Raw genomic sequence first — 56874 nt, 5'->3', positions numbered from 1 at the left:
CTGATCTACGAAGGCATCGGCAGCCTGTCGATCGCCGTCTTCACCGAGATGACGCCGCCGCCGGGCAACGAGGGCGGCCTGCTGAACGCCATCTACGGCACCGGCATCATGACTGCGATCGGCGTCGCCATCGGCACGCCGGTCGGCATCCTGGCCGGTACCTATCTGGCGGAATACGGTCGCTACGAGAAGTTCTCGACCGTCGTCCGCTTCATCAACGACATCCTGCTGGCGGCGCCCTCGATCATCGTCGGCCTCTTCGTCTACGAAGTGCTGGTCGTCCAGATGGGCCATTTCTCGGCCTGGGCGGGCTGCATCGCGCTGGCCATCCTGGTCATACCGGTCGTCGTCCGTACCACCGAGGACATGCTGAACCTAGTGCCGCAAGGCCTCCGCGAGGCATCGGCGGCACTTGGTGCGCCGCGCGCCCATACGATCGTCCGGGTCGCCTACAGGGCGGCGCAGAGCGGCATCCTGACCGGCGTCCTGCTCGCCGTGGCGCGCATCTCGGGCGAGACGGCGCCGCTCCTCTTCACGGCGCTGAACAATCAGTTCTGGAGCAGCAACCTGAACGCACCGATGGCCAATCTGCCGGTGACCATCTTCCAGTTCGCACTGAGCCCCTATGAGGACTGGCAGAAGCTCGCTTGGGCGGGCGCGTTGATCATCACCCTGACGATCCTGGCCCTGAACATCGTGGCCCGCGCCCTCTCGGCCCGCGCCAGCCAGTCGTGACCCCATCAGGAACCCGAGGATGAACATCATGCAGACAGCCCAGCAGCTGGCCGAGCCGGACCTGAGCCCCAAGATCTCGATCAAGAACCTGAATTTCTGGTACGGCGACAAACATGCGCTGCGCAACGTGACCATGCCCATCTATTCCCGCCAGGTGACCGCCTTCATCGGTCCCTCGGGCTGCGGCAAGTCGACCCTGTTGCGCATCCTGAACCGCATGTACGACCTCTACCCCGGCCAGCGCGCCGAGGGTGACGTCATGCTGGACAAGCTGAACATCCTGGATCCCAAGCTGGATCTGAACATGCTGCGCGCCCGCGTCGGCATGGTGTTCCAGAAGCCGACGCCCTTCCCGATGTCGATCTACGACAACATCGCCTTCGGCGTCCGCCTCTACGAGCGCCTGCCCAAGTCCGAAATGGACGGCCGCGTCGAAGCCGCGCTGAAGGGCGCCGCGCTGTGGAACGAGGTGAAGGACAAGCTCCAAACCTCCGGCCTCGGCCTGTCGGGCGGCCAGCAGCAGCGCCTGTGCATCGCCCGCACGATCGCGGTGAAGCCCGAGGTGATCCTGATGGACGAGCCCTGCTCGGCGCTCGATCCGATCTCGACCGCCAAGATCGAAGAGCTGATGGACGAATTGCGCGAGAATTTCACGATCGTTATCGTGACCCATTCGATGCAGCAGGCGGCCCGCGCCTCCAAGCACACCGCCTTCATGTATCTGGGCGAGCTGGTCGAATTCGGCCTGACCGAGGATATCTTCACCCGGCCGGTCGACAAGCGGACGCAAGACTATGTCACCGGCCGCTTCGGCTGATCCAGAGGGGACCGAGACCATGGCCGACTCGCATACCGTCGCTTCCTTCGACCAGGAGCTGAACGCTCTCAGGACCAAGATCCTGCGCATGGGCGGCATCGCCGAGACCAATGTCGCCGCCGCGATCCAGGCGATCGTGCGGCGCGACAGGGCGCTCGCCGAACGCACCATCTCTTCCGATGCGCGGATCGACGTCTTCGACGGCGAAATCTCCGATCTCGTCACCCGGCTGCTCGCGCTGCGTCAGCCGATGGCGCTCGATCTCCGCTTCATCGTCGGTTCGCTCAAGCTGGCGACCGATCTCGAGCGGATCGGCGACTACGCCAAGAATATCGCCAAGCGTTCCATGGCGCTCGGCGTCGCGGTGCCGACCCAGCCGATGCACGCCATCCCGCGCATGGGCGACATGGTTCTCTCGATGGTGAAGGACGTGCTCGACGCGCTCTCCAACGACGATGCCGACAAGGCCGTCATGGTGCGCGACCGCGACACCTTCCTCGACGAGATGTACAACAGCGTGTTCCGCGAACTGCTGACCTACATGATGGAAGATCCGCGCACCATCACCGGCTGCACGCATCTCCTGTTCATCGCCAAGAACCTGGAACGGATCGGCGATCACGCCACCAACATGGCCGAGACGATCTATTTCATCTCGCGCGGGCGCCGCATGGCGATCGACCGCCCGAAGGCGGATACCACCGCGGAAGTGGCGGATCCGACGCAGGCGGCATGAACGGGGCAGCGGTCGCTATGAAGCCATCGATCCTGATCGTCGAGGACGAACCGGCCCTCGTCGACCTGCTGCGTTACAACCTCGAAGCCAACGGCTTCGAGGTCAGGACCAGCAGCGACGGCGACGAAGCCCTGATGATGGTGGACGAGCGTCTGCCCGACCTCGTCGTGCTCGACTGGATGCTGCCCTCGGTCTCCGGCATCGAGATCTGCCGCCAGCTCCGCCGCAAGCAGGCGACGCGCCAGGTTCCGATCATCCTGCTGACTGCCCGCACGGAAGAGAGCGACCGCATCCGCGGCCTCGAATCCGGTGCCGACGACTATGTGACCAAGCCCTTCTCGCCGACCGAGCTGCTGGCCCGCATCCGCGCCGTGCTGCGCCGGTCGCGCCCGGCCCTGTCGGAAGACGGCCTCGCCTATGCCGACGTCGAGATGGATCTCTCGGCCCACCGGGTGCTGCGGAACGGCGTCGAGGTCCACCTCGGCCCGACCGAATTCCGCCTGCTGCGCCATTTCCTGGAAAACCCGGGGCGGGTGTTCAGCCGCGAGCAGATCCTGGATGCCGTCTGGGGTCGCGACATCTATATCGAGCAGCGCACGGTGGACGTCCACATCCGCCGCCTGCGCAAGGCGCTGAACGCCCACGGCGGCAAGGACATGATCCGCACCGTCCGCTCGGCCGGCTACGCCATCGATACCCAGGGCGCCGGACGCAGCGTTCGCGCCTGAAGGACCTGCGGGCAAGGATCAGCGGGCGCCGCGGGCGAAACGGCTCGGCGCCTGCCCGGTCCAGCGCCGGAAGGCATGGGTGAAGCTCGCGGTTTCGGCATAGCCGAGGCGTTCCGCCACCGCCTCGACGCTGAGGCCGGTGGTGCGCAGCATCTCGCAGGCGAGATCCTGGCGCAGGCGGGCGATCAGGTCGCGGTAGCCGAGGCCGGAGTCGGCCAGTTTCCGCCGCAGTGTCCGTTCCGACAGGCCGAGCTTTTCGGCGACCGCGTCGAGCGGCGGGAAATGGCCGGGATCGGCCAGCGCCACTGCCGCCACCTTCTCGACGAATTCATCCTCGCCCCGGATCTGGCGGAGCCGCGCGTGGCAGGCTTCGATGTGGAGCGCCGCGACCGCCGGATTGGCCTGGGGCAGGGGCCGGTCCAGGACCTGGTGGTCGTAGTGGAGCGCGTTCTGTGCCGCATCGAAGACCACGGGGCATTCCAGCGCCGCGGCATAGGCGGCCGGGTCGGCCGGCGCGGGGAAGCGGAAGCTGGCGCTCCGGCAGGGCAGGGGCGCACCCCAGAGGTCGGTCACGATCTGGCGGCAGGCGGCGATGTCGCGCTCGATCATGAAGCGGCGCAGCGCCGCCGGTACCGTGCGATCGTCGAACACCACGGCATCCTCCGCTTCCACCGAGACGACATCGATCGCCATCAGGCTGAAGGTCAGATCCTGATATTCGAGGCCGAGCAGCAGGGCGCCGCGCAAGGTCGGGCTGGCCAGCAGGGCGAAGCCCCAGACGCCGTAAGCGGCCACGCGGTAGCGCCGCCCGACCTCGAGCCCGAAGCCGGGCGGATCGCCCAGGTCGTCCAGCACGGCGGCGATCACGGCCAGCTCGTCGGTCGCCGCGATCAGGCGCCGCGTGTCGTCCAACACGTCCGGTGCGAGGCCGGCCCCCGCCAGGAAGGGCGCAATATCCCACCCGCGCGCGGCGAGCGCGTCGGCCAGGACCCGCAGGCTGATCACCGACCAGCGCCGGCGCTTCAGGGTGGTGCGCATGGAGGGATCTTGCCACTTTGGCCGAAACTATCAAGTCGTTGGCCGAAGCGAACGTGGCGTGCGAATTGGAGCGCCTCTATCCTGCACTCACCGCGGCACGATCAAGACCGCAGGAACAGAGGAGGGGAGATCCGATGGCGCCCGTGAAGGTTTGCGTGATCGGCACCGGCTTTGCCGGTCTTTGCATGGCGATCCAGTTGAAGCGCCGGGGCGAGCAGGATTTCGTGATCCTGGAGAAGGCCGAGGCGGTCGGCGGCACCTGGCGGGAGAATTCCTATCCGGGTGCGGGCTGCGACGTGCCCTGCCACCTCTATTCCTATTCCTTCGAGCTCAATCCGAACTGGTCGCGCCGCTTCGCGAAACAGCCGGAAATCGTCGACTACATCGACCACTGCGCGAAGAAATACGACCTGCACCGCCACATCCGCTTCAAGTCGGAAGTGACCGAGGCGCGTTTCGACGAGGCCCGCGGCCTGTGGACCGTCTCGCTCGCCGATGGCGCGACGGTCGAGGCGCGCTATGTCGTCTCCGGCCTCGGCCAGCTCAGCCGGCCGCAGTTCCCCAAGATCCCGGGGCTGGAGAGCTTCAAGGGCAAGGCCTTCCACTCCGCCTATTGGGACCATGGCTACGATCTTGCGGGCAAACGCGTCGCCGTGATCGGCACCGGTGCCTCGGCCATCCAGTTCGTGCCCGAGATCCAGCCGAAGGTCGCCAAGCTCAGCCTGTTCCAGCGCAGCCCCGCCTGGATGATCGCGAAGGACGACCACGTCTTCCCGGCCTGGGCAAAGTTCCTGTTCCGCCATGTTCCCGGCGTGCAGCGGGCCTACCGCGCCTATACCTATTTCCTGCTCGAAGCGCGCTTCCCCTCGCTCCGCCGGGCGAAGGGCCTGTTCGCCCGCCTGGCCGAGAAACAGTGCCAGGGCCAGCTCGACAAGCAGGTCACCGATCCCGCCCTGAAGGCCAAGCTGCAGCCGGATTTCCCGGTCGGCTGCAAGCGCATCCTGATCTCCAACGACTGGTACCCGGCGCTGTCGCAGCCCAATGTCGAGGTGGTGACCGATGCCATCGCGGCCGTGACCGAGAAGGGCGTGCTGACCAAGGACGGCCGCCTGCACGAGGTCGATTGCCTGATCTACGGCACCGGCTTCGAGACGCAGAGCTTCATCGCCCCGATGAAGGTCTGGGGCCGCCAGGGCGCCGAGCTGAACGAGCGCTGGCGTAACGGGGCGGAGGCGCATCGCGGCGTCTCGGTCGCGGGCTTCCCGAATTTCTTCGTGCTCTACGGGCCCAATACCAACCTCGGGCATAATTCGATCATCTTCATGATCGAGCAGCAGGTCCGCTACATCCTCGCCACCATGGATGAGGTGACGCGCCGCGGCGCCGCCTGGGCCGATGTGACGCCGGCCGCCCAGGCCGCCTACAACGACGGCCTGCAGAAGGACTTCGAGAAGACGGTGTGGAACGCCGGCTGTAACTCCTGGTACAAGAACGCGGCGGGCCGCATCACCAACAACTGGCCGGGCTTCACCCTGACCTATTGGTGGATGATGCGACACCCGCACTTCCAGGACTTCGCCTTCGGCGGCAAGCCGGCCTGAGGGCTGGCGGGCGACAATCCTCTCGTCATCGCCGGGCTCGACCCGGCGATCCACGTCTCTCTCCCGGCTCGGTGTTCTCGTGGATGCCCGGGGCCAGCCCGGGCATGACGATCGGGGGGGCCTGGGCGTCCTGAAGCGCCCCGATTTCCCGCGTCGGACGCTGGGTGGCTCCGGGTCAGGCCAGCTTGATCGCGACGGCGCCGGCCGCCAGCGCCAGGGCCGCGGCCGCGCGCCGCCGCCCGACGTTCTCGTGCAGCAGGAAGGCGGCGAAGCCGGTGGCGAAGATCATCGAGGTTTCGCGCAGCGCGGCGATCAGGGCGACCGGCGCCAGCGTCATGGCGGTCAGCACCAGGGCATAGGAGCCGATCGCCGAAGCCCCGCCCGCGACGGCGAGCACAAGGTCGCGCCGGTTGACCAGGTCGCGCAGCGCGCCGAGCCCGCGGGTCGCGCCGATCACCGCGAGATTGCCGGCCCCGCCGAGCGAAAAGACCAGCACCGTATAGGCGAGCGGTGCGCCCGAGGCGCGCACGCCCATGCCGTCGATCAGCGAATAGGCACCGATCACCAGCGCATTGGCACCCACCACGGCGAGCCCGCGGCGCCCCATCCGCCCGCCGCCGAGGGCGAGCCCGACCAGGGCGAGGCCGACGATGCCGATGCCGCCGAGGCCGAGCCAGGGCAGGGCATCGGTGAAGAGAAGGGGCGCCAATGCGGCCGTGACCAGGATGCCGCCGCCCCGCATCATCGGATAGGCGAGGGAGAGGTCGACCGTCTCGTAGGCCGCCGCGGTGAGCCGGAAATAGACCACGTGAATGACCACTGAAGCGGCCAGGAAGGGCCAGGCGCCGGCCGCCGGCCAGGGCAGGAAAGGCAGGGCGAAGACGGCGATGACGATGCCGCCGACGCAGAGCCGGGCGGTCGCCACAGCGGGCAGTCCGGCCGCCTTCACCGCGGTGTTCCAGCCCGCGTGAAGGGCGGCGGCGGCGAGCACGAGCAGGAGGACGGACCAGGTCATGACGGCGGTATTCCCTTGAGCGCCGCGATGATGCACGCGATGCCGCTTGCGCGGAAGACGGATGCGCGGCGCTAAAGGTCTAGACCTTTTTCGCGCCGGGGCCTGCATAAGGATTGGGCATCGCAATGCAGCATTCTGTCCAAAATTCCGCCTTCTTGCGGTGCAATATGTTTCGAGAGCCGCGGAATTCGGCGCTTGCCATTTGGCACGGGCTTTGCTGTACTTGCATACAGAGTTTGGTGGCTAGGGTTCCGGCCGGATCTTCCGGTGTCTGGTCCGAGAGCTGCCGTCGGGCCGGGAGACATCCGGTTCGATGCACGGCGGGAGAAAAGCCCGGGAGGCCTCGGTGACCAGGAATTGGCGTCACTAGGGTCTCGCCAATTCCCAAGAGGTCAGGTCGTCGTCGGTCTGAACATGTTACGGGAGTTGGTATCATGGTGCGCTCGTCCTCACTCTCCGCCCCGCCGCTTCCACTGCCTTCGCCGTTCCGGCGCTGAGGTCCTTCGCATGCGTGCGATCAACCGCCAGCCCCGCCGCGGCACCCGCGCCTTGCTGGCCGTGCTGCCCTTCGTCATCGTCGCCATCCTCTATTTGATCGGCTCGGCGCTCCGTCTCGCCGACAATCCGACCGACAAGCTGCTGCCCGCCCTGTCGTCCTTCGCCGACACGATCGACCGCATGGCCTTGAGCGAAGATCCGCGCACCGGCGACGTGATCTGGTGGCTCGATACCGGGGCGAGCCTGGTGCGCCTTTTCGTGGCGCTTTCGATCTCGACCCTGATCAGCCTCTGCCTCGGCATCGCGATCGGCTTGCTGCCCCATGTGAAGGCGCTGATGGGCGCCTTCGTCGGGGTGTTCTCGATGGTGCCGCCGCTCGCCGTGCTGCCCATTCTGTTCATCGTGCTCGGCCTCGGCGAAGCCTCCAAGATCACCCTGATCGTGATCGGCCTCGCCCCGGTGATGATCCGCGACCTCGCCCTCCGGACCGAGGAACTGCCGACCCAGCAATTGATCAAGGCGCAGACACTGGGCGCCTCCACCTTCGGCATCGTGCAGCGGGTGGTGCTGCCGCAGATCCTGCCGCGCCTGCTCGACTCGCTCCGCCTCAGCCTCGGGCCGGCCTGGCTGTTCCTGATCGCGGCCGAAGCGATCGCCTCTGAATCCGGCCTCGGCTATCGGATCTTCCTGGTCCGGCGCTATCTCGCCATGGATGTGATCCTGCCCTATGTCGCCTGGATCACGCTGCTCGCCTTTCTCATGGATCTCGGGCTCCGCCGCGTGCAGAGCCTGGCCTTCCCCTGGTTCGCCGCCGCGAGGACTGCGTAATGTCAGCGATCACGATCCGGAACCTGTGGAAGGAATACGACGAGCGCGTCGTGCTCGAGCGCATCAACCTCGAGATCGAGCCGCGCGCCTTCGTCGCCCTGGTCGGCCCGTCCGGCTGCGGCAAGACCACCTTTCTGCGCATGCTGCTCTCGGAAGAAGTGCCGACGCGGGGCGAGATCACGATCGACGGTAAGCCGATCGCAGGCGAGCCGACGGCGGAACGCGGCGTCGTGTTCCAGCGCTATTCGGTCTTTCCCCATCTGACCGTGCTCGGCAACGTGTTGCTCGGCCTCGAATTCGAGCGGGGCGGCTTCTTTGCCCGCCTGTTCGGTGCGGCCCGGGCCAAGGCCATCGCCGAGGCGCGCGAGATGCTGGCCTGCGTCGGCCTCGCCGAACACGAGAAGAAATATCCGGCCCAGCTCTCCGGCGGCATGCAGCAGCGCCTCGCCCTCGCCCAAGCGCTGATCCGCAAGCCCAAGGTCCTGCTGCTCGACGAGCCCTTCGGCGCCCTCGACCCCGGCATCCGGGGCGAGATCCACGCCCTGATGCGCCGGCTCTGGAACGAGGAAGAAATCACGGTCGTCATGGTCACCCACGACCTCGCCGAAGCCTTCGGCCTGGCCACGCGGGTGATCGCTTTCGAGCGGCCGCGCTTCGATCCGGTCGACGGCGATCGCTACGGCGCCGTGATCAAGCAGGATATCGAAGTCTGGCCCCGCCGCATCGCCGGCCAGGCCAGCCCGCACAAGACACCACCGGCGGCACCTCCCCTGGCGCCGTCCTCTGAAACCGCCCCCGGCCGGGACGACCCGGCCATTCCCGCGGGGCTCGGCCGGGACGACCTGGCGCTCCAGGCTTGAGGAGCAACGAGCCGTGACTGACAAGGCATCCCGTATCGAGGCGCTGCGCCGGCGCTATCTCGAATTGAAGGCGGCGGGCGACAATCTCGCCCCCAAGGCCCTGCCCGGGCCGACCGCGCCGGGTTCGGCCCCCGTGCTCGCGGCGGCGATCCGCCACCGGGAGGAAATCCCGGGCGGCTGGTACTGGACCGCGCGGCTCAGCCGCGGCGAGCGGCTCCGCATCGTGAACGGGAACGCAACGCCGGGCGTCTCCGTCTTCCTGTGGAATGCGGAAGATCCCAGCGAACGCTATAATTCCGCCGATACGATGAAGCTGCAATGGACCGCCGCCCTGCCCAAGGGCCGGGTCCTGTTCTCCGACATGGGGCGCGTGCTCGCCTCCGTCGTCGAAGATACTTGCGGCGCCCATGACACCGTGGTGGGCGGCTCGACACCTGCTTCCAACGCGGCCAAATACGGCGATGCCACGCTCCGCTCGACGGCGGAGAACATGCGCCTCGCGGCCTCCAAATTCGGTCTCGGCAAGCGCGATCTCGCCCCGGTGATCAGCTTCTTCTCCCCCGTCCAGGTGACGGCGGAGGGCACTTTCGCCTGGGCCGAGGGCAAGCTCGTGGCCGGCGATTTCGTCGAACTCCGGGCCGAGATGAACCTCCTCGTCGCCGTCTCCAACTGTCCCCATCCCTTCGCCCCCGGTGCGAGCTTCGCACCGCAGCCGATCGAGGCCGTGATCTGGCAAGGCCCGGCGCCCGCCGACGACGACCTGTGCCGCACCGCCACCGCCGAAGCCGTGCGCGGCTTCGAAAACACCGATCCGCTGTTCGCCGGCCGTTGAGGGAGGCAGAAATGACCGTCACCGTGACCCCGGCCGTTCTGGACGCGGCCAACGCCGTCTATGATTTCACGATCCCGGCGACCCGTCCGTGGTCCCATGTCGTGAAGCGCGGCCAGATCTTGCGCATCGTCGACCTCGAAGGCTGCCAGGCCGTCGACACGCTGTTCTACAATGCCCACGACTTCGCCGAACGCTATTCGGCGCAGGACACGCTGCTGGCCCAGGGTTCGGCCTATGTCTCGACCGGGACCAAGCTGGTCTCCAACGACGGCAACGTGATGGCGACCGTGGTGGCCGACAGTTGCGGCCGCCACGACACCTCCGCCGGGGCCTGTTCCTGCGAGGCCAACACGGTCCGCTTCGGCCACCACACCCGTTACATGCATGCCTGCCGCGAGAACTTCGTGATCGAAGTGACCAAATGGGGCATGACCAAGCGCGACGTGGTGCCGAACATCAATTTCTTCATGAATGTGCCGATCGAGCCGGACGGCAAGCTCGCCATCGTCGACGGCATTTCGGCTCCCGGTTCCCATGTCGACATTCGGGCGGAGATGGATATTCTTTGCGTCGTTTCGAACTGCCCGCAGGTGAACAATCCCTGCAACGGCTTCGATCCGACGCCCGTCCGCGTGCTGATCTGGGACGGGGAGGCAGCGTAACCTCCCATGTTCGACAAGATCCTGATCGCGAACCGGGGCGAAATCGCGGCCCGGGTCATCGCCACGGCCAAACGCCTCGGCATTGCCACCGTGGCCGTCTGTTCCGAGGCCGACCGTTTCACCCCGCCCGTGCTGGCGGCGGACGAGGTGGTCTGCCTCGGCCCCGCCCCGGCGAAGGAGAGCTATCTCAAGGCCGATGCCATCGTGGAAGCCTGTGTCGCCACCGGCGCCCAGGCGGTCCATCCGGGCTATGGCTTCCTCTCGGAAAACGCCGGCTTCGCCGAAGCCCTGGCGGCCAAGGGCATCCGCTTCATCGGGCCCCGGCCCGAACATCTCCGCGACTTCGGCCTGAAGCATACGGCGCGGGCCCTGGCCAAGGCCTCCGGCGTGCCGCTGCTGCCGGGCAGCGAAATCCTCGCCTCGGCCGACGACGCGCTGGCGGCGGCCGAGGTGGTCGGCTATCCCGTGATGCTGAAGAGCACGGCGGGCGGCGGCGGCATCGGCATGTCGCTCTGCCACGATGCGGCCGAACTGCGCGCCCGCTTCGAGGCGGTGCAACGCATGGCGTCCTCCTCCTTCGGGGATGCGCGGGTCTATCTCGAACGCTTCGTCGCGACCGCCCGCCATGTCGAGGTGCAGATCTTCGGCGACGGCAAGGGCAATGTCGTGGCCCTCGGCGAGCGGGACTGTTCGCTTCAGCGCCGCAATCAGAAGGTGGTCGAGGAAACCCCGGCGCCCGGCCTGTCGGACGAATTGCGGGGCCGTCTCCACGCTGCCGCGGTGGCCCTCGGCAAGGCGGTTTCCTATGAATCCGCCGGTACGGTCGAATTCATCTACGACGTGGCGCGGGACGATTTCTATTTCCTCGAGGTGAATACCCGCCTCCAGGTCGAGCATCCGGTGACCGAGAGCGTGTTCGGCGTCGACCTCGTCGAATGGATGATCCGCCAGGCTGCGGGCGGCTTCGCCTTGCCGGCGCAGGCGAGCCTGAAGCCCAAGGGTGCCGCCATCGAGGTCCGCCTCTATGCCGAAAATCCCCAGGCCCATTTCCGCCCGCAGACCGGGCGCCTGACCGAGGTTTCCTTCCCGTCCCACGTCCGGGTCGACACCTGGGTCGAGACCGGGACCGACGTGACGCCCTTCTACGATCCCATGCTGGCCAAGCTGATCGTGAAGGGCGAGACGCGGGGCGAAGCGATCGAGAACCTGCAATCGGCCCTCGCCGCCTCCCGTGTCTGGGGCATCGAGACCAATCTCGCCTATCTGCGGGCGATCGCGGCGTCCGAGGTCTTCGCCTCCGGCAAGGTCGCGACTTCCGTGCTCGGCCATTTCCATTTCGAAGCGCCGACCATCGAAGTGGTGGCGGCCGGGCCGCAGACCAGCGTGCAGGACTGGCCCGGGCGCCTCGGCCTCTGGGATGTCGGCGTGCCGCCGTCCGGCCCGTTCGACGACCGCTCGTTCCGCCTGGCCAATCTGATCGTCGGTAATGAGTCGGGGGCCGCCGGCCTCGAATGCACCCTGTCGGGTCCCATCCTGAAGTTCAACGGCGCGGCCACGGTGGCGCTCGCGGGCGCCGAAGCCCATGTCACGCTGGACGGCGTCACGGTCGATTATTTCAAGCCGATCGCCGTCGCCGCCGGCCAGACAATGGTGATCGGCAATATCCGCGACGCCGGCCAGCGCATCTATCTCGCCGTCCGCGGCGGCATCGACGGGCCGCGCTTCCTGGGCGCCCAGGCCTGTTTCTCGCTCGGCGGTTTCGGCGGCCAGGGCACCGGCGTGCTCAAGGCGGGCGAGACACTGCATATCGGCACGGCCCCGGCAGGTCCCGGCCCCGGCGGGCTCGATGCGCCCGTGATCACGCGGGACTGGACCATCGGCGTCCATTACGGCCCCCACGGCGCGCCCGATTTCTTCACCGAAGAAGACATCGCCGACCTCTATGCCGCGACCTATGAGGTTCATTTCAACTCGGCCCGCACGGGCGTGCGCCTGATCGGGCCGAAGCCGCGTTGGGCCCGGGCCGACGGCGGGGAGGCGGGGCTCCACCCCTCCAACATCCACGACAATGCCTATGCCATCGGCGCGATCGATTTCACCGGCGACATGCCGATCATCTTAGGACCCGACGGGCCGAGCCTCGGCGGTTTCGTCTGCCCGGCGGTGATCGCGCGGGACGAGCTCTGGAAGGCCGGGCAGTTGAAGCCGGGCGACCGGGTGCGTTTCGTGCCCCACGGCAAGGCGCCCCAGGTGATCAGCAAACTTGCGGACCTCGGCTCGCCGATCCTCGGCCGGCGCGACGACGGGCCGGTGCCCGTGGTCTATCGCCGGGCGGGGGACGACAATCTCCTGGTCGAATATGGTCCCATGGCGCTCGACATCGCCCTTCGCCTGCGCGTCCACCTGCTGGCGGAAGCGGTGAAGGCGGAACGCCTGCCGGCCATCATCGACATGACGCCTGGCATCCGCTCGCTCCAGATCCATTACGACAGCCGCCTTCTGCCGACCGCGAAACTGCTCGACGCGCTCGCCGAGATCGAGGCCAGCCTGCCGCCCGCGGAACAGGTCACGGTGCCGAGCCGTATCGTCCATCTGCCGCTCTCCTGGAACGATCCGTCGATCCAGCTCGCGGCGCGTAAATACCAGGAATTGGTGCGGCCGAACGCGCCCTGGTGCCCCTCGAACATCGAGTTCATCCGGCGCATCAACGGGCTGACCAGCGTCGAGGCGGTGCAGGACATCATCTTCGACGCGAGCTACCTGGTGCTCGGTCTCGGCGACGTCTATCTGGGCGCCCCGGTGGCGACCCCGGTCGACCCGCGCCACCGCCTGGTGACCACGAAATATAATCCGGCGCGCACTTGGACGCCGGAAAACGCGGTCGGTATCGGCGGCGCCTATATGTGCGTCTATGGCATGGAAGGGCCGGGCGGCTACCAGCTCTTCGGCCGGACCGTGCAGATGTGGAATGCCTGGCGGCGCACCAAGGAATTCGAGCAGCCCTGGCTGCTTCGCTTCTTCGACCAGATCCGCTTCTTCCCCGTGAGCGAGCAGGAACTGGTCGAAGCCCGTGCCGCCTTCCCGCACGGTCGCTATCCGATCAAGATCGAGGAGACCAGTTTCTCCTATGGCGACCACGCCCGATTCCTGGCCGCCAACAGGCCGGAGATCGAGGCCGCCAAGGCACGCCAGCAGGCCGCCTTCGAGGCTGAACGCCAGGACTGGAAGGACAAGGGCCTGGACAGTTTCGTGGTCGACGACGAGGGTACCGCACCCGAGGTCGAAGTGCCGCCGGGCCAGATCCCGGTCGAAGCCCAGGTGACCGGCAACGTCTGGAAGATCGTGGTCGAGGAAGGGGCTGAGGTCGCCGCGGGTGACACCGTGGTGATCGTCGAGTCGATGAAGATGGAAATGGATATCAAGAGCCCGGTGGCGGGCCGTATCGCGACGCTGCGCTGCCAGCCGGGACGGACCGTGCAGGCGGGCCAGATCGTCGCCTTGATCGAAAACCGTTGAGGGGAAACGTCATGGGCATGCCGAAAATCCTGACCATCGATTTCCTGAAGCGGGCCTATGCCGCGGGCACGCTGACCCCCCTCGAGGTGATCGATCTGGTGATCGAACGCGCCGCTGCTTGGCCCGATCCGGCAGTCTGGATCTCCCGCTACGGCGACGAGGAATTGCGCGCCGCGGCCAAGGCGTTGATGGACGCGGGCGGTCCCACGGCGGAGCAGCCGCTGTGGGGCATTCCCTTCGCGGTCAAGGACAATATCGACTGCGCCGGGCTCGATACGACGGCGGCCTGCCCTGCCTTCGCCTATCGGCCGGCGGCGGATTCGACGGTGGTGGCCAGGCTCCGCGCGGCCGGTGCCATTCCGGTCGGCAAGACCAATCTCGACCAGTTCGCCACCGGGCTCAACGGCACCCGCTCGCCCTACGGCGCGCCGCGCTCGGTGTTCGGACCGGGGCATGTCTCGGGCGGTTCCAGTTCGGGTTCGGCGGTCGCGGTCGGGGCCGGCATCGTCGCCTTCTCGCTCGGCACCGATACCGCCGGTTCGGGCCGGGTGCCGGCGGCCTTCAACAATCTGGTCGGCGTGAAGCCGACCAAGGGCATGCTGTCCACGACCGGCCTGGTGCCGGCCTGCCGCAGCCTCGACTGCATCTCGGTCTTCGCCGCGACGGCGGTGGAGGCCGACTTGGTGCGCCGCGTCGCGGCCGGTTACGACGGCACGGATGCCTATTCGCGGGCAGGGGCCGATGTCGCATTGCCGGCGGGCCGGCTCCGGGTCGGCGTGCCGGTCGGGGCGGAGCGGGAATTCTATGGCGACGAGGCCAATGCCGCCCTGTTCGAGGCGGCGGTGGCGCGCATGGAGGCGCTCGGCTGCCGGGTGGTCGATATCGACTTCCGGCCCTTCCGCGAGGCGGCGAACCTGCTCTATGCCGGCCCCTGGGTGGCGGAACGCCTGGCCGCGGTGGAGGACTTCCACAAGGCCCATGCGGACGCCATGGATCCCACGGTGCGCCGGATCGTCGAAGGCGCCTTCGGTGTGACCGCGGTCGATGCCTTCCGCGGCGCCTATGCCCTCGAAGCCTATCGCCAGCAGGCGGCGGCGGAATGGGCCAAGATGGACGTGCTGCTGCTGCCGACGACGCCGCTCAACCCGACGGTCGACGCCATGCTGGCCGATCCGATCGGGCTCAACGCCAAGCTCGGCCGCTATACCAATTTCGTCAATCTGCTCGATTGCGCCGGCATCGCGGTGCCGGCCGGCTTCCGCCCGGATGGCCTGCCCTTCGGCGTCACCCTGATCGGGCCGGCCTTTTCCGATGCGGCGCTGGCGGTCTGGGGCGACCGCATGCACAAGGCGGCCTCGACCGGTTACGGGCTCGACACCGGGGCGGATCTGCATGGCGTGGCTGTGCCCGCCGGGCCGGCGGTGGAACGCCTGGAGATTGTCGTCGTCGGCGCACATCTGAGCGGCATGCCGCTCAACCACCAGCTCACCGACGAGGGCGGCGTTCTGGTCAAGCGCTGCAAGACCGCGGCCGACTATCGCCTCTTCGCCCTGCCGGGCACGGTGCCGCCGAAGCCCGGCCTGAGCCATGCCCCGGGTTTCGAGGGACCTGGCCTCGAGGTCGAGGTCTGGGCGCTGCCGGCGGCGGGCTTCGGGCGTTTCGTCGCCGCCATCCCGGCCCCGCTCGGGATCGGCAAGGTCACCCTGGACGATGGTTCCAAAGTCTCAGGCTTCCTGTGTGAGGCCCACGCCCTGCAAGGCGCGCCGGAGATCACCCCGCTCGGCGGCTGGCGCGCCTATTGCGCCGGGGCCTGAGCGCTCAGGAAGCGGAATCCGCCATCGCCGCCGCGCGCCGCGCCGCCATCGCCCTGGTGGCCCGGCGCCGGCGCAGCCACATCATGGTGCCGGTGACGGCGAAGAGCGTGGGCAGGATGCCGGCGACGAAGATGATCGTCTGGAAGATCAGGCCCATGCCGGTGCCGTCGTGCAGCCGGCGCATCCAGCGGCCGAAGAGGTCGCCCGGTGTGGCGGCGGGCGGCGGGGCTGCCTTGGTGGCACCGCTGGCGTCGTCGACGCCGACCGTGGCCATGGCGCCCTCGACAGTGGCGAAGGTGATGCGCCAGGACGGATTCTGCTCGGTCGGCAGGCTGAGGCTGCGCGGCACTGCCCCTTCGGGGGCGGCGGCCAGGGCGGCCTGAAGGGCGGCGTCCGGCGTCTGTACCGTCGCGGTCAAGGGTTGGCCGCCGAAACCGCCGGGACCACGCTGGCCCGGCGGGCTCACCGTGGTGATGCTGCCGACCGCGAGGCGCGCCGTCTGCGGGAAGGACAGATAGATCCCGGTGAAGGAGAGCAGGGCGAGCGGGATCGCGATCCAGATGCCGAAGACATGGTGCAGGTTGGCCGAGGGCAACATGCGCGGCCGCCAGCCGAAGGCGCGCAGCAACGACAGGCGTTTCGGCCACCAGAGATAGATTCCGGTCAGCGACAGGATCAGCAGGGCGACGCCGAGCCAGCCGACGATCTGCCGCCCGGAAAAGGCCGGCACCAGCAGGTTGCCGTGAAAATCATGCATCAGGCGCATGAAGCCGTTGTTGGCCGGCCCTGAGTCCAGCACCTTGCCGGTCGCGGGGTCGAGCCAGACGGCGACCGTCTCGCGCGGGTTGGCGGCACCCGCCGGGCGGGCCACCATGGTAATCGGGGAGGTTTCGTCCTCCGGCAGGCGGATCTGGGTCAGGCGGGCGCCGTCGCCCAGGGTGTCGAGCGCCGTCTCGGCCAGGGCGGCGAGGCCGGGGCCTGCGCCGCTCACTGCGTAACGTTCGGGCGAGAGCAGGCGATCGATGCCGTCGTGCCAGACCAGGGCCGAGCCGGTCAGGCCGAGCGGCACCGTGAGCAGGGCGAGGCCGACCCCGAGCCAGAGGTGGAATTCCTGCAACAGGCGGCGCAGGCGGCCGCGGGTCCGGGTCGTCATGGTTCGGTTCTCGCCTTCTATTCGTTGCGAATGAAAATGCCTCGCATTAAGAAAAATTCAACATGGATTGTTCGTCCGCTCTGTTCCCGGCGCCGACAACGTCGCTGAAGCCGGCTTCCTGCGCCGCCTTCCGGGCCAATCGGAAAATACGCTCGCTAATGCAATTGCGAGGCGTTTGCATACTAACTAAGAACCGTTCTCATCTGTGGGGCTGAGGGCTTAGTGATGAAGAAGGTTGAATTCGTACCGGCGCCGCGTCGGGTCTCCCACCTGGCGCTGCTGAGCGCACTGGCGCTCGGGCCGGCGGCCGGGGTGGCGCAGGCGGGCGACGGCGGCATGACGGTGACGCACGACGGCGACTGGGCCACGGCGTCGAGCGGGCAGACGGAAGAAACCCTGCCGACGGTGACCGTGACCGGCGAGCGCGAGCCGGCCAATGCCCACCGCGCCAGCACCGGCGTCGACCGCCTGCCGCAGGAAATCCAGGACACGCCGCAGGCCGTCAAGGTGATCGGCCAGGAGACCATCCAGGAACAGGGCGTCACCAGCCTGGATCAGGCGCTGCGCAACGTCCCGGGTATCACCGTCTCGGTCGGCGAGGGCGGCGGCGGCATGAACGGCGACCAGTTCCGCATCCGCGGCTTCGAGGCGCAGAACGATCTCTATATCGACGGCCTGCGCGATTTCGGCGTCTATACCCGCGACACCTTCAACACCGAGAGCGTCGAGGTCTTCCTCGGTCCCTCGGGCGAGAGCTTCGGGCGCGGCAATTTCGCCGGCGTCATCAACAGCACCACCAAAGTGCCGGTGCTGGACGATTTCATCACGCTGCAGGGCTCGCTCGGCCTCGGCCCGATGGCGCGGATCACGGGCGATGCCAACTACCAGCTCTCGGACACGAGCGCCGTTCGCCTCAACGTCATGTATACGGACCAGACCCCGGTCGGCCGCGACGACGGGCCGGAATCGAAGCGCTGGGGCGTGGCGCCGTCGATCGGCTTCGGCCTCGGCACCGATACCAGCATGACCATCGCCTATCTGCACCAGACCGACAACCGGGTGCCCGATTACGGCATTCCGACGCTCGCCACGGGTTACGACTTCGGCGCCAGCACGGCGTTCCCGGTCTCGGCCCCGGCGCCGGTCTCCCGCGATAACTGGTACGGCTCCACCGCCGACCGCGACGACACCACGGCCGACGTGGTGACCGCGCGCATCACGCATAGACCGGCCAATTGGCTGCGCCTGAACAACGACACGCGGGTCGGCTTCTATTCGCGCGACTTCCTGACCACCATCGCATCCTGCGGCACCGCCAACGGCTGCCTGCAGAATCTCTATGACGGCAATCCGGCGACCGTGCCGGTAATCACCTTCGGCGGCGGCAATCCCTTCTATCAGCAGGACAATTGGGGCGCCCAGAACATCACCACCGCGACCGCCGATTTCGATCTCGGCGGCTTCCGGAACCAGGCGGTGGCCGGCCTCGACGCGTCCTACGAGAGCACGGACCGCACCAATTACACCGGCCTGGTCCGGCCCACCGACATCTCGCTGCTGGATCCGACACCCTATGACATGTCGACATCGAGCGTGCGGCGGAGCCAGCAGATCCAGACGGATTCGACGGATTTCGGCGCCTTCGCTTCGGAACAGTTCTGGCTCACGGACGAGCTGTCGGTCCTGGGCGGCCTGCGCTGGGACCGCTACCACATCACGTCCGACACGGCGGCCAGCCTGACCACGACGCCGACCTATACGACCACCAAGGTCGACGAGACCCTGTTCAGCCCGAAGGCCAGCGTGATCTTCGAGCCGAGCGACGCGCAGACCTATTATCTCTCTTGGGCGCGTTCGAGCCAGCCGGCCACGGGCAGTACCGGCGCCGCCAACGCGGTGACCCCGGTCTCCGCCACCCAGACCGACCTGGAGCCGACCGAGAGCGAGACCTTCGAAGTGGGCGGCAAGCTCAATTTCTTCAGCGACCGCCTGGGTGTCGGCCTTTCCGTGTTCCAGGTCGAGCGCGACAATTCGAAGGAAGTCGATTCGAGCGGCACGATCGTCGCCTCGGGCCAGAGCATCCGGAACCGCGGCGCCGAACTCTCGCTCACCGGCAAGATCACCGACGCCTGGACCGTGCAGGCCGCCTATACCTATATCGACAGCGAATACACGGACTTCGGCAATACGTCCTCGACCGTGATCGCCAGCGGCCCGCTGGCCGGCCAGGTGACCTCTACCGTCACCAATGCCGCGATGAAGGGACGCCAGGTCAACAATGTGCCGGAAAATGCCGTCTCGCTGTGGTCGACCTATGCCGTGACCGACAAGATCACGCTGGGCGCCGGCCTCAAGTATCAGGACGAGATGTATGCCGCCCAAGGCCTGAACACCACGACCGGCCTGATCACCTATACCGAGGTCCCCTATTACCTCTCGGTCGACGCCCTGGTCGCCTACCGTGTGAACGAGGGCGTCACGGTCCAGGTCAACGGCTACAACCTGTTCGACCGGCGCGACAATTTCGACCAGACTTTCTCCGGCCGGACGGTGCCGGCGGCGGGACGGACGGTGATCGTCTCGACCACCGCGAGTTTCTGATGCTGGTCGTCATCCCCGACGTATTGAGTGCGGACGAAGTCGCCGCCTGCCGCGCCACCCTGGAGCAAGCCTCCTGGGTGGACGGCAAGGTGACGGCCGGCGAGCAGTCGGCCAAGGCCAAGGTCAATCTCCAGGTGCCCGAGGGCAGCGAGGCCGCCCGCACCCTGGGCGACCGCATCCTGCGCGCGCTCGGCAACAATGCGGAATTCGTCAGTGCGGCCCTGCCGCTCCGCGTCTATCCGCCGCTGTTCAACCGTTACGACGTGGGCATGAAATTCGATGCCCACGTCGACAATGCGATCCGTGGCATTACCGGCCTCAACACGAGGATCCGGACCGATGTCTCCTCGACCCTGTTCCTGTCCGATCCGGCGAGCTACGACGGCGGCGAACTGGTGGTCGAGGACACTTACGGCGCCCAAGCGGTGAAACTGCCTGCGGGGTCCATGGTGGTCTATCCGGCGACAAGCCTGCACCGGGTCGAGCCGGTGACGCGGGGCAGCCGCTGGGCCGCCTTCTTCTGGAGCCAGTCGATGGTGCGCGACGACGGCCAGCGCCGCCTGCTCTACGAGATGGACCTGGCGATCCGGCGCCTTCGGGCCGACGTGGGCGACGAGCATCCCTCGATCCGTTCCCTGGTCGCGACCTATCACAACCTTTTGCGGCGCTGGGCGGAACTCTAGGACCTGCGCCGTCCTGCCACCTTGCGGGATGGCGCCGATGGCCGTATAGAAATGTTATTGCAACGCATTCGCATCTACTGCGTAACGCTTTGGAGACCCCGATGGAACCGACAGCCGCCGTCGACGCCTTGGCAGCGCCCGTCGAAGCGGCCGCGCCGGCCGCCGAAGTGACGATCACCGGCCTGTTCCTGCATGCCGATCCGGTGGTGCAGGGGGTCATGATCCTGCTTCTGCTCGCCTCGGTGATCACCTGGTCGATCGTCGTCGATCGCCTGGCCCGGCTGCGCCGTCTCGACCGCGAGGTGGCGGCATTGGAGGCCAAGGTGGCGGCCCGCAAGCCCGGGCTGGACGGCCTGGCGGGCCTGGCCCGGGCCACGGTCGAGGCCGGGCTTTTCGAATGGCACGAGTTGGCGGGCGAGGGACGGGACGAACGCCGCCTGCGCGCCGAACAGGCGATGCGCCTCAGTGCCACCGAGGGCCTCCGCCGGCTCGAAGTGGGGCTGCCCTTTCTCGCCACCATCGGCTCGGCGGGGCCCTTCATCGGGCTGTTCGGCACCGTCTGGGGCATCCTGCATTCGTTCACGGCGATCGCCAACAGCCAGGACACCAGCCTGGCCGTGGTGGCGCCCGGCATCGCCGAAGCGCTCTTCGCGACCGCGATCGGCCTGGTCGCGGCGATCCCGGCGGTGATCTGGTACAACGCCTTCTCGACCCGGCTGGGTCGCCTCGGCGCCCGCCTGTCGACCGCGGTCGCCCGCGTCACGGCCCTGCTCGGCCGGGGCGAGGTTTCGCTTCGCCGGGCGGCGGAATAGGCCCGGCCATGGCGGGTCCCCTCTTGCCCGGCCCGGGCGGCAGCGACGACGGCAGCCTTTATCGCCCGGTCGCCGAGATCAATGTGACGCCCTTTGTCGACGTCATGCTGGTGCTGCTGATCATCTTCATGGTGGCGGCGCCGCTGATGATGACCGGCGTGCCCCTGCATCTGCCGAAATCCGCGGCGGCCAAGTTGCAGCCGCAGAAGCAACCGCTGATCGTCTCGCTCACCACGGCGGGCGAAGTCTTCGTCGACAAGGAACAGGTGAGCGACGCCGATCTCCTGGCCCGGCTGAAGCCCTTGGCCCTTGCCGAGCCGGAGCGGGTGGTCTATGTCCGGGGCGACCGCACGCTTGACTACGGTCGGGTGATGGAAGTGATGGGTCTGCTGTCCAGCGCGGGCTTCACGCGCCTTTCCATGATTGCCGAGGGGGCCGCCGCCCGGCCATGAAGTCCTTTCGCTATAGCGCCGTGGCGGTTTCCTTTGCTGCTCATGCGGCGGTGATCTCCTATCTCGTCTTCGGTCTCGGCCAGGTCGACAGCGGCGCCGAATTCGAGGCGCCACCGACCATCGAAGTGATGATGCCGCCCATGACCGCCGCCGCGGCGAGTCCGGTCAGCCCGAGCGAAGCCAAGCCGGTCGAGGCGAGGCCGGTCGAACCTGCGCCGCCCGAACCCGAGGTCGCGGCCGAGCCGGCGCCCGAGGTGCCGCCCGAGGTGCCGCCCGAAGTGCCGTCCGTCCTGCCGGTGGTGGCGGAAGCGGTCGAGGCGCTCGACCCCGTGGTCGCGGTGGCGACCGAGCCCGAGAAGCCGAAACCGCAAAGGCCGAAACCCCGGCGCGAGGCGGAGCGGCCGCGCAAGCCCGCCCCGCCGGTCGAAACCGTGGCCGCCGCCGCGCCGGCTCCCGCCGTCCCGGCCCCGCCGGCGCCCGTGCCGTCCCTGGCCTCGGAAGGGCCGGCTGCCACACCGGGTGGCGGTAATCCCGGCGCGCGCGCCGATTACCGGGCGGTCATCGCCAATTGGGTCGAGCGCCACAAGCGCTATCCCGACAGCGTCCGCCGCCGCCGTCTCGAGGGCGTGCCGGTGGTGCGCTTCCAGATCGGCCGCGACGGCACCGTGGTGATGTGCGAAGTGGTGCGGTCGAGCGGGCGGCCCGAGATCGACGATGCGGCACTCGCCACCATCCGCCGGGCCGATCCCTTTCCGGAAATGCCGGCCGGCGTCGACGGCGCCTCGATGTTCTTCACCGTGCCGATCGAATTCGTGCTGCGCGGCTGATCCTGCGCGAGCGTAAAATGCGATCGCCCGGCGGCCGCAGGCAAGGCGGCGGCCGGACGTTCAATCTCGACAGTGCCGCCCGCCGGCCATGTCCTGCCTTCACCGAGTGTCCATGCCCGCCCCGACTTCCGCTCCCCGAACCAAACGACGCCGCTGGATCCCGATCGTCATTGCGGCCCTGGTCGCGGGCGGGGCGGCCTGGTGGTGGCTGCGAGCGCCCCAGAGTGCCGGCGGCGTCCAATATGTCACGGCCGAGGTCGGCCGCGGCGACATCGAGGACGCGGTCTCCGCCCTCGGCAATCTCCAGCCGCGCGACTATGTCGATGTCGGCACCCAGGTTTCGGGCCAGCTCAAGGAGATCCATGTCGAGATCGGCGATGCCGTGAAACAGGGCGATCTCCTGGCCGAGATCGACCCGACCGTCTATCAGAGCCGGGTCTCGGCCGACGAGGCCCAGCTCCTCTCCCTCAAGGCCCAGCTCGCCGACCGCGAGGCCCAGGCCGTGCTGGCCGGCCAGCAGCTCGCCCGCCAGAAGAAGCTCTGGGCCCAGAAGGCGACGACGGAAGAGGCGGTGCAGACGGCGGAAGCCACGCTGAAATCGGCCAATGCCCAGATCGACCAGATCAAGGCCCAGATCCAGCAGACGGAATCGACCCTGCGCGGCGACCAGGCCAACCTCGGCTATACCAAGATCTACGCCCCGATGACCGGCACGGTCACCTCGATGACCGCGCGACGGGGCCAGACCCTGAACGCCAACCAGTCGGCCCCGATCATCCTGCAGATCGCCGACCTCTCGGCCATGACGGTCGAGACCCAGGTCTCGGAAGCCGACGTCGGGCGCTTGAAGCTCGGCATGGATGCCTATTTCACCACGCTGGGCGGCGTCGGCAAGCGCTGGACCGGCAAGCTGGCCCAGATCCAGCCGACGCCCACCGTGGTGAACAATGTCGTGCTCTACAATGCGCTGTTCGACGTCGACAATGCCGACCGCTCCCTGATGACCCAGATGAGCGCCCAGGTCTTCTTCATCGTCGCTTCCGCCCACGACGTGGTCACGGTGCCCCAGGGGGCGCTGAAGCCGATGGGCCAGCGCCAGCGCGTCGGCGGCAACAAGCCGCCGGCCGATGCGGCCGAAAGCGGGGCGCCGCGACCGGGCAAGCCCTGGCGCGTGCAGGTCATGGGGCCGGACGGCAAGCCGGTCGACAGGGTGGTGCGCATCGGCGTGACCAACCGGGTGACGGCCGAAGTGCTGGAAGGCTTGCAGCCGGGCGATGTGGTGGTGGTCGGCCAGCGCAGCCAGGCCGCGGCGGTGCCGGCCAATGGCGGCGGTCTGCCCGGGCTCGGTGGTGTCGGCGGGGCACGACCGCCGGGCGGGGGGCGCTGACCGTGGCGCCGCTGATCGAGCTTCGCGATATCCGCAAGACCTATGTCTCGGGCGGCGGCGAGGTTTCGGTCGAAGTCCTGCACGGCATCTCGCTGAGTATCGAGGCGGGCGAATTCGTTGCCATCATGGGCGCCTCCGGTTCCGGCAAGTCGACCCTGATGAATCTGATCGGCTGCCTGGACCGGCCGAGTGCCGGGCAATATTTCTTCGCCGGGCGCGACGTCTCGCAATTCGACCGCGACGAACTGGCCTGGGCCCGGCGTGAGGCCTTCGGCTTCGTCTTTCAGAGCTACCACCTGATCGGCACCGCGACGGCGACCGAGAATGTCGAAGTGCCGGCGATCTATGCCGGCCTGGCCCCGGGCGAACGCCACGCGCGGGCGGCCGAATTGCTCTCCACCCTCGGCCTCGGCGAGCGCCTGGGCCACCGGCCGAGCCAGCTCTCCGGCGGCCAGCAGCAGCGCGTCTCGATCGCCCGCGCCCTGATGAACGGCGGCAAGGTGATCCTGGCGGACGAGCCGACCGGCGCCCTCGACACCCGAAGCGGCGCCGAAGTTCTGGCCCTGCTCGCCGATCTGGCCGAGCGCGGGCATACGGTGATCGTGATCACCCATGATCCCGAGGTGGCGGCCCATGCCGACCGCGTGATCGAGATCCGCGACGGATTGGTCACCGCCGACACGCGGCGCCGGCCGGTGCGCGGCGCGGTGCCGATCGCCCTGGGCGATCCCCATGGCACCACGGCGGCGGCCTTCGCCCGCTTCGGCGAGGCGGCCCGGATGGCGGTGCGCTCGCTCCGCGCCAATATCTTCCGGACCGTGCTCACCCTGCTCGGCATCGTCATCGGCGTCGGCTCGGTCGTTGCCATGCTGGCGGTGGGCGAGGGGGCGAAGCGCGCCGTGCTCGACCGGATCGGCGCCATGGGCACCAATCTCCTGCTCGTGCGGCCGGGGGCGCCGGCCCAGCGCGGCGTGGGCGGCCAGGTCGTCACCCTGGTGGCCGACGATGCCACGGCGATCGGCGATGTCGACAATGTCGACTATGCCCTGCCGGAACTTCAGGGCAGCATGACGCTCCGCTCCGGCAATCGCGACTACCAGACCCAGGTCTCCGGCACCACCGACGTCCTGCCCGAGGTGCGCGACTGGCCGCTGGCCGCCGGCGCCTTCTTCACCGACGGCGACGGCCGTTCCTATGCCACGGTCGCCGTGTTGGGCCAGACGGTGGCCAACAGCCTGTTCCCGGACGGCAGCGATCCCGTGGGCAAATTCGTCCTCTTCAACAATGTGCCGTTCCAGGTCATCGGGCTCCTGACGGCGAAGGGCGCCTCGCCCATGGGCACGGACCAGGACGATATCGTCTATGTCCCGTTGCAGACCGCCTCGCTCCGTCTGTTCGGCGCGCGCAACCTGCGCTCGATCACCATCGCCGTCGCCGATGTCGACCGCATCGACGAGACCCAGGACAAGGTCACCAGCCTGCTGATCGAACGCCACCGCGGCCAGGAGGATTTCCAGATCCGCAACATGGCGGCGATCGTCGAGACCGCGACCGCGACCCAGAACACGATGACCGTGCTGCTCGGCTCGATCGCGGCGATCTCGCTCCTGGTCGGCGGCATCGGTGTGATGAATATCATGCTGGTCAGCGTGACCGAGCGGACGCGCGAGATCGGCATTCGCATGGCCACCGGCGCCCGCACCAACGACATCATGCAGCAATTCCTGACCGAGGCGATCGTGGTCTCCGGCCTCGGCGGCGTCATCGGCGTCGCGGGCGGTGCCGGAGTCGCGCTGATCGTCCAGGCCTTCGGGACGCCGATCCAATTCTCCGGCGGGGTGATCGCGCTCGCCTTCGGCTGTGCCGCCCTGGTCGGCCTGGTCTTCGGCTTCGCCCCGGCACACAAGGCGGCACGGCTCGACCCCGTGGTCGCCCTGGCCAGCGAATAGGTCCGCGATGCGTTACGCCGCCCTGATCCTTTTGCCGGCGCTGGCGCTCGGCGCCTGTTCCTCGAAGCCGAAGCCGCCGCCCGAGGTAGTCGTGGCGCCTGCCGCCTGGGCTGCGCCCGCCGGCGGTGGGGCCGAGGTCTGGCCCGCGGCCGACTGGTGGCAGGGCTTCGGTAGCGCCGAACTCGACCGCCTGATCGCTGAAGCCAAGGCCGGCAACGCCGACCTCGGCCAGGCGGCGGCCCGCGTCGCCCAGGCGGAGGCGCAGCTCCGCATCGCCGGCTCCAGCCTTTGGCCGTCGCTCTCCCTCTCCGGCGGGGCGACGCGGCGGCGCGGCAGCGATACCGGCACCGGCAGCGGTGCCGCCGACACCTGGCGCAGCACCTATTCGGCGAGCCTGAGCGCCTCCTACGAGATCGATTTCTGGGGTGCCAATGCGGCCGACCGTGCCGCTGCCGCGGCCAGTCTGGCGGCCAGCCGCTTCGACCGCGAGACGGTGGCGCTCACCGTGACCTCGGGCGTTGCCACGACCTATCTCCAGGTGCTCTCGCTGCGCGACCGGCTCGACGTCGCCCGGCGCAATCTCGCCATCGCCGAGGAAGTCCTCCGCCTGGTCGAAGCCAAGGTCGGCGCCGGTGCCGCTTCCGACCTCGACCTCGCCCAGCAGCGGACGGTGGTGGCGCAGCGCCGCGCCGCGATCCCGCCCCTGGAACAGAATCTGCGCGAACAATCGGCGGCGCTCGCCGTGCTGCTCGGCACGGCCCCCACGGGCTTCGAGGTGGCGGGCCAGTCCCTCGCACCCGTGAAGATGCCGCCCGCCGCGGCCGGCCTGCCCTCCGCCCTCTTGGCGCGGCGGCCCGACATCGCCTCGGCCGAGGCCCGGCTCGTGGCGGCGGACGCCAATATCGACGCCGCCCGGGCGGCTTTCTTCCCGCAGGTGACGCTCTCCGCCTCCATGGCGCTGACCCAGGCGGCGGTGGGCGATCTCTTCGACCTCTCCAATGCCGCCTATTCCCTCGGCGCCTCCCTGCTGCAGACGATCTTCGATGGTGGCCGCGTGGCGGCGCAGCACGAACTCGCCAAGGCGCAGAAGGAGGAATTGGTGCAGTCCTACCGGGGTGCGGTCCTCGCGGCCTTCTCCGATGCCGAGGTGACGCTCGGCGCCGTCGACAGCCTGAACCGCCAGCGGCTCCTGCAGGACGAGGTCCTGGCCCAGGCCCGTCGCTCGCTCGAACTCGCGCAGATCCAGTATCGGGCCGGTGCGGCCGACCTGCTGACCGTGCTGAATGCCCAGCAGTCGCTCTATTCGGCCGAGGACCAGGCGGCCCAGGTGAAACTTTCGGCGCTCCAGGCCTATGTCGGCCTCTACCGGGCGCTGGGCGGCGGCTGGCAGGCGCCCTGAAGCCCCTTTCCCTCGATTTCGGAACGGGCTAAGCGCATCGGCAGGAGGACCAGCCATGCCGATACTCGATCGCCGCGATCTCGACTTCCTGCTGCACGAGGTGCTCGACCTCGATGCGCTGTTCACGAGGCCCCGCTACGCCGACCACGACCGTGCCGGCGTCGGCGCCATGCTGGATACCGCGACCGCGATCGCCGACGATCATTTCGCCAGCCACGCGGCCAAGCTGGACGCCAACGAGCCGACGTTCGACGGCACGCGGGTGACGATCATCCCCGAGGTGAAGGCGGCGCTCGATGCCTATATCGAGGCAGGCTTCATGTCCGCCCATGCCGATTACGACTGGGGCGGGATGCAGCTTCCCCACACGGTCGCCATGGCTGCCTCGGCGATCTTCTCGGCCGCCAATATCTCGACCGCGGGCTATCCCTTCCTGACCCGCGCCGCCGCCAATGTGATCGCCAAATTCGGCTCGGACGAGCAGAAACAGCGCTACCTCCGCCCCATGCTGGCGGGCCGCTTCTTCGGCACCATGGCGCTGACCGAACCGGGCGCCGGCTCCGGCCTCGCCGACCTGAAGACCCAGGCGGTGCCGGCGGAAGACGGAACCTACCGCATCACGGGCAACAAGATCTTCATCTCGGGCGGCGAGCATGAATTGTCCGAGAACATCGTCCATCTGGTGCTGGCCCGGATCAAGGGCGCGCCGCTCGGCGTCAAGGGCATCTCCCTCTTCGTCGTGCCCCGCATCCTGCCCGATGGTGCGCGGAACGACGTCCGTCTCGCCGGGCTCATCCACAAGATGGGCTACCGCGGCACGACCTCGACCATGCTGAATTTCGGCGAGGGCGGCGGTGCCATCGGCACCTTGGTCGGCGAGCCGCACAAGGGCCTCGCCTATATGTTCCACATGATGAACGAGGCCCGGGTCGGCGTCGGCCTCGGTGCCGCCGTGCTCGGCTATGCCGGCTACCGGGTGGCGCTCGACTATGCCCGGACCAGGCTCCAGGGAAGGCCGCCCCAAGCCAAGGACCCGAGCTTGCCGCCGGTGCCGATCATCCAGCATGCCGACGTGAAGCGGATGCTGCTCGCCTCCAAGGCCTATGTCGAAGGGGCGATGCACCTCTGCCTGCTCGGCGCCCGCCTGGTCGACGACAGCGAGACGGCGGAAACGCCGGAGGCCCGGGCGCGGGCCTTCCAACTCCTCGACCTGCTGACCCCGGTGATCAAATCCTGGCCCTCGCAATATGGTCTCGCGGCCAACGACATCGCGATCCAGGTCCACGGCGGCTATGGCTATACGCGGGAATATCCGGTCGAACGGCTCTACCGCGACAACCGCCTGAACCCGATCCACGAAGGCACCTTCGGCATCCAGTCGCTCGACCTCCTGGGCCGCAAGATACTGGCGGACCAGGGCCGCGCCCTCGCCCTGCTGGCCGAGGAAATGCAGGCGGCGATCGCCGCCGCCCCGGCCGACCTGGCGGAAGAGGCCACGGCGCTGGGCAAGGCGATGGGCCTGGTGGCCGAGACCGTCGCCGTGCTCGGCAAGGCCGCGGGCGGCAACCGGCTGGACGAGGCGCTGGCCAATTCCGCCGTCTTCCTCGAGCTGATGGGCCATGTCGTGGTGGCTTGGCTGTGGCTGCGCCAAGCCACGATCGCGGCCCGGCTGGCGCCCGCCGCCAGCGGCGACATGGCGGCCTTCTACGAGGGCAAGCGGCGCGCCTGCCGCTATTTCTTCCGCTGGGAACTGCCCAAGATCAGGGCCCAGGCCGAGCTTCTGCAGAGCCTCGACCAGACCTGCGCCGAAATGCCGGACGCCGCCTTCGGCTGAGGTGATCCGCCCGGTCCCGCCCTGCGTAGAAGCAGGGTGGTGGCCGCGTCCCCTCCTTGCCACCGCCGCCCTCGCCCTGGGCGGCATCGACGAAGCGATTCCCCTTGCCCTTGGGGAGGACTTCTGCCGCCCCGCTGGCCCGAACCTGGTCCGGCGGGGCGGTTTCGTTCAGAGCCCGGCCAGGATTTCCCTGGCCTTCGCGCGCAGGGTCTCGCGGTCGGCGCCGATCGGCAGGCGATAGGCGAGCCAGAGGAACATTTCTTCCTCGGGCGTCAGCAGGCTGCCGGCCCTCGCCTCGGCGGGCAGGGTCCCGTCGGCATATTCGCCGAGGCCGGAGAGGCCGAGGGCGCGGAGCGCCACCCGGGCCAGGCAACGCTCGCGCGCCGCCGCGGGCGCCGACTTCAGGACATGCACGGTGACCGCATTGATCTCGCGCGGGCGGAGCGGATGCTGGGCCAGGGCGAAGACACCGCAAACGGCGCCGGGCAGGGCGGCGGGATCGGCCGCGGTATAGAAGGGGGCTTCGATGCCCGGGCCACGCGGCGGTTTCGCCTCCAGCCGCTCCCTTGTCTCGACCGCGAAGAAGAGGGCGGCGTCATAGGCCGGATCGGTCACGTCGGGCGCCGGCGCCAGTCCGGCCAGGGTGCTGATCCGCTCCAGCGCCGCGGGCAGGTCGGAGGAGTAATCGTCCATGTCGAAGTAATTGAGTGCCTGGCCATCGGCGGCGCGGATCAGCCGGTCGGCCGCGATCGGCGCCATCATGAAATTATAATAGGGCGGCCCGTCCAGGGCGGCGGCCAGGAAGCGCTCGACGAAGCCGGGATCGCGGGCGAAATGCGCGGCCTCCGCCGGGGGCGGCGGTTCGGCCAGGGCGGGGCCTGCCGCCAGCACCAGGGCGGCGGCGAGCAGCAGGCGCCGGATCACGACTCGACCCGGGCCAGATGGGCGTCGATCGCGGCGAGCGAGACGGGCTCGTCCAGCAGGGGGGCATGACCCCGCGCCGGCACCTCGACGGCGACGAGATCGGGCTTGGCCGCCGTCATCTTCTCGACCGTGGCGGGGGCCAGCAGGTCCGACAGGGCGCCGCGCAGGACCAGGGTCGGGACCGCGGCGAGACCGGCGAAGAGCGGCCACATGTCGACCGGCGGGCCACCCGCGCGCATGGCATCGCCGATCCTGGGGTCGTAGTCGGGCCGGAGCCCGCCTTCCGGCTTTTCGGTGAAGACGGCGCGGGCGAATTTCATCCAGGTCGCATCGTCGAGCTCGGGGAACTGGCTCAGGTTGATCATGCGGAGCTGGGCCACCGCCTCGTCCCAGGTGGCGGGATCGCTCTGCTTGCCGGCATAGGTGGCGATGCGGGCGAGGCCGGCGGGATCGAGTTCCGGCCCGATGTCGTTCAGCACCGCGCCGGCGACCAGGGCGGGCGCGCCCAGGGCGACGATCTGGGTCACGATGCCGCCGAGCGAGGTGCCGACGAAGAAGGCCCGCGCGATGCCGAGCCCGGCCAGCAGGTCGATCGTGTCCCTGGCATAGGTCGGCGGCTGGTAGTTCATGAATTCGGGGTCATAGGCCGAACGTCCGCGGCCCCGGAAATCGGGCGAGATCACCCGCCGCCCGGCGGCCGAGAGGTAGAGCGCCAGATCCTCGAAATCGGCCGAATTGCGGGTCAGCCCGGGCAGGCAGATCACCGGCAGGCGGGGATCGGCCGGATCGCCGTAGAGCCGGACATGGAGCGACAGCCCGTCGAAGGAGGTCGTGCGCAGGGTCTCGTAACCGGCCATGGCGCTCAGCCCGCGGTCGCGCGGAAGGGCTGTTCGACCACCGGCGTCGTCCGCATCGAGGATCCCCGCAGCAGGTCCTTGGCGATGCCGAGGGGCACCGGTTTGCCGGGCGCCAGGCGCTGACGATAGACCTGGGTATTCTCGATCACGCGCTGGACGTAGTTGCGCGTCTCTTCGAAGGGGATCAGCTCGATCCAGTCGATCACGTCGACGCTGGACGAGCGGGGATCGCCGTTGCGGTCCACCCACTGGTCGATCCGGTTGCCGCCGGCGTTATAGGCGCCCGCGACCATGGCATAGGAACCGGCGAAATCGTCCAAAAGCTCGTCCAGATGGGCGACGCCCAGGGTCATGTTGTAGCGCGGATCGCTGGTCAGTTTGCGCTGGTCGAAGCCGAGGCCGATCTTCTTGGCGACCAGCTTGGCGGTCGCCGGCATGAGCTGCATCAGGCCGCGGGCGCCGGCCGGGCTGACCGCGTCGGGGCGGAATTCGCTCTCCTGCCGGGTCAGGGCCAGGGCCAGGGCGGGCTCGGTCAGACTGCCGGAGGGCATGGAGAGCACGGGATAGCCGCGGTTGGTCAGTAGTGTGCCGACGAAACTCGCCTCCTTGGCGGCGATCACGCCGGCATAGGTGTCGCCGTTGGCGGCCGCGATCTCGGCGATCATGGCGCGCATCCCGGGACTCGCGCTGTTTTCCATCGCCGCCTTGACGAAGGGGCGGATCCGGCTCTCCTCGCCGATCTCGATCATCATGCGAATGGCGCGGACGAGATCGTCCCGTTCGGCCGCGGCCTGGTCGGCGCTGCTCGGGCGCGGGTCGGGCGGCAACGGGCGGGCGTTGGTCTCGCCCAGCTCGAAGGCGGCGAGCTGGCCGTAGAACGTCTGGGGCTGGCCGGCGGCGCGCCCGTACCAGTTGCGCGCGTCGGCCGCGTGGCCGCCGGCTTCCGCGGCGCGGCCGGCCCAGTAATTGGCGCGCGAGACCGAGATCGGCGTCTGCACCTTGCTGGCCATGGCCGAGAAGTGGCGGAGTGCTGCCTCGGGTTGGCGCAGGAAGCGCAGCGCGATCCAGCCGGCGGTCCATTCCGCCTCGTAATAATCGGTGCCTTCGGTCAGGTTGTGGGCGCGGGCGACCCGATAGGCGTCCTGATAGCGCCCGGCGGTGAGCAGGCGCCGCGCGGCGTAGCGGAGATGCGGCCACCAGCGCCCCGGATTCTGGGCGGCGACCCCCTCGGGCAGGGAAGCGATCAGGTCGACCGCCTGGTCGTCGAGGTCGAGCGAGCGGAGATAGCGCACCCGGGCATAAAGCAGGCCGGGCGCATCGCGCCGGTCGGCCGGCACGGCGGCGTAATCGGCATTGGCGCTGCGCGTCGCCAGGATGAAGGAGATCGCGGCATTGGCGGCGGCGCGGTCGGCCGGCGGGACATAGGCCATCAGGCGCCGCGCCTCGGCCACGTCCTCGTCCATCAGCAGGCGGTTCATGCGGGCGATATGGTCGGCCTGGCTCAGCCGGTCGCCATAGGCGGCCAGGATCTGCGCCTCGGTATCGGAATCGAGATCGGCGTCGACCCAGCCCTGGCGCAGCATCAGAAGCCCGCGCGCCTTGTCGCCCGCGGCCATCAGGGCGACGCCATAGCGCAATTTGCCGATGCCGGAGACCGGCGGATATTTCTGGAACCAGGAAATCAGCCGGGTGGAACTGGTGTCGGAGGTGATCGCGGCTTCCGCCCGCGCCAGCGTGGTCGAACGGCGCGGCCAGTTCGGATTGCGCTCCACGAATTGGGCGATCTCGTCGAAACCGTTGGAATTTTCCCGCGCCTGGTAGCGCTGCCAGTCGATCACCTTGGCCAGCGTCCGGTCCTTGGCCGCGGCGGCGACGCTCGCGGCCTCGTCCCAGTCGCCGTTGGAGCCGGCGGCGAAGGCACGCATATAGACCTGCCGGTCGGCGGGGGAGAGCAGGCTGGGCAGGCGGAGCGGCGCCGTCTGGGCCGCGGCCGGGCTCAGGGCCGCCGCCACCGGCTGGGCCGCCAAGCCGAGAACCAAGGCCAGCGCCGTCATTCCAGTCGAAATGCGCATCGCGGTGCCCCCGAATCCAATCTTCGAATCACTGCATTCGATAAAGTCCAAAGATAGTCCCGCCTGCTTCCCGGCGCCACCCGCCATGATTTCGCCGTATTGGGCGCGGCCTTCGGGCCTCGAATTCATGGCCGGCGTGCACAGGCGGACGGTTGATGTGGGGCCGCCCACTCGCTATGGTCTGCGGCTCCATTGCAAGAGGCCTGTCATGTCCGACGTTCGTGCCCGCCTTCGTGGCTCGATCACCGCGCTCATCACCCCGTTCCGCGACGGCAAGGTGGACGAGCGCGCGCTCCAGGAATTCGTCGACTGGCAGATCAAACAGGGCACCCATGGCCTCGTGCCCTGCGGCACCACGGGCGAGAGCCCGACGCTGAGCCACGAGGAACACCACCGCGTCGTCGAGCTGGTGATCGAGGCGGCGGCCGGCCGCGTGCCGGTGATCGCCGGTGCCGGCTCCAATTCGACCGCCGAGGCGATCGACCTGGCGAGCCACGCCAAGACGGCGGGCGCCGATGCCTGCCTGGTGGTGACGCCCTATTACAACAAGCCGACCCAGGACGGCCTCTTCGCCCATTACGAGGCGATCGCCAAGGCCGTCGACCTGCCCATCCTGGTCTACAACATCCCGGGCCGCTGCGTCGTCGACGTGACGCCGGCGACCATGGCCCGCATCGCCGAGCTGCCGACCGTGATCGGCGTCAAGGAGGCGACCGGCGACGTTTCGCGCTTCGCCAAGCACCGCGAGCTGATCGGCCCCGACTTCCTGCAGTTCTCGGGCGACGACGGGCTGGCCCTGGCGGCGGTTGCCACGGGTGCGCACGGCTGCATCTCGGTCGGCTCGAACCTGGCCCCCCGGGCCTATGCCGATCTCCAGGAAGCGGCGCTGTCCGGCGATTTCGCCAAGGCGCTGACGATCCAGGACCGGCTGGCGCCCCTGAACGAGGCCATGTTCGTCGAAACCAATCCCTCGCCCGTGAAATGGGGGGCCGCCCGCCTCGGCCTGTGCACGCCGGAACTCCGCCTGCCCATGATCCCGATCTCCACCGCCACCGAAGCGCGGATGGAAGCGGCGATGCGGCGCGCGGGGATCCTGAACTGAGGCACCATGGCCAGCAATAAGGCGCGGGACGAAGCGAAGAAATTCATCGCCGAAAACCGCAAGGCCCGCCACAACTACACGATCGAGGATCGGATCGAGGCCGGGATCATCCTGAAGGGTTCCGAGGTCAAGGCCCTGCGCGGCGGCCAGACCAATATCGGCGACAGCTACGCCGGCGCCAACCAGGGCGCCGGCCTCTGGCTCTACAACGTCTATATCCCGGAATACAAACAGGCCAACCGCGAGAACCACGAGCCGCGCCGGCCGCGCCAATTGCTGCTCCACCGGCGCGAGATCGCCCGCCTGCACCAGGAAGTGACGCGCGGCGGCATGACCCTGGTGCCGCTGTCGATGTATTTCAACGACAAGGGCATCGCCAAGGTCGAACTCGGCCTGGCCAAGGGCCGGAAGCTCCACGACAAGCGCGAAGCCGAGAAGGAGCGCGACTGGAACCGCGAAAAGGCGCGGGTCCTGAAGGGCGACCGGCGCTAATATCCTCGCATTTCCCGGGGAGACCCTTGCGAAAAGGGGCCCCCGCAGGCGTCATGCCCGGGCGCGTCCCGGGCATCCACGTCGGGACGCTGCCCGGTCGTCGACGTGGGAGGCGGCTCGGCGGCGTGGATGGCCGGGACTTCGCCCGGCCATGACGGGATGAGGGGGAGGCTTCAGGCCATGAAGCCCCCGTCTAGTGGTCTTGCAGGGAGGCGATGGTGGCGGACGACGACAAGCCGGGCCTGATCGGCCAGATCAAGGAAAAGCTCATCGGCACCAAGGAGAAATGGGCCAAGGAAGGCCGTCTCCTGACCGGCGAGACGGCGGAACGCACCCAGCGCCTGCCGCCGGGCCAGCGCCTCGTCAAGGACTGGCCGGTGCTCGACCTCGGCGTGCAGCCCTCGGTGCCGACCGATGTCTGGCGTCTCGACGTCGATGGTGCCGTGGTCAACCGCCTGTCGTGGAACTGGCAGGATTTCCAAGCCCAGCCCCAGGTCGAGGATGTCTCGGATATCCATTGCGTGACCTCCTGGTCGCGCTACGACAACCGCTGGACCGGGGTCTCGGCCGAATATCTCCTGGCCCTGGTGCAGCCGCGGCCGGAGGCGCGCCATGTCGTCCTGCATTCCTACGACGGCTATACGACCAATGTGACGTTGGCGCATTTCGCCGCCCCGGACGTGATGATCGCCCATTCCTGGGAAGGCCGCCCGCTGACCCGCGAGCACGGCGGGCCGGTGCGCCTGATCGTGCCGCAGTTCTATTTCTGGAAGTCGGCCAAATGGTTGAAGCGGATCGAATTCCGCGCCGACGACAAGCCGGGCTTCTGGGAGGTGCGCGGCTACCACAACGAAGGCGATCCCTGGAAAGAGGATCGCTACAGCTGACGGCGTGCCGGCGAAAGGAAATCGTTAACGGCCGTGGCGTAACCATGATGCATCAAGTCTTCGGACATCGGGTGCCATCATGAGCAACGGCAAGATCATCACGAAAGTGCGCGACGTTTCCGTCCTGGCCGCCGGCTTCATCGGCGTGAAGCTGGAGCGCATCCTGCGCATGGCCGATCACGACGAGCGGATCGGCGGGCGTTACTACCAGCTCCGGCCGGGCGATCCGCTGGACGGCCAGCCGGAAGAGGTGCAGCGCTTGGCGCGCGCCTGCTGGACCGTCGAAGCGCCGTCTCACTGACGCTGGAGCAGGTCCAGGTAGGTTTTCAGGATCAGGTTGGGGCGCGCATTGCTGCGCGTCACGATGCGGAATTCGGTCCGGTAGCGGTAGTCGTCCGCGCGTAGCGCCCGCATCCGCCCCTGGTTCACCCAGAGCTCGGCGTAATGGGTCGGCAGATAGCCGATATAGCGCCCGGTCAGGATCAGGAAGGCGACGCCTTCCCGGTCGGTCGCCGTCGCCGTGGCGCGCAGCGGGCGGTGCAGGGCGCGGGCTTCCAGCGTCTGGGCATAGGTCGGCGCCACTGCATCGGCCTGGGCGATCGCCTCGTCCGGAATATCACCGTCGGCGCGGGCGAAGAGCGGATGGCCGGCCCCGCAATAGAGCAGGGATTCCTCGTCGTAGAGCGGCCGGTAGTCGAGACCGGGCAGGTTGCGCAAGGCCGGCGTCACGCCGACGTGGAGCCGCCCGTCGAGCACGCCCAGTTCGATGTCGTTCGGCGGGATCATGCGGATATTCACCCGCACGTCCGGCCCGATGTCCTTGAGGGCGGAGAGCGCGTCGGTCACCTGCATGCGCGGGATGGTGACCAGATTGTCGATGATGCCGATGTCGAGCGTGCCGCGCAGCCTGGCGTGCAGCGTGTCGACCTCGCCCCGGAAATTCTCCAGCGCCGAGAACAGGCGGAGGCAGGCGTCATGCACCTGTCGCCCCTCTTCGGTCAGGGAGAAGCCGGCCCGGCCGCGCTGGCACAGACGAAGACCCAGGCGCTTCTCGAGGTCGGCCATATGCATCGAGATGGCGGCCCGGCCGATGTTCAGCTCGACCTCCGCCGCGGTGAAGCCGCCGCATTCGACCACCGTGTGGAAGATGCGCAACAGGCGGATTTCGATGTCGCCGACGGCGGCGGTACGCTTCCGGGCCATTGTTCAATCCCTCTTGAACTGAATGAAAATACAATTTGATTTGATGAACGTAAACCGGGGCGCATCCTGGAGCCCTATTCCATGGAGTGCGTCATGACGCTGTTCGAACCGGCCAAGGCTGCCGGGCTCTCCCGCGACGAGCTCGAAGCCTATTGGATGCCCTATACCGCCAACCGCGAGTTCAAGGAGAACCCGCGCATGATCGTGGCGGCGGAGGGGGCGCATTTCATCGATGCCGAGGGGCGCAAGCTCTACGACAGCCTGTCGGGCCTGTGGTGCACCGGCTCCGGCCACCGCCGGAAGGAGATCGTCGAGGCGGTGTCGCGTCAGATCGCCGAACTCGATTATGCCCCGGGCTTCCAGTTCAGCCATCCGTCGGCCTTCAAGCTGGCCAACAAAGTGGCCAGCCTGACGCCGAAGGGCCTCGACTATGTCTTCTTCACTGGCTCGGGTTCGGAATCGGCCGATACCTCGCTGAAGATGGCCAGGGCCTATTGGCGCCTCAAGGGCCAGCCGACCAAGACCAAGCTGATCGGCCGCGCCAAGGGCTATCACGGGGTCAATTTCGGCGGCATGAGCCTGGGTGGCATCGGCGGTAACCGCAAGCTCTATGGCACGCTCCTGGATACCGACCACCTGCCGCACACCCTGCTGCCGGAAAACGCCTTCTCCAAGGGCCTGCCGGAGAACGGCGGCGTCGCCCTCGCCGATGCCCTGGAAGAGATCGTCGCCCTGCACGACGCTTCCAACATCGCGGCCGTGATCGTCGAGCCCTTCTCGGGTTCGGCCGGCGTCGTGGTGCCGCCCAAGGGTTACCTCCAGCGTCTCCGGGCGCTGTGCGACAAATACAATATCCTGCTGATCTTCGACGAGGTCATCACCGGCTTCGGGCGCACCGGCTACAATTTCGGCGCCGATGCCTTCGGTGTGACGCCGGACATCATGAATGTCGCCAAGGGCCTCACCAACGGCACCGTGCCCATGGGTGCCGTGATCGCGACCAAGGAAATCTACGACACCTTCATGGCCGTCGGCGGGCCCGACTATCTGGTCGAGTTCCCCCATGGTTACACCTATTCGGGCCATCCGGTCGCCTGCGCCGCCGGCCTCGCCGCCATGGAGATCTTCGAGAAGGACCGCATCCCCGAACGCGCGCGCCAGCTCGCCGCCTATTTCGAGGACGCGATCCACGGCCTGAAGGGCCTGAAATATGTCACCGACATCCGCAACTTCGGCCTGGCCGGTGCCTTGCAGATCGAGGCGGCGCCGGGTGCGCCGGCGCTGCGCCCCTATCAGATCTCGATGAAATGCTGGGAGGCCGGCTACTACGTGCGCTTCGGCGGCGACACGATCCAGCTCGCCCCGCCCTTCATCTCGGAGCACGAGGATATCGACGGGTTGATGAACGTCCTGAGCGACGCCATCACGTCGCTGGCCTGATCCGATGAGCTTCGCTTGCGACATACCGGCGGTCGCCACCGTGCAGACCGACGACGAGAATGTCCGCGTCACCCGCTGGGACTTCGCGCCCGGCGCGGTGACCGGCTGGCACGAGCACGGCTGGCCCTATTTCGTGGTCATGCTGACCGACAGCCTGATGCGCGTCCACGACGGGGAGAAGGCGGTCGACGTCCGCCGCAAGGCGGGCGACACCTACCAGCGCCCGGCCGGCGTGCGCCACGACGTGATGAACGGCGGCGATGCGCCGATGGCCTTCGTCGAGATCGAGATCAAGCGGCCGGAAGCCGTCCTCCATCCCGCCGCCGGCTGAGGGCGCCACCGCGGGTTGTCGCCGCTTCGCCCTTTCGGGGTGGACGGGCTCGCCTCCGGTGGCCATTCTGACGGCCCTATCGGCGACGGGAGAGGCGACATGACGATCACGACGCGATACCGGCGGCAGGTGCTGCCGCTCGCCCTGTTCTGCATCCTGACGGTGGCGGGCTGCGAGGAATTGCCGGGCGAGACGCCGCCCGCGGCCGTGGCGGACATGACCGCAGCACCCGGGGCTGGGCCCTCCGCAGCGGCACCTTCGGGCCTCTCGCTCGCCCTCGGTCATCCGGCCTGGACCGGCGGCGCCGTTCCGGACGGCCAGCAGTGCACGAAATTCGGCGGCGTCTTCCCGCGTACGCCGGCCCTCATGGTCCGCGGCCTGCCACTGGGGACGACCCAGGTGGTGGTCGAATTCAACGATGCCGACTATGCGCCTCTGTCGAGCGACGGCGGCCACGGCAAGCTCGCCTTCGAGGCGGGGCCGGGGGACATCCTGCTGCCGGCCGTGCCGGGCGAGACAACGCGCCTGCCGCCGGGCGTGAAGGTCGTGGCCGGCAACCGCGCGACCGGCGATTTCGCCAAGCCCGGCTACCTACCGCCCTGCTCGGGCGGTGCCGGCCACCGCTATTTCGCCGTGGTCAAGGCCGTCGGCCCCCACGGCAAGACCTTGGCCGAGGGCGAGATCACCATCGGTACCTACTAGGCGAGGGGGCGCAGGCTCTCAGAACCCTGCCTTCATCGTGCCCTTTTCCTTGTAGGCCAGGTGCCAGGCGAAGACCTTCTCCAGGCAATGCGGGGTCTGGCCGCCGCGTTTGACCGCCTCGTCGTAATAGGCTTGCAGCGCGGGCCGGTATTCCGGGTGCGTGCAATTCTCGATGATCAGCTTGGCCCGTTCGCGCGGGGCGAGGCCGCGCAGATCGGCCAAGCCCTGTTCGGTCACGATCAGGTCGACGTCGTGTTCGCAATGGTCGACATGGGTCACCATGGGAACGACGGAGGAGATCGCCCCCTTCTTCGCCATCGACTTGGTGACGAAGATGGAAAGATAGGCGTTACGCGCGAAATCGCCCGAGCCGCCGACGCCGTTCATGATATGCGTGCCGTTCACATGGGTCGAATTCACGTTGCCGTAGAGATCGACCTCGAGCGCCGTGTTGATGGCGATGACGCCGAGCCGGCGGATCACTTCTGGATGGTTCGAAATCTCCTGCGGGCGCAGCACCAGCTTGTTCCGGTAATGGGCGAAGCGTGGCATCACCTCGGCGTCCTTGGCCTTGGAGAGCGTGATCGACGAGCCGGAGGCGAACAGCATCTTGCCGGAATCGATCAGCTCGAAGGTGCTGTCCTGCAACACCTCGGAATACATCGTCAGGTCCTTGAAGGGACTGTCGATGAAACCATGCAGCACCGCGTTGGCGATCGTGCCGATGCCGGCCTGGAGCGGCTGGAGCGCGTAAGTGAGCCGGCCCTTGGCCACCTCGCCCTCGAAGAAGCGGATCAGGTGCTTGGCGATCGCCTCGGTCTCCTCGTCGGGGTCGAGGATGTTCGAGGTCGAGTCGCGCTTGGCCGAGACGACGATGGCCGCGATCTTGTCCGGATCGATCGGGATATAGCCGAGGCCCGGGCGGTCGTCCGGGTTGACGATCGGGATCGGCTGGCGGTGCGGCCGGCGGGTCGGGATATAGATGTCGTGGATGCCTTCGAGGTCCATCGTCTGGTTGATGTTGATCTCGATGATCACCTTTTCGGCCAGGATGGCGAAGGTCGCCGAATTGCCGACCGAGGTGGTGGGCACGATGCCGCCCGTCTCGGTGATCGCGATCGCCTCGATCACGGCGACGTCGATCGGGCCGATCTGGCGCGAGCGCAGCATCTCGACCGTTTCCGAGAGATGCTGGTCGATGAACATCACCTCGCCGTCATTGATCTCGCGGCGAAGGGCGGGGTCGGACTGGAAGGGCAGGCGGCGCGACAGGAGATGCGCCTCCGCCATGGTCTTGTCGAGATCGTTGCCGAGCGAGGCGCCGGTCATCAGGGTGATCTTCAGGGGTTCCTTCTTGGCCCGTTCGGCCAGCGCCAGCGGCACCGCCTTGGCTTCGCCCGCGCGGGTGAAGCCGCTCATGCCCACCACCATGCCGTCCTTGATCAGCTTGGCCGCCTCTTCCGCCGGAACGACCTTGGCGTGAAGGCTCTGCATTCTGATACGATCCGTGACCATCTGGGGTTTCCTACCTGTCACCACTCGTGCCGCCGCGGGGCGACTCGGACGATAGTTAGCGCGCCCGGCGCACATGCGGACATTGCGCTATCGCATGGCTTCGGCGCGGAAATGCATGATTTTGACCAAAGTCGAAGGCGAGGGGCCTGATGGCGAAGACGTTGCTGGCGCGGAACGCCCGCGTATTGGTGACCATGGACGGGGCTCGGCGCGAGATCGCCGGCGGCGGCCTCTATGCCGAGGGCAACCGCATCGTCGCTGTCGGCACCACGGCCGAACTGCCCGAATCGGCGGACGAGGTGATCGACCTCTCCGGCCATGTCGTGATTCCCGGCCTGGTGAATACCCATCACCACATGTACCAGAGCCTGACCCGCGTGGTGCCGCCGGCCCAGGACGGCGAGCTGTTCACCTGGCTGACCAGCCTCTACCCGCTCTGGGCCGGGCTGACGCCGGAAATGATCGGCGTCTCGACCAAGCTCGCCATGGCCGAGCTGATCCTGTCCGGCTGCACGACCTCGAGCGACCATCTCTACATCTATCCGAACGGCTGCCGGCTCGACGATTCGATCGCGGCGGCGGGCGAGATCGGCATGCGCTTCCACGCCTGCCGGGGGGCCATGAGCGTCGGCGTCTCCAAGGGCGGCCTGCCGCCGGATTCCGTGGTCGAGGACGAGGCGGCGATCCTGAAGGACGCCCAGCGCCTGATCGAGACCTACCACGACCCGGAACGCTTCGCGATGCTCCGGGTCGCGGTCGCCCCCTGTTCGCCCTTCTCGGTCAGCCGCGACCTGATGCGCGAATCGGCCGCCCTGGCGCGGGCCTACGGCGTCTCGCTGCACACCCATCTGGCCGAGAATGTGAAGGACATCGCCTATAGCCGCGAAAAATTCGCCATGACCCCGGCCGAATATGCCGAGGACCTGGGCTGGGTCGGGCCGGACGTCTGGCATGCCCACTGCGTCCAGCTCGACGAGGCCGGCATCCGCCTGTTCGCCCGGACGGGCACCGGCGTCGCCCATTGCCCGTGTTCGAACATGCGCCTCGCCTCCGGCATCGCGCCGATCCGGCGGATGCGCGATGCCGGCGTTCCCGTGGCGCTCGGGGTCGACGGTTCGGCGTCGAACGACGGCGGCAACATGCTGGGCGAGGTGCGCCAGGCCCTGCTGCTGGCGCGGGTCGGCTTCGGGCCTGCCGCCATGACGGCGCGGGAAGCACTGGAAATCGCCACGCTGGGCGGCGCAAAGGTGCTGAACCGCGACGACATCGGGGCGCTCGCCCCCGGCATGGCGGCGGATTTCGTCGCCTTCGATCTGTCGGCGGTCGGCTTCGCCGGGGCGCTGCACGATCCCGTGGCGGCGCTGGTCTTCTGCGCGCCCGCGGCCGTGGCACTCTCCGTGATCGACGGGCGCGTGGTGGTACGCGAGGGCAGGCTCGCCACACTCGACCTCGGCCCGCTGGTCGAACGCCACAATGCCCTGGCCGCCCGTCTGGCCGGCGCTTGATCCATCTCAACGCGTCGCCGTCACTGCCCGCTGATGATGCACAAAAAGGAGAACACGCCATGGCCGAAGTCTCGGACCTGACGATTCCGCTCGAGAAGCTCAGCTACATCGTCCTGAAAGCCCGCGAATACGACGTGAAGGAAGAGGTGTCGGAACCCGATCCCGGCTCCAATTCCAGTGACGACGGCATGGTCTCGGTGCTCGAAGACCATGGCGACGATCCGGTCCGGAAGGAGCTGGTGACCTGCATCCGGGAATTGAACGAGGACGAGCAGATCGACCTCGTCGCCCTGGTCTGGCTCGGCCGCGGCGACGGTGATTCCGAAGATTGGGAAGAGTTGCGTGAACAGGCCCGCCAGGCCCGCAACAAGCGGACGGCGCGCTATCTCCTCGGCATTCCCATGCTGGGCGACCTGATCGAGGAAGGCGTCGACAAGCTGGGCGGCTCCCTCGCCGAAATCGAGTCGGAAACGATCTGAGCGGCTGCGGCGCGGGGCCCAGCCATGCCCTATGCCGCCGACGAAGACTTGCCCCCGGCGATCCGTCATCACTTGCCGGCCCATGCGCAGGAGATTTTCCGCGCCGCCTTCAACCATGCCTGGGCCGCCCATGCGGGCGATCCCCGGCAGGAAGAGGCGGCGCATCGCATCGCCTGGGCGGCGGTGAAGCGCTCTTACGAGAAGTCCGGCGACGATTGGGTGCCGATCGGGCGTTGAGTTGCGGGTGCGGGCGTCGTTAGCTGGCGCTGCCGTGCCGATCGCGCGGCAAGACAGATCCGTGCCGCGAGTCGATGTCCTTGGTCGCCAGCATCTTCGAAACCAGAACCTGGCGCCGGGGTATCTTACGGCTGCGCGCCTTCGTCCGGGCCGGCGAACTCGGCCTGACCGGCCTCGCAGCCGTGGTCGGCGCCTTGTCGGGCCTCGCCGTCACCGGCCTTGCCCTCGCCGCCCAGATCCTGCATCGGCTGATCTTCGACCTCGGCGACGGCGAAAGGCTCAGCGCCGTGAGCGCGCTGGCGCCGCGCGCTGCGCTGCTGGCGCCGATCGCCGGCGGGCTGGTGATGGGCGCGATCGTGCTCGCCCTCAGACTGTCGCGGCGGCGCCCGGCGATCGATCCGATCGAAGCCAATGCCCTTTACGGCGGCCGGCTGTCGCTCTTCGACAGCCTGCTGGTCGCGGCGCAGAACCTGGTGTCCAACGGCTGCGGTGCCTCGGTCGGGCAGGAGGCGGGCTATACCCAGATTTCCGCGGGCATCGCTTCCCGCCTGGGCCGCCTGTTCGAGCTGCGCCGGGCCGACCTTCGGACCTTGGTCGGCTGCGGCGCCGCGGCGGCCATCGCGACCGCCTTCGACGCGCCCCTGGCCGGCGCCTTCTACGGTTTCGAGCTGATCATCGGCACCTATTCGATCGCCACGCTGACCCCCGTGGTGGTCGCCGCGCTGTGCGGCACCCTGGTCGGCAGGCTGTTCGGCGACGGCAGCTATCAGATCGAGGTCGGCGATTTCGGCACGGTCACCAATGCCGATTACCTGCCCGCCCTGCTGCTCGGCGTGCTCTGTGCCGGCTTCGGCATCCTGGTGATGCAGGGCGTCACGGCGCTGGAGGCGCTGGCGCGGCGGAGCCGTCTGCCCGATTCGCTCCGCCCCGTGGTCGGCGGTGCCGCAGTCGGCGGTCTCGCCCTGCTCTCGCCGGCCGTGCTCTCGGCCGGCCATGGCGCGCTGCATCTCGAACTCGGGGCGACCACGGGGGCGGCCGCCCTCGCCACCATGATCCTGCTGAAGGCGGTCGCCTCCGCCGTTTCGATCGGCACCGGCTTTCGCGGTGGGCTGTTCTTCGCCTCGCTCTTCCTCGGCGCGCTGATCGGCAAGCTTTACGCCCTGGGCGCCGTCATGGTCTTCACCGGGGCGGGGTTGACGCCGGTGGTCTATGCCCTGGTCGGCATGAGCGCGCTTGCCGTCGCCGTCATCGGCGGGCCGCTGACCATGACCTTCCTCGCCCTCGAACTGACCGGGGATTTCACCATCACCGTGCTGGTCCTGGTCGGCGTCATCGCCTCGTCGCTGACGGTGCGGAAATCCTTCGGCTATTCCTTCGCCACTTGGCGTTTCCATCTCCGGGGCGAGACTATCCGGGGCGGCCACGACATCGGCTGGATCCGCAACCTGACGGTCGGGCGCATGATGCGGCGCGACCTGCGCACGGTCGCCGCCGATGTTTCCCTGGAACAGTTCCGCCGCGACTTCCCGCTCGGCTCTACGCAGCGGGTGGTGGCGCTCGATGCGGCCGGAACTTATGCCGGGATCGTACTGGTGGCCGATGCCTTCGAGGTGGGGCGTGAGCCAGCAGGGGCGAAAGCAGGCATCGGCCCGCTGCTGCGCCACCGGAACGACGTGCTGCACCCGGCGATGAATGCCCGCGAGGCATTGTCGGCCTTCGAGCGGTGCGAGAGCGAGGCGCTCGCCGTGGTCGAGAGCCGGGACAGCCGCCGCGTCGTCGGCCTGCTGACCGAGAGCCACGCGCTGCGCCGCTACAGCGAGGAACTGGACCGCCGCCGGCGCGAAGCCTCGGGCGAAATCTGAGTCAGCGGTCGCCCTGATAGCGTTCGTAGGCCGCTTCGACCACGGTGATATGGCCGCGCATGGCGGCTTCCGCCTCGGTCCTGTCGGCGCGCAGGATGGCGGTCACCACCCGGTCGTGCTCGGCATGGGAGAGGGCGAGGCGGCCCAGCGTGCGGAACTGGGCACGGCGGAAGGGCGACAGGCGCGCCCGCGTCGCCAGGGTGATCTCGGCCAGATAGTCGTTGTGGCTGCCGGTGTAGATGGCGCCGTGGAAATGCTCGTTCTGCTCGTGATAGCGCTGCGGATCGCCGCGGCGGACCAGCTCGCCCAGCACCTCGTGCAGGTCGGCCAGGGCTTGGCGCTCGCTCGAGGTCATGTGCAGGGCGGCGAGGCCGGCGCAGATCGCCTCGAGTTCCGCCATCACGTCGAACATGCCGCGTAGCCGTTCAAGGGAGGGCAGGGCGACCAGGGCGCTTCGATGCGCCCGCGTCTCGACCAGGCCGGAGGCGGCGAGCTGGCGGATCGCCTCCCTGACCGGGGTGCGCGAGACGCCGAAGCGCCGCGCGATTTCGACTTCTTCGAGGGGGGTGCCGGGGGTCAGCCGGCCCTGGACGATTTCGTCCGCGATGACGAGGCGCAGCTCGTCCGTGCGGGTCGCGGACTTCCGCCCCGCCGGGGATTGGGCTGCCGGCTTGTCGCGCGCCGGCTTGGCGCTATCGGACAGGGTCACGATCCAAAGATGGTCATTGCACTCGACGCGCGCAAGCCTAGGGGCCGGCCGCCCCCCCGGCAAGGGGGCTCGGCCGGGTGAAATCGATGGTCTCCCCTGCGCGGCCGAGATGGAGTGCTGCCTCGACCCGCGGGGTTTCGGCGATCACCGTGCCGCCGCGGATCACGAAGAGACGGGCCGGCTTCAGGCGCAGGGCCTCGATCGGGTCGCGTGCCTGGAGGATCACCAGGTCCGCCTTGCAGCCGGGCTCCAGGCCGTAGCCGTCGAGTTGCAGGGCTTTGGCCCCGTGGCTGGTGACCGCCTGGAAGGCCGCCCGCATCTCGGCGACGCCGGTCATCTGGCCGACGTGAAGGCCCATATGGGCGACTTCCAGCATGTCGTGGCTGCCCAGCGGATACCACGGGTCCATCACGCAATCATGGCCGAAGGCGACATTGAGCCCGGCCGCCATCAGCTCCTTCACCCGGGTCATGCCGCGGCGCTTCGGGTAAGTGTCGTGGCGGCCCTGGAGCGTGATGTTGATCAGCGGATTGGCGACGACCTGGAGCTCGGCCTCGCGCATCAGGCCGATCAGCTTCGAGACATAGTAATTGTCCATCGAATGCATCGATGTGAGATGCGAGCCGGTGACCCGGCCCTGCAGGCCCAGGCGCGTGGTCTCGTAGGCCAAGCTCTCGACATGGCGGGACAGGGGATCGTCCGATTCGTCGCAATGCATGTCGACCAGCAGGCCGCGCGCTGCAGCGATCTCGCACAGCGCCTTCACCGAGGCGGCACCGTCGGCCATCGTGCGCTCGAAATGCGGGATGCCGCCCACCACGTCGACGCCCATGTCCAGGGCGCGCGCCAGGTTCTCGGCCGAACGGGCATAGCGGAGATAGCCGTCCTGCGGGAAGGCGACGAGCTGGAGGTCGAGATAGGGCTTCATTTCCGCCCGAACCTCGAGCAGTGCCTCGACCGCCAGCAGCCGGTCGTCGCAGATGTCGACATGGGAACGGATGGCGAGGGTGCCGCGGGCCACCGCCTGGCGGCAGCAGTCGAGCGCGCGGGCCTTGATCGCCTCGACCGTGAGATGGGGTTTCAGTTCGCCCCAAAGGGCGATGCCTTCGAGCAACGTGCCGGACTGGTTCATCCTGGGCAGGCCGAGGGAGAGGGTCGAATCCATGTGGAAATGGCTGTCGACGAAGGGCGGCGTGGCCAGGAAGCCGGCGCCGTCGATCACCCGCGCGGCCTCGGCTTCCAGCTTCGGCCCGACGGCGGCGATGCGGCCCCTCTCGACCGCGATGTCGATGCCGGTCCTGCCATCGGGCAGCGTCACGTTCCGTATCAGCAGGTCAGGACTCATCGCATACCTCGCCCGTTGCCCGGGGATTCTTCCATTCCGCCTCCGGACGGGGCAAGAAATTTGTCCGATCGGTTAGGTTTTTGCCCGCCCGGCCTTCACAGGCCGGGCCGCTTCGGCTAACGATGAAAGCGGGAGGCCGGGGCATGGACCATATGTTCGGAACGGGCGACGACGGCGACGAGGACGCCCCCCGCGGCGGGCGCATCCGCCAGCGCAACAAGGCGCAGATCATCGCCGCCGCCGAGAAAGTCTTCGCCGAACGGGGCTACGACGGCGCCACCACGGCGGAGATCGCCGAAGTGGCGGGCCTCGCCAAATCCAACGTGCATTATTATTTCGGCACCAAGGAAGCGATCTACCGCGAGGTCATCGCCGGCATCGTCGACCTCTGGCTGAAGGCCTTCGGCGACATCACGGCGGAGGACGACCCGGCCCAGGCGATCGCCACCTATATCCGGCGCAAGTTGACCTATTCCCGGAAGCGGCCGCTGGCGTCGCGCATCTTCGCGACCGAGATCATCCGCGGCGCCCCGATCCTCCGCCCCTTCCTGGAGACGGAGCTGCACGACTGGGTGGCACAGAAGGCCGTCGTCCTGGAACATTGGGCATCCCAGGGCAAGATGGACCCGGTGGCACCCCATCACTTCTTCTTCATGATCTGGGCCTCGACCCAGACCTATGCCGACTTCGCCACCCAGATCGCCGCCGTGCTCGGCCACCGCCGCCTGCGCGAACAGGATTTCGAGGAGGCGATCGCCACGGTCACGCAGATCGTCCTGAAGGGCTGCGGCATCAAGGGGTGAGGCTCCCGCTGCTCCCCTCTCCCCGTCATGGCCGGGCTTGTCCCGGCCATCCACGATAACTCGGTACCGACGGTGTTCGCGTGGATGCCCGGGACAAGCCCGGGCATGACGAATGGGGGAGGCCGGTTAACCCATGCGCGAAACGGCGGTCGGCGCGTGGGCCTCGGCGACCCGCTTCACGGCATCGTAATAGGACGGGAAGGTCGGCCGGTCGACGTAACGTCCCGCACCCTTGACCGTGCGCACCTCGCCGTCGTGATAGACCACTTTGCCGTTGGCGATCGTCGTCGTGTTGATGCCTTTGACGGTCATCCCCTCGAAGATGTTGAAGTCGATGTTCTGGTGGTGCGTCGCCTTGGAGATGGTGCGTTCCCGCGCCGGGTCCCAGATCACGATGTCGGCATCGGCGCCCGGCGCCACCACGCCCTTGCGCGGGTAGATGTTGAAGATCTTGGCCGCATTGGCCGAAGTGATGGCGACGAATTCGGACGGCGTGAGACGGCCCGCGTTCACGCCGTGGTGCCACAGCACATGCATGCGGTCCTCGACCCCGCCGGTGCCGTTCGGGATCTGGGCGAAATTGTTGTGGCCCATTCTCTTTTGCGGCGTGCAGAAGCAGCAATGGTCGGTCGCCGTGGTCTGCAACATGCCGGCCTGGAGGCCGCGCCACAGCGCCTCCTGATGTTCGCGCGGGCGGAAGGGCGGGCTCATCACATGATGGGCGGCAAAGTCCCAGTCGGTGCTGCGATAGACGCTGTCGTCGACCAGGAGATGGCCGGCCAGCACTTCGCCGAACACGCGCTGGCCGTCGCCCCGGGCGCGGGTGATCGCCTGCAGGCTCTCGATGCAGGAATTATGCACGATGTAGAGCGGCACGTTGAGGACCTGGGCGATCCGGATCGCCCGGTCCGCCGCCTCGCCTTCGACCGCACTCGGGCGGGACTGCGGATGTCCCTCCGGCCCGGTGATGCCCATATCGAGCAATTGTTTCTGAAGATGGGCGACCAGTTCGCCGTTCTCGGCATGGACGGTGCAGAGGGCGCCCAGTTCCCGCGCCCTGGTGAAGGATTTCACCAGGATCTCGTCGTCCGCCATGATGGCGCCCTTGTAGGCCATGAAATGCTTGAAGCTGTTCACGCCGTATTCGCGCGTCAGCGTCCCCATGGCCTCGTGCACGCTGTCGTCCCACCAGGTGATGGCGACATGGAAACTATAGTCGGTCGCGGCCTTCTCGGCCCAGCCGCGCCAGGTGCGATAGGCTTCCAGCACGTCCTGCTTCGGGCTCGGGATGACGAAATCGATGATCGTCGTGGTGCCGCCCACGGCGCCCGCCGTGGTCCCGGTGAAGAAATCCTCGGAAGCGACGGTGCCCATGAAGGGCAATTCCATATGGGTGTGAGGATCGATGCCGCCCGGCATGACATAGGCGCCGCCCGCGTCGATCACTTGCCCGCCCGCCGGCACGTCGAGCCCGGTGCCGACCGCGGCGACAGTGCCGCCCTCGATCAGCACGTCGGCACGGTGGCTGTAATCGGCGTTGACGACGGTTCCGCCCTTGACCAGCAGCGTCATGATCCTCACTCCAGAGCCGTGCCCCCGCCCGATTTCCGCATTTGGAGAGGGCGGGGGATGTTTCAGATTACATCTTGTCGGTGACGGCGTGCGTCCAGGCGCCCACCGGCTCCTTGGTGATCACGGGGTCCGAGCCGCCCGAGAGCAGGGTCTTCACCGTGCGCTCGTAATCCTTGGGATCGAGCACGCCGGTCGAGCCTTCGGTCAGCTTGTTGACCTCGGCCATCATGGTGGTCTGATGGCCTTCGGTCTGGGCGCCGGTGGCGTCGTTGTCGAGCACGATCTTCACGGCTTCTTCCGGATGGGCGCGGGCGTATTCCCAGCCTTCCATCGAGGCCTTGACGAATTTCGCCATGGTGGCGACGAACTTCGGGTCCTTCAGCTTGTCGTCGAGCGTATAGAGGCCGTCTTCCAGCATGGAAACGCCTTCGGTCTCATACTTGAAGACCACCAGGTCCTCCGGCTTCACGCCCGCCTCGATGACCTGCCAATATTCGTTGTAGGTCATGGTCGAGATGCAGTCGGCCTGCTTCTGGAGCAGCGGATCGACGTTGAAGCCCTGCTTCAGCACGGTGACGCCCTTCGGCCCGCCGGTCGTCGGGATGCCCAGCTTGGCCATCCAGGCCAGGAAGGGATATTCGTTGCCGAAGAACCAGACGCCCAGCGTCTTGCCCGGGAAATCGGCCGGCGCCTTGATGCCGGTCTCCTTGCGGCAGGTCAGCATCAGGCCGGAATGCTTGAACGGTTGGGCGATGTTGACCAGCGGCACGCCCTTCTCGCGCGAGGCCAGTGCGGCCGCCATCCAGTCGACGATGACGTCGGCGCCGCCGCCGGCGATCACCTGCTCGGGCGCGATGTCCGGGCCGCCCGGGTTGATCGTCACGTCGAGCCCGGCCTTGTCGTAGAAGCCCTTGGCCTTGGCGACGTAATAGCCGGCGAATTGCGCCTGGGTCACCCACTTCAGCTGAAGCGTGACCTTGTCGGCCGCCTGGGCCGCGAAGGCGCCGAGGCTCATGGCCATCAGTGCCGTTGCCGCGATCAGTCTCTTCATTCCCCTTACTCCCCTGTTAGTGCCGCTGCCGGTTGGATGAATGCCAGAAGGTGACCCGCGCCTCGGCGAGCGCCACCAGCCCGTAGAAGGCCGAGCCGGCGACCGCCGCCAGCACGATTTCGGCCCAGACCATGTCGAGATTCATGCGCCCCACCTCGGTCGAGATGCGGAAACCCATGCCGACGATCGGCGTGCCGAAGAACTCGGCCACGATGGCGCCGATCAGCGCCAGCGTCGAATTGATCTTCAGCGCATTGAAGACGAAAGGCATGGCCGCCGGCAGGCGGAGCGCGAACAGGCTCTGCCAGTAGCCGGCGGCATAGGTGCGGAGCAATTCCCGCTCCTGGACGCCGGCCGCGGCGAGGCCGGCGACCGTGTTCACCAGCATCGGGAAGAAGGTCATGATCACCACGACCGCGGCCTTGGACGGCCAGTCGAAGCCGAACCACATGACCATGATCGGGGCGACGCCGACGATCGGCAGGGCGCTGGCCAGATTGCCGAGGGGCAGCAGGCCGCGGGCCAGGAAGGGCACCCGGTCGGCCAATATGGCGACCGCGAAGCCCGAGCCGCAGCCGAGCAGGTAGCCGATGATCACGGCCTGGAGGAAGGTCTGGCGGAAATCGGCCGCCAAGGTGCCGGCGGAAGAGGCGAGCCGCAGCAGGATCAGCCCGGGCGAAGGCAGCAGCACCTGGGGCACGCCGAAGCCGACGGTCGCGGCCTGCCACAGCGTGACGATCCAGATCCCGAACAGCGCCGGCACGGCGAGATCGATCAGGCGCTGCACCTGTTTCGCCTCTGCCTTCAGGCCGGCCAGCAGGACCAGCCCGCGCCAGGCGACCCCGGTAAGCACCAGGAAGGAGAGCACGTAACCCGCCCCCGCCTCCCCCGGCGCTTGCCCGGTCAGCACGGCGACGGCCCCCGCCGCCGCGAGCCCGAGGAAAAGCAGGGCCGGCCGCGCCGCCGTCATCGCCGCCCCTCCGTCCCATCGCGCGGGAATGCCGCCGCCGAGCGGCCGTGGATGGCCGGGACAAGCCCGGCCATGACGGAGGGGTTGGTTCCCGTCCGTGTTTTCGTCATGCCCGGGCTTGTCCCGGGCATCCACGCGGGTGCAGGGGATGAGGTGCCGGCGGTCATCGCCGCCCTCCCATGGCACGGGTGACGGCGCCCTCGATCAGGCCGACCAAAGCGACCAGGAGGGAGGCGAGCAGGGCGGCCATCACCAGGGCGGACCAGATCTGGATCGTCTGCCCGTAGTAGGAGCCGGCGAGCAGCCGCGCCCCCAGGCCGGCCTGCGCCCCCGTCGGCAGTTCGGCGATGATGGCGCCGACCAGGCTGATCGAGATCGCCACCTTGAGGCTGGCGAAGAGGAAGGGCAGCGCCGTCGGCCAGCGCAGTTTCCAGAACGTTTGCGCGGTCGAAGCGTAATAGGTCCGCATCAGGTCCATCTGCAGGAGGTCCGGGGCGCGCAGGCCCTTCACCATGCCGATGGTGACCGGAAAGAAGCAGAGATAGGTCGAGATCACCGATTTCGGGATCAGGCCCTTCAGGCCCAGCGCCCCCAGCACGACGATGATCATGGGCGCGATCGCCAGGATCGGAATCGTCTGCGAGGCGATCACCCAGGGCAGCAGGCTCTTCTCCAGGACCCGGACATGGACGATGCCGACCGCGAGCAGGACGCCGAGCAAGCCCCCCGCCACGAAGCCGAGCAGGGTCGAGGAGAGCGTGACCGAAGAATGATAGATCAGGCTCCGCTTCGAGCCGATGTCCATCTCGACCGTGGTCTTCCACAATTCGGCCAGGACCTGGTGCGGGGCGGGCAGCAGCGGCCGGTCCTGCGCCCAGGTGGCGGCGATCAGGTCGGACGTGGTCCAGTCGGTCTTGCCGGCGCGGGCGAAGGTGTCGATCTGGAGATCGGCATTGAGCCAGACCGCGCCGGCATACCAGAGCAGGATCACGGCGAGGGCGACCACCGCCACCGGCACGGCATTGAAGGCGAAGAGCCTGAGCCGGCCGGCCGGGGCGGGAAGGGGCAGGCTGGCCGCACTCGCCATCGCCTCAATCCTCGTAGGCGTGGCCGGCGCGCAGGCCTTCGCGCACCCGGTGGGCGATCTTGAGGAATTCCGGCGTCTCGCGGATGTCGAGCGAACGGTCGCGGGGGAAATCACTCTCGATCACGTCGATGATGCGCCCGGGCCTGGGCGACATGACCACGATCTTCGACGAGAGGAAGACCGCCTCCGGAATCGAATGGGTGACGAAGACCACGGTCTTGCCGGTCTTGTCCCAGAGCCGCAGCAACTGCTCGTTCAGATGGTCGCGCACGATCTCGTCGAGGGCACCGAAGGGCTCGTCCATCAGGAGGAGATCCGGCTCGAAACAAAGTGCCCGGGCGATCGAGGCGCGCTGCTGCATGCCGCCCGAGAGCTGCCAGGGAAATTTCCGCTCGAAACCCGAGAGGTTCACCAGGTCGAGGTATTTCTTGGCACGGAGCCGACGCTCGGCCGCCGGCAGCCCCATGATCTCGAGGGGAAGCGTCACGTTCCGCTCGATGGAGCGCCAGGGATAGAGCGCGGCGGCCTGGAAGACGTAACCGTAGGAGCGCTCCATGCGCGCCGCCGCCGGCGTCATGCCGTTGACCGAGATGGTGCCCGCCGTGGCCCGCTCCAGGTCGGCGATGACGCGGAGCAGCGTGGTCTTGCCGCAGCCGCTCGGCCCGATGAAGGAGACGAAGTCGCCCCGCGCGATTTCCAGGTTCACCTCGGACAGGGCATAGACCGGCCCGTCCTTGGTCTCGAAGGTGAGGGAGAGATTCTGGATGTCGACCACCAGGCCCCGGGGCGCGGGGGCCGTGTCGTCGCGGCTCGCCGGAAGGCTCACGGTCAATGCGCCTGGCCGGCTTTTTCCAGGACGGCGCGCAGCAGCACCTGGCCGCCCGCCGAAACCCATTCCGGCGTCGCATCCTCGATCTCGTTGTGCGAGATGCCGTCGACGCAGGGGATAAAGACCATGCCGGTCGGCGCCACGCGGGCGAGATAGCAGGCATCGTGTCCGGCGCCCGAAACCATGTCGCGGGCGGAATAGCCGTTCTCGGCCACGCCCTTGCGCACGGCGTCGATACAGGCATCGTCGAAATGCACCGGGGCGTAATAGAAGATCTGGTCGATCTCGACGCCCAGGCCGATCTCGCCGCAGATCTCGGCCACGCCGTCGCGCATCGCCTTGTCCATGGCGGCCAGGGTCTCGTCTTCGGGGTGGCGGAAGTCGATGGTCATGAAGACCTTGCCGGGGATGACGTTCCGTGAATTGGGATAGACCTGCATCATGCCGACGGTGGCGCAGGCGCGCGGCGCGAACCGGTGGCCGATCTTGTTGACGAGGTCGACGATGCGGGCGGCACCCAGCAGGGCGTCCTTCCGCCGCGTCATCGGGGTCGGGCCGGCATGGCTCTCGACCCCGGTGATATTCAGCTCGTACCAGCGCTGGCCCTGGGCGTCGGTGACGACGCCGATGGTCTTGCCTTCGGCTTCCAGGATCGGGCCCTGTTCGATATGGGCTTCGAAATAGGCATGGACCGGGCGGCCCACCTCGGCCTCGCCGGCATAGCCGATGCGGGCCAGTTCCTGACCCATGGTCTTGCCGTCGGGATCGGCGCGGGAAAGACCATAGTCGAGGTCGAAGACCCCGGCGAAGACGCCGGACGCCACCATGGCCGGGGCGAAGCGCGAGCCTTCCTCGTTGGTCCAGACCGCGACTTCGACCGGGTGTTCGGTTTGAAGCCCGAGGTCGTTCAGGCTGCGCACCACCTCGAGGCCGGCGAGCACGCCGTAAACGCCGTCGAAACGCCCGCCGGTCGGCTGGCTGTCCAGATGGCTGCCGGTGACGACCGGCGGCAATTCGTTGTTCAGGCCGGGGCGGCGGGCGAAGATATTGCCCATCTTGTCGACGGTGATGCTGCAACCGGCCTCGCGGCACCAGGAAACGAAGAGGTCGCGCCCCGCCTTGTCGACATCGGTGAGCGCCAGGCGGCAGACGCCGCCCTTCTGGGTGGCACCGATCTTGGCCATGTCCATCAGGCTCTGCCACAGGCGGTCGCCGTTGATGGAAAGATTGGGCTTGTCGCTCATGTTCCCGAATCCTGCTCCGCAAAACCTGACCGAACGGTCAGGGATTATTCGCGCCCCCCGGGCTGGCGATCAACAAATTTTAAGCACCCTTTTCGCCGCACCGCCAGTTCTGCCCGGCGGATAGGCAGTGTCCCTCATTCCGCCGCCTTCACGCTCGGATTGTTCGGATGCGTGGTCCAATTGGCATAGGAGGTGCCGACCTCGCGCCCGGTGCGCGGGTCGATCCCCACCAGGGGCTCCATGGTGATGCAATTCTCGATCGGGCAGACCGTGGCGCAGAGGTTGCAGCCGACGCATTCCTCGTCGATCACCTGGAACTTGCGCGCACCATCCACGAGCGCGGTGATCGCCTGATGCGAAGTATCCTCGCAGGCGATGTGGCAGCGCCCGCATTTGATGCAGAGATCCTGGTCGATCTTGGCCTTCACGGCATAGTTCAGGTTCAGATACTGCCAGTCGGTCACATTGGGCACGGCGGCGCCGACGAAATCGGCGGTCGCGCCATGGCCCTTGCCGTCCATCCAGGCGGAGAGGCCGGTGATCATCTCTTCGACGATCCGGAAACCATAGACCATGGCGGCGGTGCAGACCTGGACGTTGCCGGCGCCCAGCGCCATGAATTCCGCCGCGTCGCGCCAGGTGGTGACGCCGCCGATGCCGGAGATGGGCAGGCCGCGCGTCTCGGGATCGCGGGCGATCTCGGCCACCATGTTCATGGCGATCGGCTTCACCGCCGGGCCGCAATAGCCGCCGTGGGTGCCCTTGCCGTCAGTCGAGGGCGAGATCGTCATGGCGTCGAGGTCGACACCGATGATCGAATTGATCGTGTTGATCAGGGAGACGGCATCAGCTCCGCCCCGCTTGGCCGCCCGGGCGGGGGCCTTGATGTCGGTCACATTGGGGGTCAGCTTCACGATCACCGGCATCCGGGTGTGCTGCTTGCACCAGCGCGTGACCATCTCGACATAGTCGGGCACCTGGCCGACGGCGGAACCCATGCCGCGTTCCGACATGCCGTGGGGACAGCCGAAGTTGAGTTCGACCCCGTCCGCCTCGGTCTCCTCGACCTGCTTCAGGATATTGCGCCAGGAATCCTCGTCGCAGGGCACCATGAGGGAAACCACCAGAGCGCGGTCCGGCCAGTCCCGCTTCACTTCCTTGATCTCGCGGAGGTTCAGCTCCAGCGGCCGGTCGGTGATCAGCTCGATATTGTTGAAGCCGATCACCCGCCGGTCGGTGCCGTGCAGGGCGCCGTAGCGCGGGCCGTTGACGTTCACGACCGGCGGCCCGGCTTCGCCCAGGGTCTTCCAGACGACGCCGCCCCAGCCGGCCTTATAGGCGCGGACGACGTTATAGGCCTTGTCGGTCGGCGGCGCCGAGGCGAGCCAGAAGGGATTGGGCGACTTGATGCCGACGAACGTGCTGGTCAGATTGGCCATGGTCCCCTCCCTCAGGCGCGGAGATAAGCGTCGATGGCGCGGGCGGCGATCTTGCCGTCCTCGACCGCGGCGACGGTGAGATCCTGCCCCCCGGCGACACAGTCGCCCCCGGCATAGACCCCGGGCAGGGAGGTGGCGCGTTCGGCATCGACCTTGATCCGCCCGCCTTCGAGGGCGACGGCGGCTTCCCCGCTCAGGAACTTCTGGCCCACGGCCTTGAACACCTGGTCGGCCGCGATGATTTCCATCTCGCCGCCGGGGCCGGCGAATTCGACGCCCGTGACCTTGCCGTTCAGGCCCAGGATGCGCACGGGCTTCAGCCCGGTCTTGATGCGGACGTCGCGCGTGCGCGCCACCTCGCGCTCATAGGGGCTCGCCTTCATGCGGGCTTCCTCGCCGCGGTAGACGATGGTGACATCCTCGGCGCCGAGCAGGCGGATCTGCACGGCGATATCGATCGCGGTCATGCCGCCGCCGATCACGATGGCACGGCGGCCGACCGCGACCGGCTCGCCCTGGCGGATCTTGGCGATCACCTCGACCGCGTCGAAGACACCGTCCAGATCTTCCCCCGCGACGCCGACGGCATTGACCCCGCCGAGACCCATGCCGAGGAAGACGGCATCGAATTGCGCGCGCAGAAGATCGAGCGAGACGTCCGTTCCGAGCCGTGTGCCGGTCTTCACCTCGATGCCGCCGACGCCCAATATATAGTCGACCTCGCGGGCCGCGATGCCGTCGACGGCCTTATAGGCGGCGATGCCATATTCGTTGAGGCCGCCCGCCTTGTCCCGCCCCTCGAAGACGGTGACGGCATGGCCGGCGCGGGCCAGCGCATGGGCGCAGGCGAGGCCGGCCGGGCCGGCGCCGACCACGGCCACCGTCTTGCCCGTCTCCGCCCCCTTGGCGAAGAGCTGGCGCCCGTCGGCCAGCAGGGCGTCGGTCGCGTGGCGCTGCAGGAGGCCGATGCGCACTGGCTGTTCCTCCGCCGTGTTGCGGACGCAGGCTTCTTCGCAGAGCTGTTCGGTCGGGCAGACGCGGGCGCACATGGCGCCCATGATGTTGGCCTCCAGGATCGTGCCGGCAGCGCCCAGCGCATTGCCGGTCGAGATCTGGCGGATGAAGAGCGGGATGTCGATCGAGGTCGGGCAGGCGGTGGTACAGGGCGCGTCATAGCAATAGAAGCAGCGCTCCGCCTCGACCTGGGCCTGATGCGGTGTCAGCGCCGCATGGAGATCGGCGAAGACGCCGTTGTTGCCACCCTTGGGACAGGCCCCCCGCTCCGCCACCGCCATGACCGCCTCCGCCGTTTTATCGCTCGCTCCATGGTGTGCAAAACCTGATCAAATGGTCAAGATTTTTCGATCGGCAGAAATGATCGCTCGCGATCGCCGGTCCCTCCGCGCGCATTCGTCATGCCCGGGCTCGTCCCGGGCTTCC

The 56874-nt window shown here is 68.0% G+C and carries 50 protein-coding genes and 1 riboswitch (1 of these 51 only partly in view); of the genes, 32 read left to right on the top strand and 18 right to left on the bottom strand.

Features of this window, described 5'->3' with window-relative positions:
• The 4 genes in view from pstA to phoB are tightly spaced (at most 28 nt apart) and all read left to right on the top strand, a layout consistent with a single transcriptional unit that may run on beyond the window.
• Positions 1-735, top strand: the 3' portion of a protein-coding gene (gene pstA / locus WC493_RS04720) for a phosphate ABC transporter permease PstA (protein WP_373063043.1). Its footprint begins 108 nt before the window's first position; only the last 735 of its 843 coding nucleotides appear in the window; its start codon lies off the left edge, out of view; its stop codon occupies positions 733-735.
• A gap of 28 nt (positions 736-763) precedes the next feature.
• Positions 764-1552, top strand: coding sequence for a phosphate ABC transporter ATP-binding protein PstB (pstB, locus tag WC493_RS04715; RefSeq protein ID WP_373063041.1), 789 nt, complete (start codon positions 764-766; stop codon positions 1550-1552).
• Positions 1553-1571: 19 nt separating this feature from the next.
• A complete protein-coding gene (phoU, locus tag WC493_RS04710; RefSeq protein WP_373063039.1) occupies positions 1572-2288 on the top strand; it encodes a phosphate signaling complex protein PhoU in 717 nt (238 codons plus the stop codon).
• Between the two features lie 17 nt (positions 2289-2305).
• Positions 2306-3016: a phosphate regulon transcriptional regulator PhoB gene (gene phoB / locus WC493_RS04705; RefSeq protein ID WP_373063037.1), complete on the top strand. Its 711-nt coding sequence runs from the start codon at positions 2306-2308 to the stop codon at positions 3014-3016.
• A gap of 18 nt (positions 3017-3034) precedes the next feature.
• Here the strand turns inward: phoB and WC493_RS04700 are convergent, their stop codons facing one another.
• On the bottom strand, positions 3035-4054 hold the full coding sequence (locus WC493_RS04700; RefSeq protein ID WP_373063035.1) for an AraC family transcriptional regulator: 1020 nt from the start codon (positions 4052-4054) through the stop codon (positions 3035-3037).
• A 134-nt stretch (positions 4055-4188) separates the two neighbouring features.
• On the opposite strand from WC493_RS04700, the gene WC493_RS04695 reads away from it, so the two are divergent.
• Positions 4189-5655, top strand: a complete 1467-nt coding sequence (locus WC493_RS04695; RefSeq protein ID WP_373063033.1) for a flavin-containing monooxygenase — start codon at positions 4189-4191, stop codon at positions 5653-5655.
• Positions 5656-5830: 175 nt separating this feature from the next.
• Here the strand turns inward: WC493_RS04695 and WC493_RS04690 are convergent, their stop codons facing one another.
• The gene (locus WC493_RS04690; protein ID WP_373063031.1) at positions 5831-6670 is read right to left on the bottom strand and encodes an EamA family transporter; all 840 of its coding nucleotides are present in this window, start codon (positions 6668-6670) and stop codon (positions 5831-5833) included.
• A gap of 232 nt (positions 6671-6902) precedes the next feature.
• Positions 6903-7012, top strand: a riboswitch (guanidine-I (ykkC/yxkD leader).
• Positions 7013-7177: 165 nt separating this feature from the next.
• Between WC493_RS04690 and WC493_RS04685 the strand changes: the two genes are divergently transcribed.
• From WC493_RS04685 to atzF, 6 genes are read left to right on the top strand one after another with little or no spacing between them, the layout of a single operon-like run.
• Positions 7178-7996, top strand: coding sequence for an ABC transporter permease (locus tag WC493_RS04685; RefSeq protein WP_373063029.1), 819 nt, complete (start codon positions 7178-7180; stop codon positions 7994-7996).
• A complete protein-coding gene (locus WC493_RS04680; RefSeq protein ID WP_373063027.1) occupies positions 7996-8856 on the top strand; it encodes an ABC transporter ATP-binding protein in 861 nt (286 codons plus the stop codon). Before WC493_RS04685 ends, WC493_RS04680 begins: the two co-directional genes overlap by 1 nt.
• Positions 8857-8869: 13 nt before the next feature.
• Positions 8870-9688, top strand: coding sequence for an urea amidolyase associated protein UAAP1 (locus WC493_RS04675; protein WP_373063025.1), 819 nt, complete (start codon positions 8870-8872; stop codon positions 9686-9688).
• A gap of 11 nt (positions 9689-9699) precedes the next feature.
• Entirely contained in the window at positions 9700-10350 is a 651-nt protein-coding gene (locus tag WC493_RS04670; protein WP_373063023.1) for an urea amidolyase associated protein UAAP2, read from the top strand.
• Positions 10351-10356: 6 nt separating this feature from the next.
• Positions 10357-13866 carry an urea carboxylase gene (gene uca / locus WC493_RS04665; RefSeq protein ID WP_373063021.1) on the top strand — a complete coding sequence of 1170 codons (3510 nt, stop codon included), beginning with the start codon at positions 10357-10359 and terminating at the stop codon, positions 13864-13866.
• 11 nt (positions 13867-13877) lie between these two features.
• A complete protein-coding gene (gene atzF / locus WC493_RS04660; protein ID WP_373063019.1) occupies positions 13878-15680 on the top strand; it encodes an allophanate hydrolase in 1803 nt (600 codons plus the stop codon).
• A 4-nt stretch (positions 15681-15684) separates the two neighbouring features.
• On the opposite strand, the gene WC493_RS04655 is transcribed toward atzF, so the two are convergent.
• Positions 15685-16833, bottom strand: coding sequence for a PepSY-associated TM helix domain-containing protein (locus WC493_RS04655; RefSeq protein ID WP_373063017.1), 1149 nt, complete (start codon positions 16831-16833; stop codon positions 15685-15687).
• Between the two features lie 225 nt (positions 16834-17058).
• Between WC493_RS04655 and WC493_RS04650 the strand changes: the two genes are divergently transcribed.
• The 9 genes from WC493_RS04650 to WC493_RS04610 all read left to right on the top strand — a co-directional run bounded on the left by WC493_RS04650 (position 17059) and on the right by WC493_RS04610 (position 28777).
• Positions 17059-19434, top strand: coding sequence for a TonB-dependent receptor (locus WC493_RS04650; protein WP_373063015.1), 2376 nt, complete (start codon positions 17059-17061; stop codon positions 19432-19434).
• Complete coding sequence (locus WC493_RS04645) at positions 19434-20117, top strand: Fe2+-dependent dioxygenase (RefSeq protein ID WP_373063013.1); 684 nt, start codon at positions 19434-19436, stop codon at positions 20115-20117. The genes WC493_RS04650 and WC493_RS04645 overlap by 1 nt, the downstream gene beginning before the upstream one ends.
• Positions 20118-20218: 101 nt before the next feature.
• Complete coding sequence (locus WC493_RS04640; protein WP_373063011.1) at positions 20219-20929, top strand: MotA/TolQ/ExbB proton channel family protein; 711 nt, start codon at positions 20219-20221, stop codon at positions 20927-20929.
• A gap of 8 nt (positions 20930-20937) precedes the next feature.
• Entirely contained in the window at positions 20938-21381 is a 444-nt protein-coding gene (locus tag WC493_RS04635; protein ID WP_373063009.1) for an ExbD/TolR family protein, read from the top strand.
• The gene (locus WC493_RS04630; RefSeq protein WP_373063007.1) at positions 21378-22208 is read left to right on the top strand and encodes an energy transducer TonB; all 831 of its coding nucleotides are present in this window, start codon (positions 21378-21380) and stop codon (positions 22206-22208) included. Before WC493_RS04635 ends, WC493_RS04630 begins: the two co-directional genes overlap by 4 nt.
• A gap of 112 nt (positions 22209-22320) precedes the next feature.
• Entirely contained in the window at positions 22321-23595 is a 1275-nt protein-coding gene (locus tag WC493_RS04625) for an efflux RND transporter periplasmic adaptor subunit (RefSeq protein ID WP_373063005.1), read from the top strand.
• Complete coding sequence (locus tag WC493_RS04620) at positions 23592-25544, top strand: MacB family efflux pump subunit (protein WP_373063053.1); 1953 nt, start codon at positions 23592-23594, stop codon at positions 25542-25544. The genes WC493_RS04625 and WC493_RS04620 overlap by 4 nt, the downstream gene beginning before the upstream one ends.
• Positions 25545-25551: 7 nt before the next feature.
• Positions 25552-26943 (top strand): efflux transporter outer membrane subunit, encoded by a 1392-nt coding sequence (locus tag WC493_RS04615; protein ID WP_373063003.1) that lies wholly within the window; start codon positions 25552-25554, stop codon positions 26941-26943.
• Positions 26944-26998: 55 nt separating this feature from the next.
• Positions 26999-28777, top strand: coding sequence for an acyl-CoA dehydrogenase (locus WC493_RS04610; RefSeq protein WP_373063001.1), 1779 nt, complete (start codon positions 26999-27001; stop codon positions 28775-28777).
• A gap of 168 nt (positions 28778-28945) precedes the next feature.
• Here the strand turns inward: WC493_RS04610 and WC493_RS04605 are convergent, their stop codons facing one another.
• Genes WC493_RS04605 through WC493_RS04595 form a run of 3 tightly spaced genes read right to left on the bottom strand, consistent with a single transcriptional unit; the run spans position 28946 to position 32630 of the window.
• Positions 28946-29701 carry a hypothetical protein gene (locus tag WC493_RS04605; protein WP_373062999.1) on the bottom strand — a complete coding sequence of 252 codons (756 nt, stop codon included), beginning with the start codon at positions 29699-29701 and terminating at the stop codon, positions 28946-28948.
• Positions 29698-30558, bottom strand: coding sequence for an alpha/beta fold hydrolase (locus tag WC493_RS04600; RefSeq protein WP_373062997.1), 861 nt, complete (start codon positions 30556-30558; stop codon positions 29698-29700). The genes WC493_RS04605 and WC493_RS04600 overlap by 4 nt, the downstream gene beginning before the upstream one ends.
• Before the next feature lie 5 nt (positions 30559-30563).
• Positions 30564-32630, bottom strand: a complete 2067-nt coding sequence (locus tag WC493_RS04595) for a lytic transglycosylase domain-containing protein (RefSeq protein ID WP_373062995.1) — start codon at positions 32628-32630, stop codon at positions 30564-30566.
• A gap of 208 nt (positions 32631-32838) precedes the next feature.
• Between WC493_RS04595 and dapA the strand changes: the two genes are divergently transcribed.
• The 4 genes from dapA to WC493_RS04575 all read left to right on the top strand — a co-directional run bounded on the left by dapA (position 32839) and on the right by WC493_RS04575 (position 35412).
• Positions 32839-33732 carry a 4-hydroxy-tetrahydrodipicolinate synthase gene (gene dapA, locus WC493_RS04590; protein ID WP_373062993.1) on the top strand — a complete coding sequence of 298 codons (894 nt, stop codon included), beginning with the start codon at positions 32839-32841 and terminating at the stop codon, positions 33730-33732.
• 6 nt (positions 33733-33738) lie between these two features.
• Entirely contained in the window at positions 33739-34224 is a 486-nt protein-coding gene (smpB, locus tag WC493_RS04585) for an SsrA-binding protein SmpB (RefSeq protein ID WP_373062991.1), read from the top strand.
• A gap of 215 nt (positions 34225-34439) precedes the next feature.
• Positions 34440-35111: a sulfite oxidase-like oxidoreductase gene (locus WC493_RS04580; RefSeq protein WP_373062989.1), complete on the top strand. Its 672-nt coding sequence runs from the start codon at positions 34440-34442 to the stop codon at positions 35109-35111.
• Between the two features lie 79 nt (positions 35112-35190).
• Positions 35191-35412 carry a hypothetical protein gene (locus tag WC493_RS04575; protein ID WP_373062987.1) on the top strand — a complete coding sequence of 74 codons (222 nt, stop codon included), beginning with the start codon at positions 35191-35193 and terminating at the stop codon, positions 35410-35412.
• Here the strand turns inward: WC493_RS04575 and WC493_RS04570 are convergent.
• Complete coding sequence (locus tag WC493_RS04570) at positions 35406-36314, bottom strand: LysR family transcriptional regulator (protein WP_373062985.1); 909 nt, start codon at positions 36312-36314, stop codon at positions 35406-35408. The genes WC493_RS04575 and WC493_RS04570 overlap by 7 nt on opposite strands.
• A 93-nt stretch (positions 36315-36407) precedes the next feature.
• Here WC493_RS04570 and WC493_RS04565 point away from each other — a divergent pair, with 93 nt between their 5' ends.
• The 3 genes from WC493_RS04565 (at position 36408) to WC493_RS04555 (ending at position 38787) form a co-directional block, all read left to right on the top strand.
• Positions 36408-37754 carry an aspartate aminotransferase family protein gene (locus WC493_RS04565; protein ID WP_373062983.1) on the top strand — a complete coding sequence of 449 codons (1347 nt, stop codon included), beginning with the start codon at positions 36408-36410 and terminating at the stop codon, positions 37752-37754.
• Positions 37755-37758: 4 nt separating this feature from the next.
• Entirely contained in the window at positions 37759-38085 is a 327-nt protein-coding gene (locus WC493_RS04560; RefSeq protein WP_373062981.1) for a cupin domain-containing protein, read from the top strand.
• Between the two features lie 99 nt (positions 38086-38184).
• Positions 38185-38787: a hypothetical protein gene (locus WC493_RS04555; RefSeq protein WP_373062979.1), complete on the top strand. Its 603-nt coding sequence runs from the start codon at positions 38185-38187 to the stop codon at positions 38785-38787.
• 18 nt (positions 38788-38805) lie between these two features.
• On the opposite strand, the gene WC493_RS04550 is transcribed toward WC493_RS04555, so the two are convergent.
• Positions 38806-40302 carry an acetyl-CoA hydrolase/transferase family protein gene (locus WC493_RS04550; protein WP_373062977.1) on the bottom strand — a complete coding sequence of 499 codons (1497 nt, stop codon included), beginning with the start codon at positions 40300-40302 and terminating at the stop codon, positions 38806-38808.
• A 149-nt stretch (positions 40303-40451) separates the two neighbouring features.
• Here WC493_RS04550 and WC493_RS04545 point away from each other — a divergent pair, with 149 nt between their 5' ends.
• The 4 genes from WC493_RS04545 (at position 40452) to WC493_RS04530 (ending at position 44385) form a co-directional block, all read left to right on the top strand.
• Positions 40452-41807: an 8-oxoguanine deaminase gene (locus WC493_RS04545; RefSeq protein WP_373062975.1), complete on the top strand. Its 1356-nt coding sequence runs from the start codon at positions 40452-40454 to the stop codon at positions 41805-41807.
• Between the two features lie 59 nt (positions 41808-41866).
• Complete coding sequence (locus tag WC493_RS04540) at positions 41867-42286, top strand: DUF3775 domain-containing protein (RefSeq protein WP_373062973.1); 420 nt, start codon at positions 41867-41869, stop codon at positions 42284-42286.
• Positions 42287-42310: 24 nt separating this feature from the next.
• Positions 42311-42523: a ChaB family protein gene (locus WC493_RS04535; protein ID WP_373062971.1), complete on the top strand. Its 213-nt coding sequence runs from the start codon at positions 42311-42313 to the stop codon at positions 42521-42523.
• A gap of 80 nt (positions 42524-42603) precedes the next feature.
• Positions 42604-44385, top strand: coding sequence for a chloride channel protein (locus WC493_RS04530; RefSeq protein WP_373062969.1), 1782 nt, complete (start codon positions 42604-42606; stop codon positions 44383-44385).
• Between the two features lies 1 nt (position 44386).
• Here the strand turns inward: WC493_RS04530 and WC493_RS04525 are convergent, their stop codons facing one another.
• A complete protein-coding gene (locus tag WC493_RS04525; RefSeq protein WP_373062967.1) occupies positions 44387-45094 on the bottom strand; it encodes a GntR family transcriptional regulator in 708 nt (235 codons plus the stop codon).
• Positions 45095-45131: 37 nt separating this feature from the next.
• Positions 45132-46439, bottom strand: coding sequence for an amidohydrolase family protein (locus WC493_RS04520; protein ID WP_373062965.1), 1308 nt, complete (start codon positions 46437-46439; stop codon positions 45132-45134).
• A gap of 143 nt (positions 46440-46582) precedes the next feature.
• Here WC493_RS04520 and WC493_RS04515 point away from each other — a divergent pair, with 143 nt between their 5' ends.
• On the top strand, positions 46583-47242 hold the full coding sequence (locus tag WC493_RS04515) for a TetR/AcrR family transcriptional regulator (protein WP_373062963.1): 660 nt from the start codon (positions 46583-46585) through the stop codon (positions 47240-47242).
• Positions 47243-47368: 126 nt separating this feature from the next.
• Here the strand turns inward: WC493_RS04515 and hydA are convergent, their stop codons facing one another.
• From hydA to WC493_RS04475, 8 genes are all read right to left on the bottom strand, one after another.
• The gene (gene hydA, locus WC493_RS04510) at positions 47369-48814 is read right to left on the bottom strand and encodes a dihydropyrimidinase (RefSeq protein ID WP_373062961.1); all 1446 of its coding nucleotides are present in this window, start codon (positions 48812-48814) and stop codon (positions 47369-47371) included.
• 67 nt (positions 48815-48881) lie between these two features.
• Complete coding sequence (locus WC493_RS04505; protein WP_373062959.1) at positions 48882-49865, bottom strand: ABC transporter substrate-binding protein; 984 nt, start codon at positions 49863-49865, stop codon at positions 48882-48884.
• A 16-nt stretch (positions 49866-49881) separates the two neighbouring features.
• A complete protein-coding gene (locus WC493_RS04500) occupies positions 49882-50835 on the bottom strand; it encodes an ABC transporter permease (RefSeq protein WP_373062957.1) in 954 nt (317 codons plus the stop codon).
• Between the two features lie 163 nt (positions 50836-50998).
• Positions 50999-51922, bottom strand: coding sequence for an ABC transporter permease (locus tag WC493_RS04495; RefSeq protein WP_373062955.1), 924 nt, complete (start codon positions 51920-51922; stop codon positions 50999-51001).
• A 4-nt stretch (positions 51923-51926) separates the two neighbouring features.
• The gene (locus tag WC493_RS04490; protein ID WP_373062953.1) at positions 51927-52754 is read right to left on the bottom strand and encodes an ABC transporter ATP-binding protein; all 828 of its coding nucleotides are present in this window, start codon (positions 52752-52754) and stop codon (positions 51927-51929) included.
• Complete coding sequence (locus tag WC493_RS04485; protein WP_373062951.1) at positions 52751-53995, bottom strand: Zn-dependent hydrolase; 1245 nt, start codon at positions 53993-53995, stop codon at positions 52751-52753. The genes WC493_RS04490 and WC493_RS04485 overlap by 4 nt, the downstream gene beginning before the upstream one ends.
• Positions 53996-54129: 134 nt before the next feature.
• The gene (preA, locus tag WC493_RS04480; RefSeq protein WP_373062949.1) at positions 54130-55434 is read right to left on the bottom strand and encodes an NAD-dependent dihydropyrimidine dehydrogenase subunit PreA; all 1305 of its coding nucleotides are present in this window, start codon (positions 55432-55434) and stop codon (positions 54130-54132) included.
• A gap of 11 nt (positions 55435-55445) precedes the next feature.
• The gene (locus tag WC493_RS04475; RefSeq protein WP_373062947.1) at positions 55446-56729 is read right to left on the bottom strand and encodes an NAD(P)-dependent oxidoreductase; all 1284 of its coding nucleotides are present in this window, start codon (positions 56727-56729) and stop codon (positions 55446-55448) included.
• Positions 56730-56874: the final 145 nt, after the last annotated feature.

The sequence above is a fragment of the Zavarzinia sp. genome (assembly GCF_041650655.1).
Taxonomy (GTDB): Bacteria; Pseudomonadota; Alphaproteobacteria; order Zavarziniales; family Zavarziniaceae; genus Zavarzinia.
Note: the sequence above shows the minus strand (reverse complement) of the source record. Positions and strands in the feature narration are given on the sequence as shown.

What these genes read in the sequence shown, in the direction of transcription:
- pstB (WP_373063041.1), top strand. Translation starts at nt 764, where the DNA reads ATGCAGACAGCCCAGCAGCTGGCCGAGCCGGACCTGAGCCCCAAGATC.
- phoU (WP_373063039.1), top strand. Translation starts at nt 1,572, where the DNA reads ATGGCCGACTCGCATACCGTCGCTTCCTTCGACCAGGAGCTGAACGCT.
- phoB (WP_373063037.1), top strand. Translation starts at nt 2,306, where the DNA reads ATGAAGCCATCGATCCTGATCGTCGAGGACGAACCGGCCCTCGTCGAC.
- WC493_RS04700 (WP_373063035.1), bottom strand. Translation starts at nt 4,054, where the DNA reads ATGCGCACCACCCTGAAGCGCCGGCGCTGGTCGGTGATCAGCCTGCGG.
- WC493_RS04695 (WP_373063033.1), top strand. Translation starts at nt 4,189, where the DNA reads ATGGCGCCCGTGAAGGTTTGCGTGATCGGCACCGGCTTTGCCGGTCTT.
- WC493_RS04690 (WP_373063031.1), bottom strand. Translation starts at nt 6,670, where the DNA reads ATGACCTGGTCCGTCCTCCTGCTCGTGCTCGCCGCCGCCGCCCTTCAC.
- WC493_RS04685 (WP_373063029.1), top strand. Translation starts at nt 7,178, where the DNA reads ATGCGTGCGATCAACCGCCAGCCCCGCCGCGGCACCCGCGCCTTGCTG.
- WC493_RS04680 (WP_373063027.1), top strand. Translation starts at nt 7,996, where the DNA reads ATGTCAGCGATCACGATCCGGAACCTGTGGAAGGAATACGACGAGCGC.
- WC493_RS04670 (WP_373063023.1), top strand. Translation starts at nt 9,700, where the DNA reads ATGACCGTCACCGTGACCCCGGCCGTTCTGGACGCGGCCAACGCCGTC.
- uca (WP_373063021.1), top strand. Translation starts at nt 10,357, where the DNA reads ATGTTCGACAAGATCCTGATCGCGAACCGGGGCGAAATCGCGGCCCGG.
- atzF (WP_373063019.1), top strand. Translation starts at nt 13,878, where the DNA reads ATGGGCATGCCGAAAATCCTGACCATCGATTTCCTGAAGCGGGCCTAT.
- WC493_RS04655 (WP_373063017.1), bottom strand. Translation starts at nt 16,833, where the DNA reads ATGACGACCCGGACCCGCGGCCGCCTGCGCCGCCTGTTGCAGGAATTC.
- WC493_RS04650 (WP_373063015.1), top strand. Translation starts at nt 17,059, where the DNA reads ATGAAGAAGGTTGAATTCGTACCGGCGCCGCGTCGGGTCTCCCACCTG.
- WC493_RS04645 (WP_373063013.1), top strand. Translation starts at nt 19,434, where the DNA reads ATGCTGGTCGTCATCCCCGACGTATTGAGTGCGGACGAAGTCGCCGCC.
- WC493_RS04640 (WP_373063011.1), top strand. Translation starts at nt 20,219, where the DNA reads ATGGAACCGACAGCCGCCGTCGACGCCTTGGCAGCGCCCGTCGAAGCG.
- WC493_RS04635 (WP_373063009.1), top strand. Translation starts at nt 20,938, where the DNA reads ATGGCGGGTCCCCTCTTGCCCGGCCCGGGCGGCAGCGACGACGGCAGC.
- WC493_RS04630 (WP_373063007.1), top strand. Translation starts at nt 21,378, where the DNA reads ATGAAGTCCTTTCGCTATAGCGCCGTGGCGGTTTCCTTTGCTGCTCAT.
- WC493_RS04625 (WP_373063005.1), top strand. Translation starts at nt 22,321, where the DNA reads ATGCCCGCCCCGACTTCCGCTCCCCGAACCAAACGACGCCGCTGGATC.
- WC493_RS04615 (WP_373063003.1), top strand. Translation starts at nt 25,552, where the DNA reads ATGCGTTACGCCGCCCTGATCCTTTTGCCGGCGCTGGCGCTCGGCGCC.
- WC493_RS04610 (WP_373063001.1), top strand. Translation starts at nt 26,999, where the DNA reads ATGCCGATACTCGATCGCCGCGATCTCGACTTCCTGCTGCACGAGGTG.
- WC493_RS04600 (WP_373062997.1), bottom strand. Translation starts at nt 30,558, where the DNA reads ATGGCCGGTTACGAGACCCTGCGCACGACCTCCTTCGACGGGCTGTCG.
- WC493_RS04595 (WP_373062995.1), bottom strand. Translation starts at nt 32,630, where the DNA reads ATGCGCATTTCGACTGGAATGACGGCGCTGGCCTTGGTTCTCGGCTTG.
- dapA (WP_373062993.1), top strand. Translation starts at nt 32,839, where the DNA reads ATGTCCGACGTTCGTGCCCGCCTTCGTGGCTCGATCACCGCGCTCATC.
- smpB (WP_373062991.1), top strand. Translation starts at nt 33,739, where the DNA reads ATGGCCAGCAATAAGGCGCGGGACGAAGCGAAGAAATTCATCGCCGAA.
- WC493_RS04580 (WP_373062989.1), top strand. Translation starts at nt 34,440, where the DNA reads ATGGTGGCGGACGACGACAAGCCGGGCCTGATCGGCCAGATCAAGGAA.
- WC493_RS04575 (WP_373062987.1), top strand. Translation starts at nt 35,191, where the DNA reads ATGAGCAACGGCAAGATCATCACGAAAGTGCGCGACGTTTCCGTCCTG.
- WC493_RS04570 (WP_373062985.1), bottom strand. Translation starts at nt 36,314, where the DNA reads ATGGCCCGGAAGCGTACCGCCGCCGTCGGCGACATCGAAATCCGCCTG.
- WC493_RS04565 (WP_373062983.1), top strand. Translation starts at nt 36,408, where the DNA reads ATGACGCTGTTCGAACCGGCCAAGGCTGCCGGGCTCTCCCGCGACGAG.
- WC493_RS04560 (WP_373062981.1), top strand. Translation starts at nt 37,759, where the DNA reads ATGAGCTTCGCTTGCGACATACCGGCGGTCGCCACCGTGCAGACCGAC.
- WC493_RS04555 (WP_373062979.1), top strand. Translation starts at nt 38,185, where the DNA reads ATGACGATCACGACGCGATACCGGCGGCAGGTGCTGCCGCTCGCCCTG.
- WC493_RS04550 (WP_373062977.1), bottom strand. Translation starts at nt 40,302, where the DNA reads ATGGTCACGGATCGTATCAGAATGCAGAGCCTTCACGCCAAGGTCGTT.
- WC493_RS04545 (WP_373062975.1), top strand. Translation starts at nt 40,452, where the DNA reads ATGGCGAAGACGTTGCTGGCGCGGAACGCCCGCGTATTGGTGACCATG.
- WC493_RS04540 (WP_373062973.1), top strand. Translation starts at nt 41,867, where the DNA reads ATGGCCGAAGTCTCGGACCTGACGATTCCGCTCGAGAAGCTCAGCTAC.
- WC493_RS04535 (WP_373062971.1), top strand. Translation starts at nt 42,311, where the DNA reads ATGCCCTATGCCGCCGACGAAGACTTGCCCCCGGCGATCCGTCATCAC.
- WC493_RS04520 (WP_373062965.1), bottom strand. Translation starts at nt 46,439, where the DNA reads ATGAGTCCTGACCTGCTGATACGGAACGTGACGCTGCCCGATGGCAGG.
- WC493_RS04515 (WP_373062963.1), top strand. Translation starts at nt 46,583, where the DNA reads ATGGACCATATGTTCGGAACGGGCGACGACGGCGACGAGGACGCCCCC.
- hydA (WP_373062961.1), bottom strand. Translation starts at nt 48,814, where the DNA reads ATGACGCTGCTGGTCAAGGGCGGAACCGTCGTCAACGCCGATTACAGC.
- WC493_RS04505 (WP_373062959.1), bottom strand. Translation starts at nt 49,865, where the DNA reads ATGAAGAGACTGATCGCGGCAACGGCACTGATGGCCATGAGCCTCGGC.
- WC493_RS04500 (WP_373062957.1), bottom strand. Translation starts at nt 50,835, where the DNA reads ATGACGGCGGCGCGGCCGGCCCTGCTTTTCCTCGGGCTCGCGGCGGCG.
- WC493_RS04495 (WP_373062955.1), bottom strand. Translation starts at nt 51,922, where the DNA reads ATGGCGAGTGCGGCCAGCCTGCCCCTTCCCGCCCCGGCCGGCCGGCTC.
- WC493_RS04485 (WP_373062951.1), bottom strand. Translation starts at nt 53,995, where the DNA reads ATGAGCGACAAGCCCAATCTTTCCATCAACGGCGACCGCCTGTGGCAG.
- preA (WP_373062949.1), bottom strand. Translation starts at nt 55,434, where the DNA reads ATGGCCAATCTGACCAGCACGTTCGTCGGCATCAAGTCGCCCAATCCC.
- WC493_RS04475 (WP_373062947.1), bottom strand. Translation starts at nt 56,729, where the DNA reads ATGGCGGTGGCGGAGCGGGGGGCCTGTCCCAAGGGTGGCAACAACGGC.